Below are 54,475 nucleotides of genomic sequence, written 5' to 3'. Positions count from 1 at the left end.
TCACGCGATGCAGGATCGATACCTTGCCCGCCAGCGGCAAGCGATACTTCGCGATCTGACCGATCCCGATGTTCCGGTATTCCGGCCTTGGTTTTTTTAATGCTTCAGCCACATTAGACCCCTTCCCAAACTGATTGACGATTCGCGCGCCGTCGACGATCGACACGGGCGCGACCCGCCCTGCCGATTCGCTTTGACGAGCAACCGGCAACGTATTCGGGGATAGTTCTAGCCCGCGCACTGCGCGATAGCGGTATTTTGTCGCGCGATTGATATACTGTCCAATATCTATCTCGTCTTTCTGAAATAGCTTTTTCATATATCGCATGGAATTGCGACATCTCCGCTACTTTCTGGCCGTCGCCGAGGAACGCAATGTGACGCGCGCGGCCGAGCGGCTCGGCATCGGACAGCCGCCGCTCAGTCAGCAGATTCACGCGCTCGAAGACGAACTCGGCGTGCGGCTCTTTCGCCGCACGGGGCACGGCGTCGTGCTGACGGAAGCCGGCGAAGCGTTCGCCGCCGACGCGAAGCGTCTCGTCGACGACGCGCGTCTCGCCGTCGAGAAAGCGCAGAGCGCGGGGCGCGGCGAGATCGGGCAGCTCAATATCGGCTTCACGGGATCGGCGGCGTTCAATCCGGTCGTGTCGAAGCTCATACGGTCGTATCGGCAGGCTTATCCGAACGTCATGCTGACGCTGACCGAAGGCAATACCGCGCAACTGCTCGCGCATCTCGACGCCGGCCGCGTCGATGTCGCGTTCGTCCGTCTCGGCAGCCAGTCGCCCGCGGGCGTGCAGATCAATCACATCGCGATCGAGCCGATGAAAATCGTGCTGCCCGCCACGCACAAGCTCGCGAAAAAGCGCAAGGTGCCGTTGGCGACGCTGGCGGAGGATCCTTTCGTGATGCTTCCGCGCGAGGCAAGTCCGACATTGCACGACGTCATCATCGGTGCGTGCCGTGAAGCGGGATTCGAGCCGGTCGCCGGCCAGCAGGCGCCGCAGCTATCATCGGTCGTCAATCTGGTCGCGGCGGAATTCGGCGTGTCGCTGGTGCCGGCGTCGGTGTGCCAGATTCAGGTCGATGGCGTCGCCTACACCGATGCGCTCGGCAGCGCGATCACGATTCGTCTGGCGCTTGCATCGCGCATCGATGCGACAACCGCCAAGACCGCCAACTTTCTCGACATCGCGCGGCAGATCGTTACGTCATCGACCTGACATTGTCATCAGAACAAGCGTGCATTGCATTCGACGATTTTTCGTCCAACACTTCATGTCGCAAGAAGAGCGTTGAAGAAGGCCGATTCCCGTCAGGTCGAGGAGCAAGGTCATGCGCGAAGATCTGAAGCATCCGCTGCAATGCACGCCCGCGTGCCGCCGGAGCTTTCTCAAATCAGTTGCGTCTGCAACTATCGCCGGGCTCGCGGTTCCGCCGCTCCTCATGACATCCGCTCACGCCGACGCGTTGACGCACGCGCAGCGCGACGCGATGTCGCCCGAGCAGATTCTCGATGCGATGAAGCGCGGCAACGAGCGTTTCCGCAGAGGCGAACGCAAGGCGCGCAACTACCTTGCCGAACAAAAGACGAGCGCAAAGGGACAATATCCCGCGGCCGTGCTGCTCAGTTGCATCGATTCGCGCGCGCCCGCCGAGGTAATCATGGATCTGGGCATCGGCGATATCTTCAACTGCCGCGTCGCGGGGAACATCGAAAACGACGACATTCTCGGCAGCATGGAATTCGCGTGCAAGCTGATGGGCGCGAAAGTCGTGCTGGTGATGGGACATACGTCTTGCGGCGCGATCAAAGGCGCGATCGCCAATGCCGAACTAGGTCATCTCACGGCGTTGCTCGCGCGCATCAAACCCGCCGTGGAAGCCACGAAGTACGACGGCGAGCGCACGGCGACCAATTACACGTTCGTCGACATGGTGGCGCGCAAGAACGTCGAGTCGACCATCGCGCAGATTCGCCAGGAAAGCGCCGTGCTGAGCGACATGGAGAATCAGCACGCCATCAAGATAGCCGGCGCGATGTACAACCTCGGCACCGGCGCGGTGGACTTCTTCGGCTCTTAACTTTCGACGCGCTCGCGAAGTTCTTCCGTTTGCCTGACGACACCGCGCTTCGCGGACCAATACTCGGTTCGCACGCCGATGTCCTCCGACATGAACGGTCCGCCGCGCGTCGAGCGGTAGTGCGCGAGCGCCTTGTACACGAGACGTTGCCCGATCAGCAGAATCGGCACGTTGAGCAGCACCATCACGATGTTCATCAGATCGGAAAGCGCCCACAGGTTGGGCAATTCGAGTCCCGCAAGCACGGTGAGCGCGCCGAACGGCACGAACACGAGCGAGCCGACGACGCGAATGCCGATGATGAAACCTCTGCTTCGTGAAATGAAGTTGGCCGAGATTTCGGCGAACGAAATCATGCCGAGCAACGTCGTGAACGCAAAGAGGCCGTAGCACACGCACATCACGATCTTGACGACATGCGCGACCGAAACCGGCACGAGCGTTTCGACCGATGCGAGATAGACCGTGATCTTCGATGCCCTGACCGACTCCCACGCCTGACCGTCCACCGTGCCGGTCCATACGTGCGCCATCACGACGATGAAGCCGGTCATCGTGCAGATGACCATCGTGTCGAAGAACACGCCGAGGCTCTGCACGAAGCCCTGTTCGCAAGGGTGATCGTTGTCGGCGATCGCCGCGGCCATCGTGATGGTGCCCTGCCCCGCTTCGTTCGACATCAGCCCGCGCTTGACGCCTTGAGCGAGCGCCGTGCCGATCGCGCCGCCGAAGAGCGCATGCGGCGCGAATGCACCGACGATCACCTCATGAAAGAAGTAGGGAATCAGCGGCAGATTGATGACGATGATGACGAGCGACATCAGACAGAAGAGCGTCGCCTTGATCGGCACGAGCACGTCGGTATAAGCGGTCACGCGGCGAATGCCGCCCATGATGATGAACGAGCACGCTGCGATGAGCACCGCCGCGATGACGTAATACACCGTCGACTGACGCCCGAGATGCGTGCCGGTCACCGTATCGGCGATGGTGCCGATCGCGGTGAACACGTTGAACGTTTGCGGCGGCACATTGAAAAGCGCATAGACGGTGAATACGAGCGACAGCAACGTGCCGACGAAGCGCTTGTCGCCGAGAATGCGCCGCCCATAGAACGGCAAGCCGCCGACGAACTCGTCGTGCTTTTTCTCCTTGAAGAGCTGCGCGAGCGTCGATTCCATGAACGCGGTCGCCATGCCGAAGAACGCGGCCACCCACATCCAGAACAACGCGCCCGGTCCGCCGACGGAAATCGCGCCCGTAATGCCGACGATATTGCCGGGCCCGGCACGCATCGCGAGCCCGAGCATGAACGACGCAAGCGCGCTGACGCCGGTTTTCGACGACTGCCTGCGCAGCATCATGCGAACGATCTTGCCGACGTTCATCGTCTGGATGAAGCGCGTGCGGATCGTGAAGTGAATGCCCACGCCGACAAGCAAAAGGATCGCGAACGAAAACTGCCCGAGCACGGGGATTTGTGAATAAGCCTTGAAATTCGTGGGGAAATCCCACAAGAAATCCGAGACGGGCGCAATGCAGGCAAACATTGCATTCACGGATTGGAAGAGACTTTCCACGCTTGGGCGTTCCTTTCTTGCTTCGGCCTGTCTGAGACAGGGGTTCGGGATGTTGATAAACGAGTCGTCGCGCGTGCCGCAACGGACGCGCAAACGTGTGCGAGGCCGCGATTATACGGGTCGGCGTCGTACATTCATCCGACGATCGTTTCGTGCAGAAAGGCGCTGGCGCAACGAGACAGTTAGTTGCAGCGAGAAATCAAGCTCATCTCATTCTTCTCTTGCACAATCACGTTCCCAACGCTGCTGGAGAATGAAGATGAAGATGACCGAACGCCTCGCGAAACTTCTCGTCGTGGCTTCGATGGCCCTGCTCGCGTCGCTCGTCAGCTTTGGCAATCTGACGGACTACGGCAGCAACCTGCAGTTCGTCGAGCACGTCATGCGAATGGACACGACGTTTCCCGGCAACGCGAACATGTATCGCGCGATCACGTCGCCGGTGCTTCAGCATCTCGGCTATGACGCGATCATTTTTCTCGAAACGCTCACCGCGCTTCTTTGCTGGACAGGCGTCATCGCGATGGCCCGCGCACTGCGCCAGGAGAGCGCGGCCTTCGCGCGAGCCAAACGCTGGGCGATCGCGGGCCTCACGCTCGGCTATCTCACCTGGCAAGTCTGCTTCATGTCGATCGGCGGCGAATGGTTCGGCATGTGGCAATCGCAGCAATGGAACGGCACCGAAAGCGCGTTTCGCTTCTTCATCACGTTTCTTCTGATATTGATCTTCGTGACGCGTAGCGAATCAGGTTGAACGCCGATCAGTTCAACGCGACCGCAGCCGCCGCGCCAACGGGCGTGCCTTCGATCGCCACCGACTTCTGCCCGTCCGGCCCCACGGGCACATCGCCGACGAGCGTCGTGCGATACAACTGGCGATCGAAGTCGAGATCGAAGATATCCGTCGGCGCGAGATGCGCGGTCGTGCGGTTGTCCCAGAACGCGATGCTGCCCGGCTCCCACTTGAATCTCACCGTGAATTCCGGCCGCGTCACATGCTCCCATAGCAGTTCGAGCAACACCTGACTTTCGCGCGGCGCGAGCCCCGCGATGTGCTTGAGAAAGCCCGGACTGACATACAGCGCGCGTTCGCCGGTCTCCGGATGCACGCGCACCAATGGATGCTCGGCGACGAGCGTGTGATCCGTCACGGCCTTCGTGAACGCATCGGTGCCGCTTGCGCCTTGCGGCGGCGCGAAACGATGCACGCCGCGCAGACCATCGACGAACGCGCGCAGCGGCGCCGACAGCTTCTCGTATGCGATCACGAGATTGGTCCATTGCGTATCGCCGCCATAGGGCGGAATCGTGACGCCGCGCAGGATCGATGCGAACGGCGGATTCACCGCGGCAGTCACATCCGTATGCCAGCCCGTCCACGGACGCAGCACCGATTGCCCTTCGAAGCGCGTGGCCTTGCGAAACTTCGAAATCGAGTAAATCTCCGGATGCCCGTCGACGTGGCCGAACACCGGATGCCCCACCGTGAGCTCGCCGAAGTGCGCCGAGAACGCGATGTGTTGTTCGTGGCTCAGAAACTGCTCGCGGAAGAAGACCACGCGCCATTTGAGCAACGCGGCGCGAATTGCTTCGACCTGTGCGGAAGACAAGGGACGCGTGAGGTCGACGCCGCCGATCTCCGCGCCGATATGCGCCGACAGCGGGCTGACAGTCACTTCCGTTTCATTCCCGATGGCCACTGCATTCATTTCGGATTCCTTTGGATGATGGATAAATGAAAGACGTGTCAACTGCCTTGCGCGCTCGAATCGTCAGCGAAGAAATAGTCGCGCCATGATTTCGGCTCGTGACGAATCACGCCGACCTTATGCAGGAACGTGCCCAGTTGGAGCGTGTTTTGCGGCGTCGTCGCGAAGCTCGCTTCCTTGTCGCTGAGAATGCGCTCGACGAACGCAGGCGAGAGCTTCGACCCGTCCTGACGAATATAGATGGCCGCCGCTTCAGCCTTGTCCTTCTCGACGAGCTTCGCCGCATCGTCGAGCGCCGCGCGCACGGCGGCGTAGGTCTTCGGATTGTCCTTGCGCCATTTGTCGGAAGTCACGACAACACTGCCCGTCGACGGTCCGCCGAGGATTTCGGTGGAACTCGTGACCTTGTGGATCTTCGGATCTTCGAGTTCCTGATACTGATAGGGCGCGTTGGAGAAATGCAGATTGACGACCGAGTTGCCCGATAACATCGCGGTCGTCGCATCGGCGTGCGGCATGTTGACTTCGAAACGGTCGAGCCGCGCATACTCGGCATCGCCGAACGCCTTGGCCGACGCCATTTGCAGCAGACGTCCCTGCTGCGACACTGCGACGGACACCACCGCGATGCGATCCTTCTCGCCAATATCCCTGATGCTGCGAATGCGCGGATCGTTCGTCACGAGATACACCGGCACCGCGCTTTGCGCCGCAATGGCCCGAAAATCCTGATGCCCGCGCGTGCGATCCCAGATCGTCATCAACGGCCCGATGCCGATAGTCGCGATATCCGCCGCGCCCGAGAGCAGCGCTTCGTTCACGGCCGCGCCGCCGGAAAGCGTGTTCCACTGCACGTCGATATCGAGGCCCGCGCGCGCGCCGGCCTTCTCGATGAGCTTCTGGTCCTTCGCGACCTTGAGCAGCAACGAGCCGATGCCATATTGATCGACGATCTTCACCTTGCCTTCGGCGTGCGCGCGATGCATCGGTAAAGCACATGCCGCCATCAACGCGAGCATGGCGAAGAGGCGATGCAATGAAGTCGTCGGGATCATGCGGGGATATCGTGGATGAGCGGCGAGCGATCAATGTACTAGCCGCTTCCTCACACGCGAACGAAGAAATCCCGATACGGATAGCTTCGTTCGCGATAAGCGCCAGGGCGGCGCTCACGACGATTCGATGCACTGCGCCGTTCGAAAGACGCAGTGCGGTGCAACATGCTTACCAGTGATAGTTCATGCCGGCGAACACCTGACGTCCGTAACCGAACGCACACCAGCTGCCGTAGTAGCACGACGCGACGTATTCCTTGTTGAACAGGTTCTGCGCGTTCACATACAGCTCGACGCCCTTGAACTGCGGCATGGCGCGGCCGAGATCGTAGTTCAGCGTGGCATCGACGAGGAAGAAGCTCGACACCTTGAAGCTGTTGTCGCTGCTATACGTCGTGCCGGTGTAGCGTCCGCCCGCGCCCATCGAGAGACCGGCGAGCGGTCCGCGATTGACCGTGTAATACGCCCACAACGAAGCCTGATTCTGCGGAATCGCGGGCAGGAACTTGCCTTCGAGACCGCTGTTGTCCTTCGTGTACTTCGTGCTGAGATACGTGTAGCTCGCCGTGACGTTCAACGAATCCGTGAGGCTCGCCTTCGCTTCGAGTTCGACGCCGAGCGAGCGCGCTTCGCCGACCGCCGACTGGAAGTTCGGGTTGTCCGCATTGACCGTCAGCAGATTCTTGCGCGTCAGGTCGAACAGCGCGGCCGAGAAGAACGCGTTGTAGCCCTTCGGCTGGAACTTCACGCCGACTTCATACTGACGTCCCTTCTCCGGCGAGAACTGCTGACCGTTGATGTCCGTGCCCGCTTGCGGCGTGAACGATTCGGTGTAGCTGACATACGGCGCGATGCCGTTATCGAACACATACGTGAGGCCCGCGCGACCCGTGAACGCGCGATCGAACTGATGCGACACGACGCCGTACGTCGTGTTGTTCGAATCGCTGCTCGCCCAGTCCTCGCGTCCGCCCAGCGTGAGAATCACGTTGCCCCAGCGCGCCTGATCCTGCGCATACACGCCGTATTGCGTGCCGCTCAGGATCTGGTGATAGCGGTCCGGCGGCGTGATCGCCTGGTTGTAGTTCGGCGCGAACATGTCGAGCGACGGCGCGGTGCCGAAGCCCGCATCGAAGTTGCTCGCATAGTGCTGGTAATCGAAGCCGAACAGCAGCGTATGGTCGATCGGGCCGGTCGAGACGTTGCCTTCGAGCTGATTGTCGAGCTGAATCGTGTTCAGGTTGTCCTTCGACGCAGCCGTGCCGCGATCGAGCGTGCGCAAGTCGTCTTCGAGCGCGCTCGCATAGACGCTCTTGTAGTCCTGCGCGAGATGCAGCAGACGTCCGTTCGAGCGGAACGACCACGCGTTGTTGAGCTTGCGGTCGAACTTGTAGCCGATCGATTCCTGCACGCGATTGAAGCTCTCGAAGTTGTGATCGCCGTCGTAAAAGTCGCTCGGCAGCTTGCCGTTCGGGTTGTAGAGCACCGTGCCTTGCGGCGGCACGCTGCCGTAGGACGTGCTGTCCGGATCGTGCTGATAGAGGCCGTACAGCGTGAGCGAAGTCTTGTTGTCCGGACGCCACGTGAAAGACGGCGCGATCGCGATGCGCTTGTTGTACGTCGATTGCACTTGCCCGTCTTCCGAACGCGCGATGCCGGTGATGCGGTACAGATAGCGATCGTCGCCCGCGATCGGCCCGGAGAAATCGAACTTGGCCGACTTGTGCGCGTAGTTGCCGAACTCGATGCCCACTTCATGCAGCGGCACGACCGTCGGCATCTTGCTTTCCTGATCCAGCAGGCCGCCCGCCGCCGCCTGACCGTACAGCACCGAGACCGGGCCCTTCAGCACTTCGACGCGCTCCATCAAATACGGATCGATCTGCGGCACCGCGTACCAGCCGTTGTCGAGCAGCTTGAGACCGTTCCAGTACTTGTCGGCGTCGAAGCCGCGCACTTTGAGCATGTCGTAACGCGTCGCGATGCCGCCGCGCGTTTCGGGCGTCACCCCCGACACATAGCGCACGGCCGCATTGAGCGTCTGCGCGTTCTGCTGATCCATCTGCTCGCGCGTGACGACCGAGACGGACTGCGGCGTCTCGAGGAGCGACGTGCCCGTCTTGAGCGCCGTCGATTCTTTCGCGACGTAGCCTTTCGTCGGACCATACGGTTCATCGACGTTCTGCGCCGTGACCTTCACCGCGGGCAGCGTGCTTTCGGCCGGCGCGTTCGACGCCGCAGCCGCCGATGCACCCGACGGCGCATCCGCGGACTGTGCCTGGGCGAGCGGCGCTGCCGCGAACAGCAGCAAGGCGGCCAGTTTCAAAGGCCGCATCGCGACCGGGCTCGTCGTTCCTGTCTTCATGCTCATTTCTTTTGGAGGTCCATTGCGTGTGAATGCGAATCGTTATTATTTGCGTCCGCATTGTGACAAGATGTTTTGTCTTTGTAAAGAATCGATTGGAAATCTTTAGTCCAAAAACGACGCTCTCGATCTGCCCGAGCCGCGCCAGGCACGCATGGCCTGGACTGGATTCGTTAATGCGGATGCGGTCGACATCGCCGCCTTCATCGGCGCATGGACGCGCGCAGCTTAACGAGCCGCTTTCTTCTTCGCTTTCGTCTGATTCAACGAGATCGCCGCGCGCACGAGATTCTTAAGCGCGTGTGCATCGATCTTGTCGCCTTCGAAAAAATCGATTGCACGCCGCGCGTTGCCTTCGAGGCTCGCATTGAAGAGCTTGTCGGGGTCCGGCAGGCTCGCCCCGTGCGCGAAGGTGAGCTTCACTTTGTCCTTGTGCGCGTTGCCCACCGCGATCATGCCGTCGCGATACCAGACCGGGCTGCCCATGTACTTCCACTCCTCGACGATCCCTTCGTCCGCCGCGAGGATGATCTTGCGCACATTGGCGAAGGTCTCGCCGCGCCAATCCGCGATGCCCGCGATCAGTTCGTCGATACGTTCCGATGCATTCATGCATTTCTCCTGTTTTTATTCGTGAGCGACATCAGCGGATGAGGCCCGGACTGCCTATGGTGATTTGCAGCCTTTGCGCCTGATCGAGATGAAAGATGAATGAAGGACGCGAGCGGATCAGCAAGGTTCGCGCGTCCGCGCTGCGCGCCGTGCGGATATAGCCTTCGACGGTACGCACCAGCTTCTGCAACGAGACGATCTCGTGTTCGAGATACGCTTCGTCGAAATCGTAGGTGCTGGTTTCATCGAGCTCGGCGATCTCGCTGTTGCTTTGCTTCGTCAATGCGTCGCTCGTCGCGCTGCGTTGCGGCTCCGTGCCGAAGCGCTGCGTCAGCGTCATGATCTCCTGATTGACCTGCGCGTGTTCCGACACGATCCGTTTCGCGTAGACCTGCAGGCTGTTGGAGCGCGTCTTGCGCAACGCGAGATTGGCCGCCGCGATCTCGGCCTGATTCGCGACGAAGACGACGCCGAGCATCTGTTCATCCGTAAGCGAAGGCTCTTGCGCGTACACACGAGCCGTCCAAAAGAGCAACACGAGCAACGCCGCGGCGATGCGCTTGCCGTTCATGCGCGCCTCCCGATCATGTCGACGGCGATGACTTTACCTTGAAACATGTGCTTCACCTGTCCGAAACGGTGGCCTTTCGTGTTCGATATGCGAGCCTTCAGGTCGCCCACTCCTCGCAAAGCAGCGTCCAGTATGGAGTGCAGGCCGATGCGTGGACTAAGATGTAGCCTTTGATCCAAACCAAGCTCCTGCCGCTTTTTACGAAGACGGCGGCACATCAACTTTCCCTTCAACTCTATGAACGCCGAAACGGTTTGGCCCGAGCAATCCTTCGACTGTGAAGGCTGGCGCGGCGAGATGGCTTCGCGCATCGCCAGCTTCGACTGGTCGGACACGGCCATGGGCCCGATCGGTCGATGGTCGAAGAGTCTGCGGGCAGCCGTGCAACTTCTGCTTGCTTCGCCTGTGCCGCTCGTCATGCTCTGGGGCCGGCGCGGCACGATGATCTACAACGACGCCTATGCGGGCTTCGCCGGTGGACGTCATCCGTTTCTGCTCGGCAAGCCTGTCGAAGACGGCTGGCCCGAGATCGCCGCGTTCAATCGCAATGTCGTGGACACCTGTTTGTCCGGCGCAACGCTGTCCTACGCCGACAAGCGTCTCACGCTGCATCGCAATGGCCGGCCCGAAGACGTGTGGATGGATCTGCACTACAGTCCTGTCGCAGAAGACGACGGTCATCCGGCAGGCGTGATTGCCGTCGTCGTCGAAACGACTCGCAAGGTGCTTGCCGAAGACAAGCTGCTCAAGCTCATGCAGACGCTGGAAGAACGCGTCGCGGAAGCGGTCACGGCGCGCGTCGAGGCCGAGGAGCGGTTTCGTCAGGTGCAGAAGCTGGAAGCCATCGGCAATCTGACGGGCGGCGTCGCGCACGACTTCAACAACGTCTTGCAGATCATCTCCGCGAACCTGCAGTTGATCGAACTCGCGACGCGCGACAAACCCGATCTCACACGCAGGCTGCGCGTGATGAGCGAAGCCGTCGCGCGCGGCGGCAAGCTCGCCTCGCAGATGCTCGCCTTCGCGCGACGTCAGCCGCTCAATCCCGCCGTCGTCGATCCGGCGAAGCTCGTCGCGGACATGTGCGAGTTCCTGCAACGCGCGCTGCCCGAATCGATCAAGCTGAAGACCACGGTATCGTGCGATGCCTGGAACCTCTTCGTCGATCGCCATCAACTGGAAAACGCGCTGCTCAATCTCGTCATCAATTCGCGGGACGCGATTCATGAAGGCGGCAACATTCAGCTCGAAGTCTCGAACGCGACCCTCGGCGATCAGATGACGACCGGTCTCGCGTTGCCCGCGGGCGATTACGTGAAGCTGGTTGTTACCGACGACGGCGATGGCATGCCCGACAGCGTAAAAGCACGCATGTTCGAGCCTTTCTATTCGACGAAAGCCGAAGGCCAAGGCACCGGTCTCGGCCTGAGCATGGTGTTCGGCTTCGTGTCGCAAAGCGCGGGCTGCGTGGATGTCGAAACGCAGGTGGGCGAAGGCACATCCGTCGCGTTGTACTTCCCACGCTGCACGCAAGTCGAATCGACGAATGCGCACGGCGCGCGCCCGCGTGCATCGAGCGGCGGCGAAGTGGTGCTCGTCGTCGAGGACGATGCCGACGTGCGCCTCGCGACCATCGACATGGTTGCGCAGCTCGGCTACAAGGTGCTGTCGGCGCCGAGCGCGGAATCGGCCCTTGCCGTCCTGCAGAAGCATGGCCACGTCGATCTTCTTTTCAGCGATGTCGTGATGCCCGGCACGCTGCGCGCGAACGAGCTCGCGAAGATCGCGAGCGCGCCGCCGTATAACGCGACCGTGGTGTTCGCATCGGGCTATACGCGCGACATCATCTTTCACGAAGGGCGGCTCGACAAAGGCGTCGTGCTGCTGAAAAAGCCCTTCACGTTCGATGACCTCGCACGCACGATCCGCCATGCGCTCGATGCGCGGCGCTGAACGTCAACGCGACACGCGCGCCTTCGCCCAGTCGGCCTTCTTCGCAAGCGCGATGAACGCCGCGAGATATTCGACGCTGACATCGGCTTCGCGCGTGCCGAGATAAATCTTCTTCGCAATGCCCTTCCTCCCTAGCTTGAGCACGGCGAGCGGCATGCGGTCCGCGTATTCTTCCGCGAGCCAGCGTGGCAGCGCCGCGACGCCACGCGCACTCGCGACCATCTGCATCATGATGTCGGTCGTCTCGATCGTCTTGTGCCTTCTCGGCACGACATTCGCGGGCGTGAGGAACTGGGTGTAGATATCGAGGCGATCGGTTTCGACCGGATACGTGATCAGCACTTCCTGCGCGACCTGCTCCGGCGTGACATGAGCGGCATCGGCGAGCGTGTGCGCTTCGGGCACGACGAGCACCTGCTCGTAATCGAAGACGGGCGTGAAGCGCAAGCCCGGTTTCTTCAGCGGATCGGGTGTCACGAGCACGTCGATGTCGTAACCGAACAGCGCGCCGATGCCGCCGAACTGAAAGCGCTGCTTCACGTCTACATCGACATCGGGCCAGCGCGCGAGATACGGCGACACGACCTTGAGCAGCCACTGATAGCACGGATGACACTCCATGCCGATGCGCAAGGTGCCGCGCTCGCCTTCGGCATATTGCCTCATGCGCGCTTCGGCGAGTTCGAACTGCGGCAGCATGCGATTGGCGAGGCCAAGCAGATACTGGCCCGCCTGCGTGAGCCGCATGCTGCGCCCTTCGCGCGTCCACACCGCCGTGCCCAACTGGTGCTCCAGCTTTTTCACCGTATGGCTCAGCGCGGATTGCGTGAGGTTGAGCACGGCGGCGGCGGCGGTCAGCGAGCCTTGGCGCTCGACTTCTCGCACGACCATCAGATGCGCGCGTTCGAGCATAGGCGTCTCCATGAACAAATTTAATCGATGCATGAAATTAAACCATTTTTATTCATGCGTAGGAAATTCTATCATCGTCGCCATTCACTCTCTTTCCGACGAGAACACGCAACGATGGCCACGACACACAACCTCGGTTTCCCGCGCATCGGCGCAAACCGCGAGCTGAAGTTCGCGCTCGAAAAGTACTGGAAAAAAGAGTCATCGCGCGACGAGTTGAAGGCGGTCGGCGCTCACTTGCGCGAGCGCCACTGGAAGCATCAGTCGCGTCTCGATCTCGTGCCGGCCGGCGATTTCGCGTTCTACGATCAGGTGCTCGACATGAGCTTCACGCTCGGCAATCTGCCCGAACGCGTGCGCGGCTTTCACGGCGATGCGCTCGACAACGCCTTCCGCGTCGCTCGCGGACGCTCTTCCGAAAGCGCTGAGGAACATGCAGCGTGCTGCGAGGGCGTGGCTGCGGGTGAGATGACGAAATGGTTCGATACCAACTATCACTACATCGTCCCCGAGTTCGATGCGGCGACGCAGTTCACGCTCGATACCTCGCGTCTCGTCGAGCAGCTCGGCGAAGCGCGCGCGCTCGGCGTGAACGCGAAGCCCGTCATCATCGGGCCGGTGACGTATCTCTGGCTCGGCAAGGCGAAGGACGACTCCGACAAGCTCGCGCTTCTCCCGCGCCTGCTGCCCGTCTATGCAGCGCTGCTCGATCACTTCGCGGCGCTCGGTATCGAATGGGTGCAGATCGATGAACCCGCGCTCGTCACCGAACTCGATACGCAATGGCGCGACGCTTTCGTCACCGCTTACGATGCGCTCTCACAACGACGCGTGCGCCTTCTGCTTGCGACCTACTTCGGCCAGTTGCAGGAGAATCTCGATCTCGCGTGCAAGCTGCCGATCGACGGCCTGCATATCGATGCGATCAACGCGCGCGATGACGTCGGCGCCGCTGCAAAGCTGTTGCCGGATTCGTCGGTGCTATCGGTCGGCGCGATCAATGGCCGCAACATCTGGAAAACCGATCTGAACGCCACGCTCGACTGGCTCGAACCGCTGCATGCATCGCTCGGCGACAGGCTGTGGATCGCGCCATCGTGCTCGCTGTTGCATACGCCCGTCGATCTTGCGAGCGAAATGAAGCTCGATGCCGAAATCAGATCGTGGCTCGCATTCGCGCTACAAAAGCTCGATGAACTCGATGTGCTCGCACGCGCCTTGAACGACGGTCGCGCCAGCGTCGCCGATGCGCTCGCGTGCAACGCGGCCGCGATCGCGAGCCGCCGCGCATCATCGCGCGTGCATAACCCGGCGGTGAAAGAAGCGCTCACAAAGATCGACGCGACGCTCGGCCAGCGCGCGAGCGCATACGAAACGCGCGCGCAGAAGCAGGCCGCGATGCTCGCGCTGCCCGCCTATCCGACGACGACCATCGGCTCGTTTCCGCAAACGAACGAAATCCGTCATGCGCGTCGTCAGTTCAGGAGCGGACAGCTCGATGCAACCACCTATCGCGCCGCGATGGAACGCGAAATCACGCGCGCCGTGAAGGAACAGGAGGCGCTCGGGCTCGACGTGCTCGTGCACGGCGAAGCCGAGCGCAACGACATGGTCGAGTACTTCGGCGAGCGGCTCGACGGCTATGCGTTCAGCGAGTTCGGCTGGGTGCAGTCGTATGGATCGCGCTGCGTGAAGCCGCCGATTCTGTTCGGCGATATCAGCCGTCCGAAGCCGATGACCGTCGAATGGACCCGCTATGCGCAAGCGCAAACCCGGAAGCCGATGAAAGGCATGCTGACCGGTCCCGTCACGATCCTGAACTGGTCGTTCGTGCGCGACGATCAACCGCGTTCCGAATCGTGCCGGCAACTCGCGCTCGCGATCCGCGCTGAAGTGCTCGATCTGGAGGAGGCCGGCGTTCGCGTGATCCAGATCGATGAGGCCGCGTTGCGCGAAGGCCTGCCGCTGCGCCGCGCGCAATGGGATGGCTATCTGCGCTGGGCGGTGGAAGCGTTTCGCATCGCCGCGAACGGCGTGCGCGACGAAACGCAGATACACACGCACATGTGCTATTCGGAGTTCAACGACATCATCGCATCGATCGCCGTTATGGATGCCGATGTCATCACCATCGAAACGTCGCGCTCCGACATGGAACTGCTCGAAGCCTTCGACCATTTCAAGTACCCGAATCAGATCGGGCCGGGCGTGTACGACATCCACTCGCCGAATATCCCGAGCGAAGCGCAAATCGTCGCGTTGATGACGAAGGCAGCGGAGCGGATTCCGCGCGAGCGTCTGTGGGTGAATCCCGACTGCGGACTCAAGACGCGTCAATGGGACGAAGTGATTCCCGCGCTGCGCAACATGGTCGCGGCCGCGCATACGCTGCGTGCATCGGCGTCAATCGCTTCATACGGTCAGCATGTTGCGGCCTGCGAGCTTCGTACGATATAGCGCGACGTCCGCATGGCGGCATTGCGGCATGGCCCTTGCTCGCCGAATACACATATCCTCGTCCAAAGGAGACGCGCATCATGAAGCTCTATTACGCGCCCGGCGCATGCAGTCTCGCCGATCACATCGCGATGCACGAAGCCGGCCTGACCTTCGACCGCGTGAAGGTCGATCTGAAGACCAAGGTGACGGAAGACGGCACGCCCTTCGGCGAAATCAACCCGAAGAGTTATGTGCCCGTCGTCGAGTTCGACGATGGCAAGCGTCTCACCGAAAACGTCGCGATTCTTTCGTGGGTCGCGCAAAAAGCGCCATCGCTCGCGCCTTCCGGCGACGACGGCCATCTGCGTCTGCTGGAAATGCTTGCGTTCATTTCGACCGAGATCCACAAGCAGTTCGGACGCGTGTTCCGGCCGACATCCGATGCGGAAGCGTCGGCGGCGCGCGAGAAAATCGGCCAGCGCTTTGCGTATGTCGCGAAGACGATGCGCGGCGATTATCTCTTCGGCAATGATGTAAGCGTCGCGGATGCCTATCTCTTCACGATGCTGACGTGGGCGCAGAAAATGGGCGTCGATATGCCCGCCGAGCTCCAGGCGTTCTACAAGCGCATGCGCGAGCGCCCCGCAGTGAAACTTGCGTTCGAGCACGAAGGGCTTGAATGAGGGAAACGCGTTGCTGGCCGCAAAGCCCGGAACGCGCCTTGCGCCATGCTTCGTACCAACATCGACTTACGGAGGCAGGTCATGCAAGCGAACAGAACCATCGCGATTTCGGCTTTACTGATGGCGCTCTCGGGCGGCGCATTCGCCGCAGCCGATCAGACGCAGCCGGGCGCAAGCCACGGACCGTCGAGCGCGAAGAACGCGCAGGATGCGGCTGGCATCACGCCGAACTCCGGCCACAGCAGCGGGCCGTCGACGGGGCCGTCCGGCGTGGGCGGCTCATCGAATGGAACGAGCGGCGCGGGTGCGGGCACACGCCAAGGATCGGGCGGCATGCAGCCGCGTCTGAACGGCAGCGGCGGCACGAACGGCCAAACGAGCCCGTCGACGACCGGCGGCGGCGCGCAAGGCTGGTAATGCGTCAGGGCGTGTCGGGTGTGTCGAACCAGTCGTCGGCGGCGCGAAGTTCGAGCGAGCATTCGTTCGCGTTCGCCTGACCCGAGCGCGACTGGTCGAACGCACTCCGCACGTGCGCGATCACGCGATCCTGCACGATGAGGCGCTGCGCGGTATCCATCGCGCCATATCGCTCGAACTGACGCGCCGCGATGCGCAACACGACGCTGCAACGCGCATCGAGCGTCGTGTCGCGGCCCGTCTCGATGGCCCACGATACGTTGATGACGATGCCGTCGCCTTCGTCCACCACGCCTACGAACGGCGTCTTCCGCGCATCGAACGCACGCGACAACGCCACCTGCAATTCCTCCACGCGCTGATCCTGATCGGTGTATTTCATTCCTCGCTCTCCTGGATGCCTGTTCGATAATCGCCCAGCAAGCCGCGCTCCTGTCTGCAACGCGAACGGGTCCGTTGCTTGCTGCGCCCGATACGAAGGCGCGCGCCGCGTGCCGCATCACGATTCCGGGAGGCCCATCATGACGTCAGACAAGCCCGTGCCGCATGCCACCGCCGACGATATGGACGAACCCGTAGGCGAAGACACGAAGCAGCGTCAACTCGACGAACGCGAAAAGCGCACGCACGAAGCATCGGAAAACGAATTGCCGTCGACGCAGGAAAAGAATCCCGTTCCGCCCAATTCCAACGCAACGTAGCCGATGCATCGCGCAGGTCATTCAACGAGGGATCACATCATGTCTACCGAGACTTACGTTCGCAACGGACATCGCGTCGAGATCACGATCGATCACGATCCAACGGGTCAATGCACCTGGTCCTACACGATCGATGCGGACGGCTTCACTGAAATGCGCGATCGGCCGTTGGAAAGCGCGGACGCCGCGAGGGAAGCGGCCACGACGCACGCGAACGCCAAGGCCGACGCACTGCCCCCCGGCGACGAGGCCGGGGCCTAAGCGCTCCGGCGGTCTTTGATTCGGCGGATCGCCGATGGGATGCGGCGCGCCATCGGGCGGCACGGGATCGTCATCCGGTACGGAAGGATCGGGATCGACGTCGGGCGGCGGGATTTGCATGCGTTGGTCGGCGTCTGCGGAAAAGCGCGGTGAGTTCATCCTCATCTCCGGTTTGTCGGTCAGATGAACTTCCGCATTCCCCATGCCGCGGCCCTTGTCATGGCAACAACGTCGATGAATCCAGATCGGCGAGCTTGCCGAGTTCTTCGCGCCGCGTATCGCATGCATCGCGCACGCGCTGCCCAAAGCCGATCCAGATCGCGAACGCGACGACAGACAAACTTCCAAGCGTGATGAACGCCGCCGGATAGCCATAGTGATGCGCGATCCAGCCGCCGAGCATCGGGCTCAGGCACGCGCCCGCCGCCTGGACGCCAAGCACCGCGCCCTGCCCCAGATTCACTCGTCCGCTTCCGTGCAGCAGATGCACGACGAGCGCGGGCACCGCGACGGTCTGCAAGCCCGCGCCGATGCCATCGAGCACCTGCACCGGCACGATGCCCCATGAAGGCGCGATCCACGCGGCCGTCATCGCGCGCAGCGGCAGCGTCGCGAGCGTGACGAGGATGATCCACCAGAAGCCCCATCGGCGAATCAGGCGGCTCGCATAGGCCGCCGCGACGAGCATCACGATCTGCGAGATCACGATATTGGCGGCCGTCACATGGCTGGGATCGGCAGTATGCGCCGACGCGACCGCGAGACTGTAGAGCGGCAGCATCGCGGAATTGCCGAGGTTGAACGCCGCGAGCGCGGCCGCCAGCACGAGCAGCGAGCGGTTGCGCAGCAGAACCTGTATGGCATCGGCGCGCGTGTCGGAGGGATCGTCGTTGTCGTCCTTTGCAATGCCGCGCGCGAAATGCCGATGCACCGAGCGCGGCGGAATCCACAGCGCCGCGAAGATGCAGCCCGCACCGAACGCCGCGCTCAACGCGAAGATGTACGGCATGCCGAGCCACGCGCCGAGCCAGCCCGAAAGCGCCGCGGCCGCAATATTGCCCGCGTGATTCGCCACCTGATTGCGTCCGAACTGGCGATCGAAAATTCTGCCGTCCGACGATGCCGAGCGTGAGGCCCGCGAGCGCGGGGCCCATCGTCGCGCCTGCGATCGCCGTGGCCACTTGCGACAGCGTGACGGGCCAGAAGCCTTGCCACATCCAGATGATGATCGCCGCGACGATGGATAGCGCGCTCGCGACCGCGACGATGGCGCGCCGGTGCGGCGTGGCATCGACGAGCGCGCCGGCGGGCGTCGTCACGAGCATGCCGACGATGCCGCCGATGGTCAGCACCGTGCCGATGCGGTCCGGCGTCCAGCCGTGCGCTTGCAGATAGATACCGAGAAACGGGCCGACGCCCGCCTGGACGTCCGCCGCGAAGAAGCTCACGGCGATGAGCGGACGGGTTGGCTTCACATTGTGTATTGGCATGTTTTGGATTCAGAGCACGACCTGCACGCTAAGTTCGACGACACCTTCGCTTCGAAGTCCGTAGTATTCCGCGCTCGATGCCGAATGGGTCTTAGTGCGCAGCATGAAATCCGATAACGCTTGCTTCGGCGCTGGCGTCATTCGACGATCGCTGCCGTCATCGCGCGCGGGGCGCAAGGCCCGATGCTCGCGTGCATCGTTCGATGTGAGTGTCATCCGAGGTATGCGTCTCCTTTATGCCGTGCCGAACGCACAGCAAATCGCATTCCGCGTGCTCGCGAGCAGCGGCGAACTGGGACTGTCGCTTGCTGCCTCTTCAACGTTCTGACCTTTTTCGGGAAATGTTCATGAACACCTTTGAAGAAGCGCGGGAACGCATGGTCGAACGTCAGTTGAAGGGGCGCGGCATCAGGAACGCGCGCGTGCTCGAATGCATGAGCGCCATCGCCCGCGATGCCTTCGTTCCCCCAGCCCTTGCCGAATTCGCCTATGAGGACAGCCCGTTGCCGATCGCCGCGGGTCAGACGATCTCGCAACCGTACATCGTCGCGCTGATGCTCGAAGCCGCCGACCTGCAACCTGGCGATCATGTCCTCGACATCGGCACCGGCTCCGGTTATGCGGCGGCGATCGCGGCATGTATCGCGGCGCGCGTCGATACGATCGAGCGACATCGAGAACTCGCCGACGATGCCGCCGCCTTGCTCAAGGCGCTCGGGCTCACGAACGTCAGCGTGCATCATGCGGACGGCACGCTCGGCATGCCGCAGCACGCGCCCTTCGACGCGATCATCGCGGCGGCGGGCGGTCCATCCGTGCCCGACGCATGGCGCGCGCAACTCAAGATAGGCGGACGGCTCGTGATGCCCGTCGGCGACGCGCGCGAATCCCAGCGTCTGATGAAATACACGCGCACGGACGACGATGTGTGGCGCGACGAAGACCTCGGCGGCGTGATGTTCGTGCCGTTGATCGGCGCGCAAGGCTGGAGCGACGAACCCGACATTCGCACGGACAAACCCACGCTCGAGGAGCCCGTTGCGCGCACGTTGCCCGATCTGATCCGCGCATCGGCGGTGCGTCTGCCCGCGCTCGATGCGCCCGACTTCGCACATGCGTTCGATCGTTTCGCGGACAAGCGCGTCGTGTTGCTCGGCGAAGCGAGCCACGGCACCGCCGAGTTCTATGTAGCGCGCGCCGCCATCACGCGGCGTCTCATCGAACGGCACGGCTTCAGTTTCGTCGCGGTGGAAGCGGACTGGCCCGATGCCGCGATCATCGACGAGCACGTTCGCGGCCGTCCGCGCGCGCGACCCGAAGCACGACCGTTCACGCGTTTCCCTACGTGGATGTGGCGCAATACCGAGTTCGCCGCGTTCGTCGCGTGGCTGCGGCAGCACAACGCCGCGTTGCCCGACGAGCGCCGCGCCGCGTTCTATGGACTCGACCTGTATAGCCTTTCCGAATCCATCGCCGCCGTGCTCGCGTATCTCGACGCACAGGACCCGGGCGCGGCGCGCATTGCCCGCGTGCGCTATGGATGCCTCACGCCCTGGCAGAAAAACCCCGCTGTCTATGGACGCACCGCGTGGCAGGCGGGCTTCGGCACATGCGAGGAAGCCGTCGTCGCGCAATTGCGCGATCTGCTGGACAGACGGCTCGCTACGTCCGCGAGCGATCACGGACTGCTCGACGCGACGCATAACGCGCGGCTCGTCGCATCGGCGGAGCAGTACTATCGCGCGATGTACGGGGCATCGGCGGAAAGCTGGAATCTGCGCGACACGCACATGTTCGACACGCTCGACAGCCTGCTCGATGCATGGGGACCGGACGCGCGCGCGGTCGTATGGGCGCACAACTCGCATCTCGGTGATGCATCCGCGACCGAGATGGGCCGCATGCGCGACGAGTTGAACGTCGGTCAGCTATGCCGCGAGCGCTTCGGCGACGACGCCGCGCTCATCGGCTTCGGCACGCACGCGGGCACGGTCGCGGCGGCATCGGACTGGGAGGAGCCGATGCAGATCATGCAGGTGCGGCCATCGCGCGCCGATAGTTACGAGCATCAGTTTCATCTTGCGGGCGTGAGCCCGTGCCTCGTCGATCTTCGTGCGGGCGTGAACGATGCACTGCGCGACGCATTGGGCGAGGAGCGGCTCGAACGCTTCATCGGCGTGGTCTATCGGCCCGATACCGAGTTGTACAGCCATTACGCGCAAGCCGAGCTGTCGGCGCAGTTCGATGCGTTCGTGTGGTTCGATACGACGCGCGCGGTCAGCGCGATCGAGCCTTCACAAGTCACGCACGAGACGCCAGAAACCTTTCCGTTCGGCGTCTGACGCGCGTTTGCGCGTAATGGAGCGCGTAATGGAGCGCGTAATGGAACGTAAGCGTTGCTTACACATGCTCACGTCATTTTCGTTGCCCATTGCGTACAGTCCGGGCATCCAGAACATCCCTTTGCCACTTCGAGAGGAACGAACATGAAGAAGAGTCGAATCGTCGCCGCACTGGTTTGCGCGAGCATCGGACTGACGACGGGCGCCGTTTTCGCACAGCCCGCACCCGGCGGTCCGGACGGCTATCACGACGCGCATCGCGCACCGGGCGGTCCGGGCGGTCCCGCTGCCAAGGGCGGTCCCGGCGCGCCGGGTCATGGTCCGGAGATGAATGGCCGCGACGCGCCCCGCCCGCCGCAGCATGCCAACGATGAGCCGCGTCGCGACTGGCGCAAGGGCGAGCGTCTTGATAACGATTACCGAAGCCGTCAGTACGTCGTCGACGACTGGCGCGGACAAGGCCTGCGTCAGCCGCCGCGCGGTTATCAGTGGGTCGGCGTCGGTGCGGACTATCTGCTGGTTGCGGTCGCGTCGGGCGTCATCGCGCAGGTCGTGTTGTCGCATTGATCTGCGTTGGTTGCGCATAAAGAAAAGCCCGCCTGTCGAGGCGGGCAAGATGCGCTTAAACGAGAGGGGGTCGAAGCGCACATCCAACGCGGTACGTTACGAATGATTCGTGCGACTACAGCTTCCTGCGAATCGTGCCGGGCGAATCGGCGCTTTCCGTGGTCCTTGCCGGCGGGTCCGGCACAGCGACCGTCTGATCGAAAACGAAGCCCATTGCGATGTGCTCGGTGTTCGTGGATCCGCATGCGGGGCACGTATCGTCTTCGAGAGCATCGTCTGAATATATGAGCTTGTTGCATGCTGCACAGCGTATAAGCATCTGTACTCCCGAAGTTCCAAGAAGATCGTCTCTCATTTATATGTCAAAACGAACGCACAGCCAATTGTTCTTTATGGGTGCCTTATGGGTCGCCTGTTGGGTCCCCTCTTAGGTCGCCTCGAGCACGCTTTAACCACCACGTTAATACGCTGTACACCGTTCAGCGGATGATGCTCCACTCGGACTCGATCGCGCCCGCAGCCATCGCGCACTCGCTGAACGGCGGCACCGGCTGCGCATCGGGCGCGCCGTGCCAGCGCACTTCGAAGCGCTCTTCCATCCGTTCCGGTCCCTTCGCCGCGCCCGCAATCGAGGCGAGCCTGCAACCCGCGGCCTGCATCGATTCAGCCAGCGTGTCCCGCGAAAAGACGCCTCTTTCATAAGTTATCCGGAGCTCCGCATGATTCTCGCGCGGTATGCGTCTTTCGACCTCCTTCAGAAACCAGAGCACGACGATCCCGAGCCCGAGTCCCGCCGCGCCGAGTCCGAGCTGACCGCCGCCGAAGCACAGTCCGACCACGGTCACGAACCATAACGTCGCCGCTGTCGTCACGCCTTTGACGAGGCCATCCTTGCGAAGAATCGCACCCGCGCCGATGAAGCCCACGCCCGACAGTATCCCGAGCGGCAGGCGCATCAGATCGATCTGCACGAACGAACCGGGCGTCTTGCCCGCCTGAGCAAGCAACGCGTTGACTTGCAGCATCGCGAGACACGCCGCGAGGCATACGAGCAGCGTGGTTTTCAATCCGGCGACCTTGCCCGATTCGCCGCGATTCAATCCGATGAGAATGCCGGCAAGCACGGCCAGCGATATTCGAATGCAGACATCCGGCCATTCGAGGGTGAGAGGCATGAGCGCCATCGTATGTGTCCTGAAGCAATCGTCCGCGTAAAGCGCTCTAGCAATCATCACGCCCGCATGGGTTCATCGCGCCTTGCAGCGATTGAAAGACAGCGGCATGGCCATTGCGCGCAAGCCAAACAAGGCGTGCATGCAATGCGGCGCATTCTTTCGATCGTGTTTTCCGGAGACTTCAATCATGGCTATTACCGTCGGCGATTTTCTGGTCGATCGCCTGCATGCATGGGGCGTGCGCCGCATTTACGGTTATCCCGGCGACGGCATCAACGGCGTATTCGGCGCGCTCAGTCGCGCTAAAGGCAAGATCGAATTCATTCAGGCGCGTCATGAAGAGATGGCTGCGTTCATGGCATCGGCACATGCGAAGTTCACCGGCGAGTTGGGCGTATGCATCGCGACATCGGGTCCGGGCGCGGCGCATCTCGTCACCGGTCTCTACGACGCGCGCCTCGATCACATGCCCGTTCTCGCCATTGCGGGCCAGCAGGCACGCGCCGCATTGGGCGGACACTATCAGCAGGAAGTCGATCTGCCCGCGATGTTCAAGGACGTCGCCGGCGCCTTCGTTCAACAAGCGAGCGTGCCCTCGCAGATTCGTCATCTCGTCGATCGCGCGGTGCGTATTGCGCTATCGGAGCGCAAGGTGACGGCGCTCGTGCTGCCCAACGATCTGCAGGATCTGGAATACGAGCCGCCGGGCCGCAAGCACGGCACACTGCATTCGGGCGTGGGCTATCGCGCACCGAAGACGGTGCCTTATGCCGACGATCTGCAACGCGCCGCCGATGTGCTCAACGCCGGCAAGAAGGTCGCGATTCTCGTCGGCGCGGGCGCGCTGGAAGCCACGGACGAAGTCATCGCTGTCGCGGACAAACTCGGCGCGGGCGTCGCGAAGGCGCTGCTCGGCAAGGCCGCATTGCCGGACGATCTGCCCTTCGTCACCGGATCGATCGGCCTGCTCGGCACCGAGCCGAGCTACAAGCTGATGACCGAATGCGACACGCTCTTGATGATCGGCTCGGGCTTTCCCTACGCCGAGTTCCTGCCGAAGGAAGGCGAGGCGCGCGGCGTGCAGATCGACCTCAAGGCGGACATGCTTTCGATCCGCTATCCGATGGAAGTGAATCTCGTCGGCGACAGTGCCGAGACCTTGCGCGCGTTGCTGCCGCTTCTGGAACAGAAGACGGATGGCGCGTGGCGTAAGGACATCGAAGGCTGGATGGACGACTGGTGGAAGAAACTCGAAAAGCGCGCGATAGAGCCTGCGAAAGCCGGCGTGAATCCGCAGCGCACGATCTGGGAGCTGTCGCCGCGCGTGCCCGCGAACGCCATCGTCACGAGCGATTCCGGTTCGGTCGCGAACTGGTACGCGCGCGATCTCAAGGTCAAGCGCGGCATGAAGTGCTCGCTCTCGGGCGGCCTCGCCTCGATGGGCGCGGCCGTGCCCTACGCGATCGCGGCGAAATTCGCGTATCCGGAGCGTCCGGTGATCGCGCTCGTCGGCGATGGCGCGATGCAGATGAACAACATGGCCGAGCTCATCACGGTCGCGAAGTACTGGAAGCAATGGTCGGATCCGCGCTGGATCTGCATGGTGCTCAACAACGAAGACTTGAATCAGGTGACGTGGGAACAGCGCGTGATGGAAGGCGATCCGAAGTTCGAGGCATCGCAGGACATTCCTTCGGTGCCTTATCACAAGTTCGCGGAATTGATCGGGCTGAAGGGCTTTTATGTCGACGATGCCGAGCGCATGGCCGCCGTGTGGGACGAAGCGCTCGCGGCGGATCGTCCCGTCGTGATCGAAGTGAAGGCCGATCCGAACGTGCCGCCGCTGCCGCCGCACATCACGATCGCGCAGGCGAAGGCTTTCGCGACCACGCTCATGAAGGGCGATCCGAACCAGAGCCATGTGATCGTCGATACGGCGAAGCAAGTGCTGGGCGCAGTGCTGCCGGGCCACAAGGACAAGTGATCGTCCATGCATCTGAGGATTCACGACGGCTCGGCATATCCGACCGTCGGCGGCGTGAATCCTTCTCTCACCATTCAGGCGATCGCGCGTTGCACGGCGGACGAAATCGAAGCGCTTGCCGCACGCGGGGAGTTATCGCGATGAGAAAGCCTCGGGTCGTGGTCATCACCGGAGCGAGCGCGGGCGTGGGCCGCGCGACGGCGCTCGAATTCGCCCGACGCGGCGTGGACGTCGCGATGATCGCGCGCGATCCGCAAGCGCTCGAAGACGCCGCCGCCGACGTGCGCGCGCTCGGCGTGCGTGCGCTGAGCATCGCGCTCGACGTGAGCGAAAGCGGCGCGCTCGACAGTGCCGCCGCGCGCGTCGAAGCCGAGCTCGGCCCCATCGACGTATGGGTCAACAACGCGATGCTGACCTCGTTCGCGCGCTTCGCCGATATGCCCGAACGCGATTTCAGGCGCATCACGGACGTCACGTATCTCGGCTTCGTGTGGGGCACGATGGCCGCGTTGAAACGCATGACGCCGCGCAATCGCGGCGTCATCGTGCAGGTCGGTTCGGCGCTCGCGTATCGATCGATTCCGCTGCAATCGGCCTATTGCGGCGCGAAGCACGCGATACGCGGGTTCACCGATTCGCTGCGTTGCGAGTTGCATCATGCCAAGAGCCGCATCCATCTGACGATGGTGCAGATGCCCGCGCTCAACACGCCGCAATTCGACTGGGCCAGGAGCGCGATGCCGCACGCGCCGCGTCCCGTCGCGCCGATCTACGAACCCGAAGTCGCAGCGCGCGCGATATGGTGGGCGGCCACGCATCGGCGGCGCGAGCTGTGGGTCGGCATGTCGTCGGTCAAGGCGATACTTGCGAATGCAATCATCCCCGGTTTGCTCGATGTCTATCTCGGACGCACGGGCTTTCGCGCGCAGCAGGACCCCGCTCTCTCCAGCGGCGAACGTCCGGGCAATCTCTCGCAACCGGTCACTGAACTGCATCGGGTGCATGGGCGCTTCACGGACGAGGCGAAGCGCGCGAGCGCGTCGTTTTGGGTGGACACGCATCGCGGCCTGCTGCTTTGCGCGGGGCTCGGGCTGGGCGCCATCATCGCGCGCTTGATGCGTCGGCGCGCGTAATGACGATGACCGGCATTCGCTTCATGCGTTGTGATCGTGCGCGGTGATGCCATGACGCGCGCCATGCTTGCGCAGCGCGTCTTCGAAGAACGCGAGCGGCATCGGCTCCGGCAAGCCGTATTGCGGCTTCAGTTCGGCAAGCGCACGATCGAAGCGCACGAAGGTCGCGAAGTCGCGCGGATAACGCCGTGCATCGACACCGAGAAAGCGCCCTTCGCGTTTCGCCTTGGCGGTCAACGCGCCCCATTCGTCGATGCTCGTCACGCCGACGCCTTCGGTGCCATGCGAGAACAGCATCATGTCGATCTCGTCGAAGGACTCGCGTTCGAGAAAGCGGCGCAGCGTCTCTGCCGAAGGGTCGGTGCAGAAGACGAGCCAGAATGGGATCGCGCGCAATCGCAGCGTCGTGTACGGGTCCATCAGAAGAAATGAATCGACGACGAGCCGCTTCGACTCGATCCCCATCTCGCGATACCACGCGCGATACAACTCGGCCGTCGCGAAGCTGAACGCTTCCGGCTCTTCGAAGCGCCATTCGACGACGCGCCAGTTCTTCTGCTTCGCCAGCGCGACGATGAATTCGGTGAGCGCCACGTCATAGCCCCATTCGGCTTCGGGCGCGCGCAGGGTCGGCGCGGGCGCGTCCCATCGCGTGCGCTTCACGCCATAACGCGCGAGATAGCGCGCGACACGCGGCCCACCTTCGAAGTACTCGCGCTCGGTCGCGCCGCCCAGCGCGCCGAACTGATAGAACGATCGGTCGCCGGTGCGCGTAACGGGCCAGTCGCGCGTGCATCGGACGATATGAAGCGTCGCGTCCGGCGCAAGACTGCGCAGCAGAAACTCGCGATACGCCAGCGGCAGCGCGCGCAGCTTCAACCGGAAGTAGCTCATCGCGGAGAGCATCAGCCGGTCCTGATTCGGATCCTGCATATGATGAATCGCGATACGCGGATCGGCGCGAAGCAACGCATCGACGGCGGCGAGGCCGTCATCGAAGCCGCTTTGCGCATCGTCGGGATCGCTGAAGGGCGCGCGCACCGGGCACAGAAACGTCTGCGGCAGCCAGGGCACGCCGAGCGCCGCCGCAACGTGCGTGAGCGCGCCATTCGACGAACCGATGAACGCCGCATCGTAGGTGCGCTGCGGGTAAAGCCCCGCGATCCATTCGCCGATGCCTTCCACATCGAGACGCCGCGCCTGCCGCGCCGTGATGCCCTCCGACATGCCGCCCACGGTGTACACCCATTCGCGGGCGCGCTTCGGCAGCAGGTTGATCGGCGGCATCAGGCTATCGAGCAGCGGCGACTGGCTCGGGCTGCTGAAGCGTTCGCCATGCAGACACGCGGCGAGCGCCTGCACCATGCCCGCGGCCGAATCGAAGCGGGCAATGCCGCGCGGTGGCTTCGTCATCTCGATGCGCCGCCCTGGAGAAGAAACGCGCGGATCGCGAGCGCGAAGCTATGCGGATAGACATAGTTGAGCGTGTGCGTGCCGCCGTCTATCGTCAGCAACGCGCCGTTCGGCACGCGCGCCGCCACTTCGCTCGCCCACGCGAGCGGCGCGACGGGATCGCGCGATCCGGCGACGACGAGCGTCGGCGCAACGATGCGCGACAGCTTGCGCTCGATGCGATCGCGCATGAGTTCGCGCATCGTCGCGAGCGCGCGCACCACGCCCGCTTTCGCATAGTCGATGCGCCCGATCGGCGCCGACGATCTCGCCTGTTCGAGCCGTCCATTGCGCCAGTCGCGACAAACTTGCGTGAAGAGCGAGCGCGCATCGCGATCGACGGTCGGTCCTTGCAGCACGAGCCGGTCGACCGACTCGGGATAGCGCGCGGCGAAATCCGCGAGAATCTGGCAGCCGAAGGAATTGCCGATGAACATCGCCCGCTCGATGCCGCGCGCGCCGAGCCAGAGGCGCAACGCATCGGCGAGTTCGGGCACCGACAGCGCGCCGCCGCGCAGTTTGCTTTCGCCGAAGCCGGGCAGATCGGGCGCGTACACGTCGAAGTCGCTGCGCAACGCGAGCGCGAGCGGCTCCATGTAGCGGCTCGATATCACGAGACCATGCACGAGCACCACGGGCAGGCGCTTCGCGTGGCCACCTTCGCATGCCGCGTGACGCGAGAACATGCGATACGGTCCGGCCTGCGTGTAGCGCGCCGTGATGCCCTTGCGGGCGCTTTCATCGGAAAGTGCGGGCGTGCGCTTGAGGCGCGTCCATTCGATCGCCGCCCAGGCCACGAACGCGCACGCGCCGACGCCCGCGACGATGCGCCATGAAGGCCGCGCGGCCGTCACGCGGCGGGATCGAGCGCGACCTTGATCCATCCCGGTTGCCTTTGATCGAATGCCTTGTATGCGTCGATGACGTTCATCATCGGCTCGCGTGTCGACAGCACGCGCAGCGGATCGAACGATCCGTTCCTCACGCGCTCGACGAGTCCGGGCGTCACCGCGCGATGATTGCAGTTGCCCATCTTGATGGTGAGATTCTTGTTCATCGCCACGCCGAGCGGAAAGAAGCGGTCGTTCGGCGGATACACGCCGATCACGCCGAGCGTGCCCGCCTTCGCCAATGCAGCCACGCCCCAGTCGAGCGCCTGCGTGGGCGCATCGCCGGGAATCCAGTTGCCGTCGTGTTCGTTGCGCTGCGCCGTCACGGTCCTGCTTTCCGCTTCGCCCTGCTTGACGGCATCCTGCGATGCAGCCGGCCCGCCCTGCGCGTGCACTGCATCGACGCCCACGGCATCGATCACACGATCCACGCCGATGCCGCCCGTCAACGCGAGAATCGTTGCGACGGGATCCTCCTCGTCGAAGTTCACCGCTTCCGCGCCTTGCGCGCGCGCCATCGCGAGACGATCCGTCAGGCGATCCACGACGATCACGCGTCCCGCGCCGAGCATGAACGCACTCGCGACGGCGAACTGGCCGACCGGTCCCGCGCCGAAGACCGCGACGGTATCGCCGTCACGCACCTCGGCAAGTTGCGCCCCGAAAAAGCCCGTCGGAAAGATATCGGACAGCAGGATCGCGCGTTCGTCGTCGATATTCTCCGGCAATTTGATGAGGCTCGCATGGGCTAGCGGCGTGCGCGCGTATTCGGCCTGCAATCCGTCGATCGGCCCCGTCGACTTCGGTCCGCCAAAGAACGCCGTGCCTGCCGCCGCGCCATTGGGATTCGCCGAGTCGCACTGCGCCGTGTAGCCCGTGCGGCAATAGGAACAGCAGCCACACGAAATCGTCGATGGAATCAGCACGCGGTCTCCCGGCTTCAGGTTGCGCACGCCGCGACCGACCTGCTCGATCACGCCGACGCCCTCGTGGCCGAGTATCGTGCCCGGCACCATCCCTGGCAGCGTGCCGCGCACCATGTGCAGATCGGTGCCGCAGATCGCGCTCGCGGTCAGGCGCACGATCGCGTCCTGATCGTGACGAATCGAAGAGTCGGGCACGTTATCGAGCGAGATATCGCCTATTCCATGAAACACAACCGCTTTCATTGCACACTCCTTGAATGGCCGGGTCCGTGTGCGATTTCAGCAATGGATGCGCCCGCGCACCGCATTAGGGACTTTCGTTTCAGCGAGAAGCAACAGCGGGTCCAGACCGGGTACGGCGCTTGCCCGCATGTTCGACACACATCGAGGAATGCGCCATGAATACGCTGCGCATCGACGATCTGCATCCGACGCAGGCGACGCACGGAGAACGGCAGGTCCGCCGCAAAGCCGAGGAATATCGCGCGCTGAGCGCACATGAACTGGCAATGTCGATAGCCGCGAAGCCGATTGCCGTCGTGCTCGGGCCGGGCGGCGAGCCGTATGTCATCGACCATCATCATGTGGCTTGCGCGCTGGCCCGCATCGGCGTGCAGGACGTGCCGTTCGTGCTGGTGCGGGACTTGTCGTCGTTATCGCGCGCGGCGTTCTGGCTGACGATGGAGAACGAGGCGTGGGTGCATCCCTACGACGCCGATGGCCGCCGCATCGCTTTCAAGGACATGCCGGTGCATATGCGGGACGCCATCGACGACGATTTTCGCAGCCTTGCGGCCTTCGTGCGCAGCGCGGGCGGCTACGAAAAAACCGACGTGCCGCTTGCCGATTTTCGCTGGGCGGACTTCTTTCGCGCGCACTTCCCGCGACCGCGCGCCGATGCGCAATTCGACGCGCTGCTCGAACGCGCCGCCGGTCTGGCCCGCAGCGACGCGGCTCTCGGCCTTCCCGGTTTCATCGGATGATCTTCAACGCGGATTCGCCGCAATGAAATTCTTGAGCGCGGTATAGACGGGTTTCTTCGTCACGCCGTCGTTGAGCATGATGCCGTAAGGGCCCTGACCGGTGGGCGGATCGTCGTAGAGCTCGTAGACCTGTATCGACTGAATGTTGTATTGCGGCGCGATTGAGAGAAGCCTGCCCATCATGTCGTTGGCCATGTAAGTGGCCGCCTGATCGACGGTGCCGGGAAAGTCCGGACGCATGCCCACTTCGTTGATCCAGATCGGCTTGCCGAACGACAGCAGCGTGCCGACTACGTTGTAGCAGCGGATTCCGCATGCGTGCGTGATATCGCCCTGCTCCGAGTACCAGTGCCACGCGGTGATGTCCCACGTCACGATGGGATGTCCGCTCGTGCCGTCGGGTTGCGTGCCGTTGGCGAGCATCGTATCGAGGCCGAGGTGCATCCACGTATTGCCGCCGATGATGATCTTGCCGACAGCATCCACCGACTTGATGCCCGCGATCAATCCGCGAATCACGCCGCGCGCGATCCGATAACAATCGTTGTGGTAATCGGCCGGATTCACGCCGTCGACCGCACCGACGAGACATGTCGGCGCAAGTTCGTTGGTGACTTCGTAATAGGCATATTGCTGCACGCTGACGATTTGCTGAGCGAGCGTGAAGCTCGCCTGATAAGCCGAATTCTCATCGGCGAAGTTGAGGTCTTGCAGGATCACCGGATAAACCATCACGCCGGATTGCGCCATGATCTTCGCGAACTTCGCGAGATTTTTCGCGCCGGCTACGTTGGAAATGTCGTTGCGGTACATCGTCATGTTGAGGTCTTTCAGTTGCGCGGCTTGTTGCTCCGGCGTCGACGTCTGATATGGACCGACCCAGTTGGCATGACCGTTCATGCCATAAAACACGCTGCCCGCAGGCGCAATCACAGGCTTTGCGGTGCTGCTCGCGCCGCCGGGGCTGCTCGCCGCCGACGGCGCCGATGCAACCGCTGGCGCCGATGCAACCGCAGGCGCCGACGCTCCGCCGTCCGAAGGGCTCGACGCCGCTATGGGACTCGATGCACCCGAAGGACTCGATTGCGCGCCACCGGTCGTGCTCGCGCCGCCAGTTTCACCGCCGCCACCGCCGCCGCATGCGGCCAACAGAAGCGCGATCGCGAAACCCGGCCATATCGAAAGCCGCCCCGCTGAAATAATGCGCCGCGATTTGAAGATGTGAGCAACGGATCGAATGAAAGTAATGGCTTTCATGGCGCGTTCGGAATATTCAAAATGAATATCGAGCGGCCGGTTCATTGCCGGAATTGAAACGCCCGCGTCGCGCGGCGAAATGCGAGCGCGAACAGGCACAGCCGCGTTCGACGAATGACGAACGCGGCCCCGCTTCGATACGAGAGATAAGACGACGCCCCACTGACCGATGCGCGCAAACGCGATGGCGCGAGCGTGGCAATCGCCGGACGCAACAAAGGGCCTTCGCGCTGCGTTTCAATCGAGCGCGCGAAGGAGAATCGGAAACCATCGAAAGACACGAACATGCATGGACATGCATGTCGCAAATACGTTAGTACATCATAACGTCGGTGCGCGCTTATTCAAGCATTGCGAGTGAATCGGCGAAGAATACTTATCGAATCGATAAGATCCATTGGACTGATGAAAACGCTTCGCGAAATAAAGCGCATTACATGCGTTGCGCCGTAAGGCTATCGTTGGGATCGTGGATTGCTCGGGGAACGAAGCCCCGCGCGCCCGTCTGGCGTGCCGGAACCTCACTGCGAGCCAATCTTTCAAGGAGATACATGCGGATGCCTGCTACGCACAAAGCGATCCATTGTGCCAGCCGGAGCACCCGCGCCATGATCGCTTTTCTCGCCGCATTCGTTTGTCACGCGAGCGCGCGCGCCGACGCGCCGCTCAATTACTTCCTCCGCGCCGACGGTCCCGCCGCCACGCCGACGATGCGTCTCGGCTGGGCGCTCGCGGCACTGGCCGTCGCCGTCGCGCTGATCGTGAGCGTATTGCTCGTCGGCGCGATCATCCGCAAGCGTCCGCCGCCCACGAAGCGCGATGCATCGCACGTGCAGGGCGAAGGCGGCGGCATGCGCTGGGTCTGGATCGGCACGGGCATCTCGTCGGTCGCGCTTTTCGTCGCGCTCGCCTATGTGCTGGTGACGCTCGAATCGGTCGCGTCGCCGAGAAAGGAGCCCGCGCTGACCATCGCGATCACGGCCTACGACTGGTGGTGGAAGATCGACTATGCGGGCGTGACCACGGCCAACGAGATTCACATACCGGTCGGCGAGCCTGTGAAAATCGAATTGCGCAGCGCCGATGTCATTCATGCGTTCTGGGTGCCGCGTCTCGCGGGCAAGACTCAGACGATACCGGGTGTCGTCAACGAGCAATGGATTCAGGCGGATCGCGCGGGCGTGTATCGCGGGCAATGCTCGCAGTTTTGCGGCGCGCAACACGCGCATATGGCCTTCGAAGTGATCGCGGAACCGCGTGCCCAATTCGATGCGTGGTACGCGGCGCAAGCGCGCCCGCATGCCGCCGACGCCACCGCGAGCGCCGGGCAGCGACTCTTTCTCGATCGCTGCGCGGGCTGTCACGCCGTGCGCGGCAGCGATGCGAACGGCACGCAAGCGCCCGATCTCACGCATCTGAATTCGCGCAGGCTCATCGCCGCCGGCACGTTGCCGAACACCGAATCGAATCAACTCGACTGGATACGCCATGCACAGCGCATCAAACCGGATTCGCTGATGCCATCGATCGCGCTCACAGCGGCCGAAGCCGCCGCGCTCTCCGCTTATCTTCGGACACTGCAATGACCGAACACGCCACGTCCCCGCCGCCGCTGCAACGCACGCTGGCGATCGGCCGCATCGAACCCGGCAGCGCCGAAGAACGCAAGCTGCGCGAGACATGGGAAACGCCACCGGGATGGCGCGGCTGGCTTTCGACCGTCGATCATAAAAGCATCGGCTTGCGCTATCTCCTCACCGCGTTTGCGTTTCTGATCGCGGGCGGCATCGAGGCGCTCATCATGCGCGTGCAGCTTGCGCGCCCGGACTCGACGCTGCTCACGCCCGAGCAATACAACCAGCTCTTCACGATGCACGGCGTGACGATGATCTTCCTTTACGCGTTGCCCGTGCTCTCCGGCTTCTCCAACTATCTGTGGCCGCTGATACTCGGCGCGCGCGACATGGCGTTTCCGCGCCTGAATGCGCTGTCGTACTGGATCTTTCTTTTCGCCGGACTCTTTCTGTATGCGAGCTTTCCGTTCGGCGAAGCGCCCAACGCCGGCTGGTTCAACTATGCGCCGCTTGCCGGTCTCACTTACAACACCGGTCCCAACATCGATGTCTATGCGCTCGGCATGGTGCTGCTCGGCATCTCGACGACAGTCGGCTCGATGAACTTCGTGGTCACGTTCCTGCGCATGCGCGCGCCGGGCATGTCGCTCGATCGCGTGCCGGTGCTCGTGTGGGGCACGCTCACCGCATCGGGCGGCAACCTGCTTGCAGTGCCATCGGTGAGTCTCGCGTTCTTTCTGTTGTGGCTCGACCGGCGCATCGGCACGCATTTCTTCGACGTCGTCAACGGCGGCCGCGCGCTGCTCTGGCAGCATCTCTTCTGGATCTTCGCGCATCCGTGGGTGTATGCCGTGGTGCTGCCCGCGATGGGCATCGTCTCCGATGCGCTCCCGGTCTTCTGCCGCAGGCCGCTGGTCGGCTATCTGCCGGTCGCGCTGTCGACTGTCGCGACGATGGTCATCGGCTTCGTCGTATGGATCCATCACATGTTCGCGACGGGCATTCCCGCGCTCGCGCTGTCGTTCTTCGGCGCGGCGAGCATGGTGATCGCGATACCGAGCGCGGTCGCGACGTTCGCATGGATCGCGACGATATGGACGGGACGTCCCGTGTTTCGCGTGCCTTTTCTGTATTTCGCGGGCTTCGTGTTTCTCTTCGTGATCGGCGGATTGTCGGGCGTGCTCACCGCAGCGGTGCCTTTCGACTGGCAACTCACGGATACCTATTTCGTCGTCGCGCATCTGCATTACGTGCTGCTCGGCATCAACGTGTTTCCCGTTATCGGCGGCATCTACTTCTGGTTCCCGAAATTCACCGGGCGCATGATGAGCGAGAGGATCGGGCGCATCGGCTTCTGGATTCTGTTCACGGGCTTCAACATCGCGTTCTTTCCGATGCATATCGCGGGCTTGCTCGGCATGCCGCGACGCATCTATACCTACGCGCCCGACATGGGCTGGAACACGGTCAACATGATTACGTCGATCGGCGCGTTCCTGTTCGCGTTCGGCGTGCTGATCTTCATGTGGGACTTCGTGTACAGCCTGCGGCGCGGTCCCGTTGCGGGCGATAACCCCTGGGATGCGCCCACGCTCGAATGGGCGACTTCATCGCCGCCGCCGCCGTATAACTTCGCGATCGCGCCGCGCATCGCGAGCCGTCATCCGCTATGGGAGGAACGCATTTCCGGCAAGATGCGTTCGCGGCTCGACGAAGGCTACATCCTCGACAAGGGACGCGAGGCGCTCGGCACCACCGCGCTCGACGGCGATCCCGACGTGATTCTCAAGATGCCGGAAGACTCGTATGCGCCTTTCTGGCTCGGCGTCGCGTCGCTGGTGTTCTTCTCGGGCCTCGCATTGACCGCATGGTGGCTCGCGGCGCTCGGGTTGATCGGATGCGGCGCGGCCATCGTCGTATGGTTGTGGCCGCGCCGCGAACTCGGCCAGCGCGACGATACGCCCGAGCCGCACGAAACCGGAGCGACACCATGAGCGATTTCGCGGAAGCGTTGCCCGAACGCGCGCGTCTGCCCATCGGCAGTCCGGGCGAACGGTCGGGCGGATGGTGGGGATGTCTCACGCTCGTCGCGACCGAAGCGGCGCTCTTCGGCTATCTGATCTTCTCGTATCTGTATCTCGCTTCGCAGACGACACAACACTGGCCGCCCGAAGGCATGCCGAAGCTCGGCCTCGGCATTGCGAACACCTGCATTTTGTTGTCGAGCAGCGTGTTCGTATGGGCAAGCGAGCGCTTCGTGCGGCGCGGAAAACGCGGCATGGGCGTGCTGATGCTCGCTATCGCGCTTGCGCTCGGGGCGATCTTCGTCGGCATACAACTCAAGGAATGGGCCAATCATCCCTACGGCCTGACGACGCATCTCTACGGCTCGCTCTACTTCACGATCACCGGCTTTCACATGATGCATGTGCTCGTCGGCCTCGTCGTGCTCGCGTTCCTGCTGCTATGGACCGCGCTCGGCTACTTCGACCGGGCGCGTTCGGCGGCGCTGACCATCGGCGGCTTGTATTGGCATTTCGTCGATGTCGTATGGCTCTTCATCTTCGCGACGCTGTATCTGTCGCCCTACGTGCTGGCGAAATGAAATGAACGACGCATCGCCCATCGACGAAAAGCGGCATCCCGTGCGTCCGGGCGGCATGGCGCTCGCGATCGGTCTCCTGCTCGCACCCGCCGCGTGGATGACGCAGACGACGCTCGCGCAGACCATCGCCGCGTGGGGCTGCTTCCCGCATGAGCGTCCGGTGAACGCGCCCGCGATGCCTTGGCTCGAGCACGGCATCGTGCTGCTGGCGCTCGTCGCGTTGCTGCTGGGCGTCGCGGGCGGCGTCGTCGCGTGGCGCAACTGGCGGCGTACGGGCGAGCTTGCATCGACGCTGAAAGAGCATGGAACGATCGACAGACATGCGGCCCGCGATGCGTTCATCGCGCGGGCGGGGGCGCTTGCGAGCGCGCTCTTCGTGTTCGCGCTGATCGCGACGGATCTCGCGTGGCTGCTCGTGTCGCCATGTGGAGGACGCTGATCGTGACGACGTTCCGACGCCGCGCGCTCTTCTGCGCTTTCACGCTGATCGCATCGATGCCGCTCGCTCGCGGACAGACGCCCGATCTCGTCACGCGCGGCGCGTATCTCGCGAAGGCCGCCGATTGCGCCGGCTGTCATACCGCGCCGCCCGCGCCCGGCAAACCGCAGCCGCATCCGTTCGCGGGCGGCCTGCCGATGGGCTCGCCCTTCGGCACGATCTGGTCGAGCAACATCACGCCGGACCCGCAACATGGCATCGGGCGTTATAGCTACGAGGACTTCGCGCGCGCGTTGCGTGAAGGCGTCGCGCCGGGCGGCAAGCATCTTTATCCGGCGATGCCTTATCCATCGTTCTCGAAGATCAGCGACGGCGACATGCGCGCGCTCTATGCCTATTTCATGCACGGCGTGGAACCCGTCGCGCAAGCCGCGCCCGAAACGCATCTGCCGTTTCCGTTCAGCCAGCGCTGGGCGCTCGTCTTCTGGAATCTCGCCTTCAGGCCGACGGAACCGTTCACGCCCGATCCGAAGCGCGAAGCGCAATGGAATCGCGGCGCCTATCTCGTGCAATCGCTCGGGCACTGCGGCGCGTGCCATACGCCGCGCGGACCTGCCTATAACGAACGCGGCTATACCGAATCGTCGCGGACGTATCTCACGGGCGGCACCAACGATCACTGGTACGCGCCGAACCTGACCGGCGTATCGGGCGCGGGACTGGGCCGCATTGCACCCGACGACATCGCCGCGTTTCTCAAGACGGGGCACGGCGCGGGTCTCGCCACCTTCGGCAGCATGGTGCAGGTGGTCGAAGACAGCACGCAATATCTCGACGATCAGGATCTGCTCGCGATCGCGTCGTATCTGAAGAGCCTGCCGGCGAACGGAAACGGCGGCACCTACGATGCGCGCTCGCGCGCGGCGCAACAGAGCGTGGCCGCATTGCGCACCGGCGACGACGAGCGTCCCGGCGCGGGTCTCTATCAAAGCGCATGCGCGCGCTGTCACAAGAGCGACGGCGCGGGTGAAGCGTTCAAGTATCCGCGGCTTGCGGGCAATCCGGCCGTGCTGTCGGAGAAGCCCGATTCGCTCGTGCGGATGGTGCTGCAGGGCGGCAACGCGCCATCCACGGAACATGGGCCGCAGCCGAAGAAGATGCCCGCGTTCGCCGACAAGCTCACCGATACGGAAATCGCCCGCGTGCTGACCTTCGTTCGCTCGGCATGGGGCAACGATGCTTCGCCTGTCACGACGCGCGACGTGCGCAGCATGCGCGATGCGGTCTCGAAGCGCGCGCAACCTTGAATTGACGAAGCGAAAGTGACCGATTCACTGCGCCGCATCGGCGATTCGCGGCCCGTTGTACCATGGTTGACTGGACAAAATTTCCTACTACGCGAACGTCCGCCATGGCCAACACCAAATCTTTAGAGGAACTCGCACGTCTTGACCTGCATATCGAGAATTGCGGGCGGCGCATCGTCGAGCAGACGGAACGCCTCGAATCGCTCCGACAGTGCGGATGGAACACCGACGACTCGGAAAGCCTGTTGCGCAATCTCATCACCAGCCTGCGCGCGCTCGATCAGCTTCGCAAGACCGTGGTCAAGGAAGTCGACGAAGCGGACCACTGATCGCCATTTCCGCTCTTCGCGCGTCGTAAGGCGCGGATTCCGCACGCCGTGTTTCGATTCCTGGAACGCTCGATGCTGACACGACCGCATGACCGCGCATGCGGTCGTCTTTCTAACCAGCACCGGAGTCGTGAATGAAAACACTCGTCAATGAAAGAGCGCGCAGCGCCGCTCGTACAGGCGCCCTCAGGGAAAGCCGGGCCACGGTCGTTCTTGAAGCGGCAGCGTAAGGAGCACGACATGAGCAATACCACCGATAGCGGATACCCACGCCCGCCGATGCCGGCGCAACAGCAGGACAATCGCCCGGGACTCACCGGCCCGATGGACCCGCCGCCCGATCACGGCGAATCGAGCTACAAGGGCAGCAACCGGCTCGCCGGCAAAGTCGCGCTCATCACGGGCGCGGACAGCGGCATCGGCCGCGCGGTGGCGATCGCCTATGCGCGCGAAGGCGCGGACGTCGCCATCTCCTATCTCAACGAGCATGACGACGCCGAGGAAACGAAGCGCTGGGTCGAGAAAGCCGGACGCCGCGCGCTGCTTCTGCCCGGCGATATCACGGATCGCGAGCATTGCAAGCAGATCGTCGCGAAGACGGCCGAAACGTTCGGGCGCATCGACGTGCTCGTGAACAACGCGGCGTATCAGGCGACTTACGACAAGCTCGAAGACATCAGCGACGACGAATGGGACAAGACCTATTCGACGAATATCGGCGCGATGTTCCGCATCACGAAGGCCGCGCTCGCGCATATGAAAGAAGGCAGTTCGATCGTCAACACGACGTCCGTCAATGCCGATGCGCCGAATCCCGGACTGATCGCGTATGCGAGCACGAAGGGCGCGATCCAGAACTTCACGGGCGGGCTTGCGCAACTGCTGGCCGAGCGCGGCATACGCGCGAACTGCGTGGCGCCGGGGCCGATCTGGACGCCGCTGATTCCATCGACGATGCCGCCTTCGAGCGTCGAGAACTTCGGCAAGCAGGTGCCGATGAAGCGCCCCGGACAGCCTGCGGAACTCGCGGCGCCTTATGTGATGCTGGCATCGGACGAGGCGAGCTACATATCGGGCGCGACCATCGCGGTAACGGGCGGCAAGCCGATTATTTAGCGCGGCCGGGGCACAGCGAATGCTGTATTGAAAGCATGAAAGGCTTCGCGCGAAGCCAATGACAAGAGCGGGCGATGAGCCCGAACAATCATGCAATCCGACATGTTGAAGCTGGCCCGTGAATCCGGAATGACCGTTCTGCTCGACGGCAGGATCGGACAGCAGGCGTACATGAGCGTCAGCGGATCGGCGGATGCGCTGCAAAAATTCGCTCACGACGTGCACGCTTCGCTATCCAGGGAGCCGCGACGCAAGGCACGCGCGGCACGCTCGCCCAGCCTCAATTCGCTCGTCATGGCGCGTATGCGCGAGTGCATCGCCGCACGCGCGTTTCGCGGCGTCGGCACGCTGCATCGCCGCCGGCAGACCCCGCGCGGCGCACGTCCTACGTTAAGATCCCGCTCTTCCACTGCGCGATGCGAGCCACAATGAGCGAGCGATGCTGCATCATGGCCGTCAGCGTGTCTTCGAGCGTGCTGAGCAGCCTGACCGCATCCGTCGTGTCGTGTCCGCCGGAGCGCAGTTGCTCGATTATCTTGCGCTGACGCTCGATGCGTTCCTTGCCTTCGTTGATATCGCGATCAGCCTGGACAAGCGCCAGGCTCTCCGCTTCGAGATCCATTCGATCCTCCGTTTCCCGTCAGTTCGTCAGTTCGCGGATGAAGATGCTGTCTGCACCGCTTCGCGCAACAATTCGACGAGACGTTCCGCTTCGTCGATGCGCGCCTGCTCGATTTTTATCTGATCTTCATTGCCCGACCGCTCCGCCCAGCGCTGCCGCTCTTTCGCGAAGATGACGCGCTCGTGCACTGCGCGCATGGCCGACCAGATCGCCGTCTCCGAACGCGCTTCGATGCCCTCCTCCAGCGACAGCCCGGTGAACGCGTGTCCGGTATGGCAGCGATAGCGCATCGGATGATCGTCCTTGATGCGCCACAGCGCGCCGCCGCAATCGGGACATGTCAGCGCCGACCGCTCGCCGACTTCGTCGAGCGAATCGATATCCGACAGGCGGCTGGCTGCGAGGCGAGCCTCTTTCTCGAACACGTTCTTGTTCATCTGCGCTCCCTCGGAAGCTTCGTCGGACGACATCCCGTGCACCGCCGCCTGAATGCACCGCGAGAGTTCGCGCTCGACACACAGCATGTCGGCGCCGCACGATTCGAGTGCGGCACGCGGCATGCTCGGCGCTTCGCAATCGTCCGGATTCTGCACGATGGCGAAACCGCGTTGGGCGCGGATGTTGGCGAGACCGGCGGCGCCATCGTCGAGATCGCCGCTCATCACGACGCCGACGACACGCGCCCCGTATTCCATCGCGGCACTGCGAAACAGCGGATCGGCGGCGGGCCGCGAGAAGTTTTCCTTCGCACCCTCGCTGAGCCACACGCGCCCTTTCGACAACACGAGATGCCGGTCCGGCGGCGCTACACGGATGGTTCCATGTTCGACCTTTTCGCCATGCGTTGCATAACGCGCGATCAACCGTCCCCAACTCGTGAGCAGGTCCGGCAGCATGCTGGCGTGACGGCCGATATGCAGCACGACGAACACCGCAGCCGGAAGATCGGCGGGAAGCGCGCTAACGAGCGCCCTGAGTCCCTGAAAACCGCCTCTCGATGCACCGATCACCACGATGTCCCGTTCAGCCATAGCGCCTCCTGTCTGATCTAGGAAGCAATCGGCGGACCGGCGCCGGTGCTTCAGCCGCCGCGCTCCTTCTCGCGCCCCGGCTCGAGCAATACATCGAGTGTATGAAGCAGCTCCGAAAAATCAACCGGCTTGGTCAGATGCGCGTCGAAGCCCGCCTGACGCGCCGCGCGTTTATCCTCGTCGCGGCCGAACCCCGTCAGTGCGATCGCCTTCACATCCGCGAGCGTCGTGTCTGCGCGCACGCGCCTGATGAACGTGTAGCCGTCGATGCCGGGCAACTGGATATCCGATATCACCGCATCCACGGAACCCTTGCCGAGCAGTTCGAGACCCTGCTCGGCGCTCGATGCGATCTGCACCGACGCCTGCTCGAGCTCGAGCAGCGCGGCGAACGATGCGGTCGCTTCGACGTCGTTGTCGACGAGCAAAAGGCGCGCGCCGCTGACAGGCCGCGCGCGGTCCTCGCTGCGCGGCGGCACGGCCTGTTGCGTCGCGGCGGCGGGCAGCCAGACCGAGACCGTCGTGCCGCGGCCGAGGCCATCGGAACGCGCCTCGATGCGCCCGCCGTGCATGTCGACGAGCTGCTTCGCGAGTGCAAGGCCGATGCCGAGCCCGGACGATGTCGGATTGCGCCCGCCTTGCCGGTACATGTCGAAGATATGCGGCAGCGCGGACGCCTCGATGCCCTGCCCGGTATCCACGACATCGATACGCACCATGCCGCCGTCGCGCGCGATCCGCAGATCGACGGAACCGCCGCGATCCGTGAACTTCAGCGCATTGGAAACGAGGTTCCAGAGAATCTGCTCGCAACGCACAGAATCGGCGAATGCGTAGATCGGCTCCGCGCGATTGCTCGCGAGCAGCGCGATTCCACGTTGCACGGCTTCCGTTTCGGCGACATCCGCGATGCGCGCGAGTACGCCCGCGACATCCACCGGCGCGATGCTCAGCGCGAGCTTGCCGGTGCGAACGCGCGAAAGATCCAGCAGATCGTCGATGATCTGCGCCTGCCCGCGCACCGCGCGGCGGATCGAATCGGCGGTTTCCTGCACCACTTCGATACCGCGCGTTTCCGGCAGGCGCGGCAGGATTTCCGCCTTCATGCCGATGAGATTCAGCGGATGCTTGAGTTCGTGCGACAGCATCGCGATGAAGTCGTCCTTCAACTGGTTCGACAGCGACGCCTTCTCGCGCTCGGCGTGCTCGTGCGCGAGCGCTTCGCGGTTGGCGTCCTCGCGCATTTTGCGCTCGGTCAGATCGCGCGCGATCTTCGCGTAACCCGTGAACGACGGATCGGAGATCGGCGTCACCACGCCGCTGCAATACACGCGGCGTTCGTCGCGCGTGATGTGCCAGCGTTCGTCGTCGGCGCGTCCGTCGCGTTCCGCGAGTTCGCGCTCGTTCGCCGGCACGTTCGCCGCGCGGTCTTCGGGCGAGTAGATGAGCGAGATGTTCCTCCCGACGACTTCCTTCTCCGAGAAGCCGAAGATGCGCTCCGCGCCCGCGTTCCAGGTGACGATCGTGCCGTTCGGATCCTGCACGATGATCGCGTAGTCGGCGGTCGATTGCGCGACGAGCCGCAGACGCTCTTCGCCGATGCGCGCCGTCTCTTCGGCCACATGCCGCGCCGTGACGTCGATGAGCGTGAGCACCGCGCCGTCGATGCGGTCATCGGCCGTGCGGTACGGCAAGAGGCGCATCAGATACCATTTGCCGTCGTGGCTCTCGACTTCGCGCTCGATGAGCTTGAGCGTATCGAAAGCCTGCTTCACGTCGTCCGCGAGCGAGGAATAGCGCAGCGAATGCGTGATGTCGAAGAGCGAGCGGCCGATATCGACGTCGATCAGCTTGAACACGCGCGTCGCGCTCGTCGTAAAGCGCTTGACGCGAATCTGCTTGTCGACGAACACCGTGGCGATTTCCGTCGCCGCGATGATGTTCTGCAGGTCGTCGTTCGCCTTCGCCGTGTCCTCGACGCGCGCCTGCAATTCGGCGTTGACCGTGGTCAGTTCCTCGTTCACCGATTGCAGTTCTTCCTTGCTGCTTTCGAGCTCTTCGGTCGCCGAGCGCAGCTCTTCGTTGATCGCCTGCAATTCCTCGTTCGACGCCTTCAGTTCCTCGACGGTCGTCTCATGCTGCTCGATCGTCGTCGCGAGTTGCTCGCGCGTGTGCTGCAGTTCGCGTTCCAGTTGCAACAAGAGCGGATCCTGGCCGCGTTGCTCGGGCAGTCCTTCGTCGGCCATGTGCTCTTGCACCTCGTCGAACAATACGAGGAAAAAGTCGGCGTTCACGCCGGTGTCATGAAATGGACGCACCGTCATGTTGACCCAGACGGCGCGGCCGTCCTGAGTCAGCTTGACGCGCCGCGCCTCGACGCTGCCGCCCGTCTGATGCGCGCGAAAGAGCGTCGTGCGCAGGTCGAGCCGCAACTCGGGCAGCACGAGCGCCATGATGTTCGAGGACAATTCGCCGCCGCCGTGCCGCAGGAATCGCCCGGCCGTCGTGGACAGATGCACGATGTTCGAATCGCGATCGACAACGACGCTAGGCGGCGCATATTCTTCCAGCACGCGCTGATGCAGCGCCGCGAAGGAGAAGCTGCGGCGCTCCGGCGTTTCGGGCCCGGCGGCCATGCTCACCGGCGCGGCGGTCGTCATCAGCTCTTCGCGCGGCCCGATGTTCGTGGGGCCGAGCGAAGGAAACGAGACCGGCGGCTTCACGCGGTTCAGCACGGTGCGCGCGCGATAGATGCGGCTCTTCTTGTCCACGATGGTGAAAAGATCGTCGGCGGTATCCGCGGATTCGGCCGTGCCGAGAAAGAGATAACCGCCCGCCCGCAGCGCGAAGTGAAAGAGCTCGAGCACTTGCCGCTGCACCGCGCGATCGAGATAGATCAGCACGTTGCGGCAGGAGATCAGATCGAGATGCGAAAACGGCGGATCGCGCAGCAGGCTGTGCGCGGCGAACAGAATGCGCTCGCGCACCGATTTGACGATCTGGTAGCGTCCGCCTTCGTGCTTGAAATAGCGGCGCAGAAGCTCAGACGGGATATCGGTCGCGATCGAGCCGAGATAGGAGCCGCTGCGCGCCTGCGCGATGGCGGGCTCGTCGATATCGGTGGCGAAGATCTGATAGGTCGCCTCGAAACCGACGGTTTCGCGCGCCTGCGCGAGCATGATCGCGAGCGAATAGGCTTCCTCGCCGGTCGAGCAGCCGGGCACCCACACGCGTATCTGCGACTCGCCCTTGGTCGCGTCGAGCAACTGCGGCACGACATCGCGCCGCAGCGCGTCGAACGCCTCGCGATCGCGAAAGAACTGCGTCACGCCGATCAGCATGTCGGCGAGCAGCGACGTGGTCTCGTCCGGATTCGAGCGCAGATGATCGCGGTATGCGCCGATATCGCGCAGCCCGTTCACCTGCATGCGCCGCTCGATGCGCCGCAGGATGGTCGCGCGCTTGTAATGACGGAAATCGTGTCCGGTGCGAACGCGCAGCTGCATGAGGATATCGCCCAGCGCGCGCTCGGCGCTGCCCGCCGTGGGCGGCGTTTCCTTCTCGGCCGCTTCGTTGGCCTCGGCGATCGGCAGGTGGATTTTCTTGGCGTTGTTCCAGAGATCCAGCAGCTTCTCGGGCATCTCCGCCGCCGGCAGGATGAAATCGACCTGGCGCGTGGTGATCGCGTGTTGCGGCATTTCGGCGAAATGCGCGTCTTCCGGTTTCTGCGCGACGGTGATGCCGCCCATCTCCTTGATGCGCGAGAGTCCCGCCGCGCCATCGGAGCCCGAGCCGGACATCACGATGCCGATCGAACGCGTGCCGTGCGCCGAGGCGAGCGTGGCGAAAAAGTGGTCGATGGTCGTGGGCGCGCCGTTGGCCGCGCGATCCACCGCACGAAGATGACCCTCCGACATTTCCAGATGCTTGTCGGGCGCGTTGATATAGATATGATTCTTCTCGATGGCCGTGGTCGCGGAGACCTGCTTGACCGGCATGTCCGTCACGCGTTGCAGGACTTCATCGGCGCGGCTCAGGCGATCCGCCGGCAAATGCACGATGACCACGAACGCCATGTCCATTTCGGCCGGCGCATTATCGAAGAAATTGAGCAATGCTTCGATGCCGCCCGCGGACGCGCCCATGCCGACTACGGCGAAAGGCAAGGGTTCGAAGTTCTCGGATGCCGCCGCCTTCGATCGACTGCTGGTCATGTCTCCGAATCCTCCGGGTTCATCCCTTGTTTCCGATCACCGCGCATATTGTTTGAGTTCACTCGTGAGCCATGTCGTTGTAATGAAAACGCGGCGCGGGACGCGCGTCGCGCCTCTTGAGGCATCGATTGTAGTGTACGCAACGCGACCATTCGGCGCGCGGGTTTCAATTCGACGCGTTTGGCACGCGTCGTCAGACATGGAAGCATAAAACCGGCCGCTGCGTCAGGACACGCAGGGAGAGAAACGTCGCCCGGAGACGAACCGTGCGTCGCGCTACTTCGCGTCGTTGGCGGCGAGCGGTTCGGGTCCGTCCGGAGCCTCGATGACCGCGTGCACCGCGCGCTCTTGCGGCGGAGCGGCGTGCGCGATGCGCAAGCGCATGATGGTCTGCCGCGACGTGTTGAGCGAGCGGGCGATCTCGGTCACGGTGAGGCCGGCGTCGAGACCGAGCATCGCCTGACGTTGCTGCGCTTCAGAAAGCGAACTCGGGCGGCCCTGCGCGACGCCACGCTCCTTGGCGGCGCTTGCAGCCTCGCGCGCGCGGCTGCGGCGCGTGACGCGCTCGAGCTCTTCCGCGAGCCGCAGCGTCTCGACGAACGCGAGACCTTCCTTCGAGCACAGATCGCTCTTGCCGTACGCGAGACAGATCGTGGCGATGCCGCGCCGCTCCAGCAGGCCGATCGTCGCGACGACGTCCTGCACGCTGTTGCCGAGACACCAGAGTCTCGTCGTGATCATCGTGTCGCCCGCCTGCAGCCGTCGCAACGCGCGCTGGAACGCGGGGCGCGCAGCCGCGGCGATCGTGCAACTGCAGCGCTCGACGAAGACCGCGCTCATATCGACGAGAAAACCCGCGGAGTCTATCTCCAGCAAGTCGCGCTCGTGGGTCGGTACACCTCTGCTTTCCTCGAAAACGTATACGACGGTTGCCATCGGTTCGGCCTTTTTCCGGTGCAAAGATCGTGCGCGAGCCATAACGGACAGACGCACGGATGCCTGCAGTATGACAGTCCGAAACGCGCGTTCAAGGTACGAAACCCGTTATTTTCGGACTTTCGGACGCAGTCGAAGGAACGAGCGGGATCCCGCTCGACTTGTTTCGAAACGATGCGAACGATCGTTTCAGGCGACGGCTACCGAATGCCACAGACGGCGGTCCACCTCGTCCTTGCCCGCGACGAGCGCGAACGCACGGGCTTCCTCGACGGACGCGAAATGTCCAAGCACGCCCGTCGCGCGCTGGAGCCCTCCGGTGTCGGAGATGATCGTCATCGCGGCGTAGAGACCGCCGTCGAATGCGGCCATCGGCATGATGACGAAGCCGCGATAGGTGACTTGAGGCTGGTTCATGGCGTGCCCTCTCTCTTTTATCTAATGACCGTCCCTTGCTCTTTCGGGCAGTGTGAATGCCCGTAGGCTGTGCGCAGATTGTCCATCAGAAGAATGAGCCGACGATCAGGGGAAACCATAATCAAATATCGTACGAAAGTAATCCCTTTAGGCGGCACGACCGTACGTTCACAACTCCGGGCGCGCCAGGTCGGCCTTCACGAGCTCGTCGCCTCGGTCGAGCGCGGCGGCGACCGCGGCCGCCTTCGACGGAAACGGACCGATGCTGTCGGCGCCGTCGAATGGAAACAGCAGCTTGCCGTCGGTTTTGCGCACGACCTTGAGCGTGCCGAAAAAACCGCTTGCGCTGCTGCCCCGGTACGAGGCGTAAATTTGAAAGTCGTCCTCGCTGGTTCCGGGCGTAGGCGTCATCGTGCGCGTCGGATACAGGACCAGCTTAGGGCGTCGGCCGCTCGATTGATTCACTGGAATCACCGCTTCTCATGTCGATGATTCATTGTGGGACACCGCACATGCGCTCATCGTGTACTTAACGCATCCCTTCGCGCCGCTGTTGCAAAGGGGGTCGACGGCATGTCCATTGCTGCATGCCAAGACCCGAAAACCGGGCGACTTGCGCATAAACCGCGCGAAGTCCCAATGCCCGAGACCGATAACAAGAACGATGAAGGAAGCGCAAATGCGGGCCACCATCCTCTCTCACGAAGTACCGTCGGAAGTATCGTCCGTGGAGGTGCATCGGTTCAGCTTCAGGATCGACGACGAGCCGTCGCGACCCATGACCGAATTCATATCGCTGCGCACGGCGCGCGTGCTCGTGCAGCACTTCGAGGATGGCAACGCGTTCATCCGGATGCTGCGGGCGATCGTCGCCGCGCGTCGCGACGAATACGACGACCTGCTCGGACGCGTGTATACGGATCATCCCGGCTGAAAGGATCAGCGGTGCGCTTCGGTCGCCATTCTCAACGCGAGGCCGGCGAGCACGGTGCCCATCAGCCAGCGTTGGATCAGCAGCCATGCGGGCTTGCGCGCGAGAAAGAGCGCGATGGTTCCGGCGGTCATCGCGACGATCGAATTGACGGTGATGCTGAGGATGATCTGCACGACGCCGAGCACGAGCGACTGGCCGAGCACGCCGCCGTGCGAAAGATCGATGAACTGCGGCAACAGCGACAGATACAGCACCGCGATCTTCGGATTCAGCAGGTTGGTGACGAAGCCCATCGTGAAGAGCTTGCGCGGGCTGCCGATCGGCAGATCGCGCACCTGAAACGGCGAGCGTCCGCCGGGCTTCACGGCCTGCCACGCGAGATAGAGCAGATAGAGCGCGCCGCCGAAGCGCAACGCGTCATAGGCGAACGGGATTGCGATGAGGAGCGCGGTGATGCCGAACGCCGCGAATAGCATGTAGACCACGAAGCCGAGCGCGACGCCGCCGAGCGAGATGAGTCCTGCGCTGCGGCCCTGACAGATCGAGCGCGAGATCAGATAGACCATGTTCGGCCCTGGCGTGAGCGCCATGCCGAGCGCGACCAGGGCGAAAGCGAACAGTTGCGGCGTATGAGGCATCGACGGACTCCGGCGGAAATAATGTCGATGCATTCTCCCGCGCGGTTTTCCACGACGCCAGATACGGAACCGGCGTCGCCCGTCGATACACTTCGTGTTTAACGCATGCCGCCGCTTGCAATGAGACTTTCGCCGGTCATCCAGCGCGCGTCGTCGGATGCGAGGAACACCGCGATCGATGCGATATCGTCCGGCTGACCGAGACGTCCGAGCGGCGTTTGCGCGAGCGCGGCCTTGTCGAAGTCGGAATCGATGATGCCCGCGCTATGCGTGCCTTCGGTCACGACGACACCCGGATTGATCGAGTTCACGCGAATCTTGCGCGCGCCCAGCTCGCGTGCGAGCACGCCCGTGATCGCATCGACGGCGCCTTTGGTGCCGCTGTAGACCGCGCTCGTCGGCGGCGTGATACGCGTCACGACCGAACTCACGTTGATGATGCTCGCGCCTTCGCCGAGGTGTTTCGCGGCGGCTTGCGTCGTCAGCAGCGTGCCGAGGACGTTGATATTGAACTGTCTATGGAAGTGCTCTTCGGTGATCTCTTCGAGCGCGGCGAATTCATAGACGCCCGAGTTGTTCACGAGGATATCGAGGCGTCCGTAGGTCTCGATCGCCGCATTCACGATGCCCTGCGCATCGGCCGCTTTCGACACATCGCCGCCCACGGCGATCGCCTTGCCGTTCGATGCCGTGATCTCCGCGACGACTGCATCCGCGCCCGCCTTGCTGCTCGCATAATTGACGACGACCGACGCGCCTTCTGCCGCGAGCGCCTTTGCAATCCCGGCTCCGATACCTTTCGATGCGCCCGTGACGACCGCGACCTTGCCTGCGAGTTTGCTCATGATGGAATCCTTGAAGAGGTTATTTAATGCCCGGATGCGCCGTTGCGTTTTGCAAGAGCGGCGCGACAGGATGAAATGTAGCCATCTCCGCCAAGGCGATAAAGCAGCGTAGAGTGAAAAGACTTGAGGCCTCACGCGAATAATCGATCGGAGACGGCGCATGAATACGACTATGCCTCGCACGGACGTTCAGTTCGCCGGTCAGATTCCCGAGCTTTACGAGCGGCTTCTCGTGCCGATGCTCTTTGCGCCCTACGCCGAAGATCTTGCAGCGCGCGCGGCGGCGCTCGCTCCATCGCGCGTGCTGGAAACGGCAGCGGGCACCGGCGCCGTCACGCGCGCGATGGCGCTTGCATTGCCCGCTCATGTCGATATCGTCGCGACCGATTTGAATCAGGCGATGCTCGATCGCGCCGCGACGACGCCCATCGGACGCACCATGACATGGCGGCAGGCGAACGCGTTGCAGTTGCCTTTCGACGATGCAAGCTTCGATATCGTCGTCTGTCAGTTCGGCGCGATGTTCTTTCCCGACAAGCCCGCGGCTTTCGCAGAAGCGCGTCGCGTGCTGCGGCCGGGCGGCGCGCTGCTCTTTAACATATGGGATCGCATCGAAGAGAACGCGTTTGCCAATACGATCACCGATGCACTCGGCCATCTCTTTCCCGATGATCCGCCGCTTTTCATGAAGCGCACGCCGCACGGCTACTTCGATCGCGGATTGATTTCGCGCGATCTCGCATCGGCGGGCTTCGACGCGATGCCGCGTTTCGAAACCGTCACGCGACGCAGCCGCGCATCGTCGGCGCAAGAGGTCGCGCTCGCCTATTGCCAGGGCACACCGTTGCGCAACGAGATCGAATCGCGTGCGGGCGCGAGTCTGGACGAAGCGACATCGATATGCGCGCAAGCCATCGCCGCGCGCTTCGGCTCCGACTATCCCGACGGGAAGATTCAGGCGCACGTCATCGAAATCCGGCGCTAACCGAGCACGCGTCCGAGCCATGCAATCAACGCATCCGGCGAGCAACGCGCGCTTCTATAACCGATATGTCCGTCCGGCCGCACGACCCACGCCATGCCGTTCTTCGCGCCGAAGGCATCGGCGAATTCGCGCGCTTCGTCGCTCAACGTCCGATACGCTTCACACGCAGGCACGAACGACGCCGCCTTCGCAACGTCCGGCGACACGATCAGCACCGCGCTCGCCGCCGTGCCGAGTGCGGCGCGCCATGCTTCGACCGTTGCAGCGAACGCGGCGACGCGTGCGCCATCGGCATCGTCATCGATATAGCCGATGAGCGTGTGACGTCCGCGTCCGAGATGATCGTGCAAGCGCTGCGCATGACCGATGAACGCCTCCACGAGACCGCCGGCTTGCGGTGCACGATCGCCGGGCGCGGGCAATGCGGGCGTCAACTCGATGGTTTCGTCTGCAACTATCGAGCTGCTGCCGCGATAACTCACCAGCAATTGCGTCTCGCGCATCGCGGGCTTGATCTCGCCGTGCGCGAGAACCGTGTTCAGCGCGCGGCTCGTCGATTCGACGACATCGAGCCCGACTGGCCGCCGCTCCGCTTCGTAACTGTCGAGCAGCGTCTGACTCGCGAGACCGCGCGACGCGAGCGTGAGTTTCCACGCGAGATTGTGGACGTCCTGCAAGCCCGTGTTCATGCCCTGCCCGCCGACGGGCGGATGAATATGCGCCGCATCGCCTGCGAGAAACACGCGGCCGCGCGAATACTGCTGCGCGATCCGGTAACTCACGCGATACACCGACGACCAGCGCATCGACGAAAGCCGCGTGCCCTTCGGCAGGACCGGCAGCATGATGCGCTCGATCTCGTCGAAAGCGGGCGTGGCGTTCGGCGCGTGTCTGGCGGCATCGTCGGGAAGCAGGACCATCGACAGACGATAGCGACGCACCGAACCGCGCACCGGCAACGCGGCGAGCGTCGTCGATGCGGCCCTGTCCTCACCCGACACATTGAAGCGATACATCCTTCCGCGCGGCAGATTCCAGTCGACATCGACATCGGCGAGCATGAAGGTCTGCGGATACTGATCTCCTTCGAACGCGACGTTCAGATGACGACGCACCGTGCTGCGCGCGCCGTCGCAGCCGACGAGCCAGCGGCATCGAACCGTGCGGCTCTCGCCACATGCGTCCTGTACGCATGCGTCGATGGCATCGGCCGATTCGCTGAAATCGATGAGCGTCGCCCCGTATTCGACGTGCCCGCCGTTGCGCGCGAGCGCCGCTTCGAGAATGCGTTCCGTCTCGAACTGCGCGAGCGAGAGCGCGCCGTACGGCAGCCCGGCGCGCGGCACTTCGGCGCTGAACGCGGGCGCGCCGTCCTGATACGTGTCGGCGCCGGTCAGCCACACGCCCGCATCGATCGCGTCGCGCGCGATGCCGATATCCTCGAAAATCTCAAGCGTGCGCGCCGTGACGCCCAGCGCCTTCACGAAAAACGCGCGCTCGTCGTGTGCATCGATGATGCGCACGTTCACGCCATCGCGGCGCAGTTCGGCAGCCAGCATGAGGCCGACGGGCCCCGCACCGGCGATCAGCACATCGGTCGAATCGAACATGATGCGTGTTTCTCCTGAGGAAACCGGCGAATGTCATCGACTGCCGTCAGGGAGAATAACCGCTGGATGCGCGCTCGTGGCGATGTGCATCAACCGGCGAGCGGCCCGAGACGCATGCCGATCGCGCAGCCCGCCGCGATCACGAGAAGCACGGTCGCGGCGATCGTCGCGTAGAGGAAATCGCGTTGCCGCGCGAACATGGCGAGCATCAGCACGACGCGCAGCACCGGCAGCAAGATGAAGAGCGCGACGCCCGCCGTCAGAAGTTTCGTGCCGGCGAAGAGACCCGCGCCGATCAGCGCGCACGCGGCCCATGTGCCGCACTGTAGAAAACCGGCGAGCAGGCGATCGAGCGTTTTCGGCGTGAGGTCCTTCATCGCAGCAGATCGATACCGATGCCTTGCATGAACATCTGACAGGCGACGAGCAGCAGCATCGACAGAAACAGCAGGCGCAGGCGCTCGCCGCGCACTTTCATCAGCACGCGCGCGCCCGCGATCGCGCCGATCACCGAGCCGAGCGCGACCGGTCCCGCGATCGCGCTCACGATCTCCCCGCGCAGAAAATACGCGCTCGCGCTCGCGGCGGCCGTGACGCCGATCATGAAGTTCGACGTCGCCGTCGATACCTTGATCGGCAGACGCAATGCGTTGTCCATCGCCGGAATCTTCAGGATGCCGCTGCCGATGCCGAGCAGCGCGGAAACGAGTCCTGCCGCGTACATCAACGTGAGGCCGACGGGCACGCGGCGCACTTCGTAAGGGATGTCGCGACGCAAGGTTCTGTCGGGATAGCTGGAATGAAGGCCGAGCGCGGCGGCGAGTCCGTTCGATGGAATCGGCCTCGACGTGCCCGCCGGATCTTCGCGGCGGATGAACATCTGCCACGCCGACACCAGCAGCACGCCCGCGAAGAGGAAATCGAGCGCGGCCACCGGTACGACGCCCGCGACGAACACGCCCGTCAGCGCGCCGAGCGTCGTGCCGGTTTCGAGTACGACGGCGAGCCGCACGTTCGTCAGACCGCCGCGCAGAAACGCGGCTGCGCCGCCGCAGGAACACGCGATCACCGACACGATGCTCGTGCCGATGGCGGCGTGCATGTCGATATGGAAGAACATCGTCAGGATGGGCACGATGAACAGGCCGCTCGCCATGCCCAGCATGCCGCCCGCCGCGCTCGCGCCAAGGCCCGTGCAAAAGAGCCAGAATGTGGCTTCGAAGCTCATCGTCAAAGCATCGGTGAGGTATCGCCAAGAAGTCAATATAACATGTTATGACGAGTGGCAAAGGCCGACGATGCATGGTCTCGCGCTATGATTGCCCATTGCACGACGACAACGACAGCCAACATGGCCCGACGAAGCAAACAGGAAGACATTCAGGCGGAGACTCTCGACACGACAGATGAGGACGCGTCATCTGGCGGCGGTTCCAGCTATCTCGTGCCGGGCCTCGAACGCGGCTTGCGCATCCTCGCCGAATTCTCGGCGCGCGAGCCGGTGCTGGCCGCGCCGGAGCTCTCGCGGCGCATCGGCATTCCGCGCACGACGACGTTCCGTCTGCTGCAAACGCTCGAAGCGCTGGGCTTTCTCGAACGCGTGAACGGCGATCGTAGTTTCCGGCTCGGCGTCGCCGTGCTGCGGCTTGGGTTTGAGTACGTCAACTCGCTGGAGCTGACCGATTTCGGCACGCCGATTCTCGAACGTCTGCGCGATGCGACCGGACTTTCGACGCATCTGCTGATCCGCGATCAGCGCGATGTCGTGTTCGTCGCGAAAGCGCAGAGTCATGAGCCGCTGTTCAGCTCGGTGAAGGTGCATGTCGGTACGCGTCTTCCTGCTCATGCGACCGTGCATGGTCATGTGCTGATGGGCGATTTGTCGATGGCCGCGCTGAAGGCGCTTTATCCCGAGGCTCAACTGGAGAAGTATACGGAGCGGACGCCCGCGACTATCGAGGAGCTTTACGAACGCGTGGAAGAATGTGCTTCGCTCGGGTATGGGCTCAGTGAAGCATCGTTCGAGCGGGGGATTTCGGTCGTTACTGCGCCCGTGCGGGATCATTCCGGCGCGATCGTCGCGGCGGTGGCGGCGACCGTGCCGCGGTCGGATATCGGCGCCGATGATGAGAAAGCGCGGCTTGTCGCGAAGGTATGTGGCGCTGCGGTCGAGCTTTCCATGCGGCTGAATTATCGGCCTTCTGAGGGGGATCGTACTGTGGGGCGCGCTGCGAGTGCTTGAGGTTTTCTCTCGCCGGATCCCGTTTTCTTTTTGGTCTATTAGCACTGCCCCTGTGCGGGGCGGCGGTCACTTTCTTTGCTGCAAAGAAAGTAAGTTTTCTTGTCTACGAGTTTAATATTAGAAGAATTTCTCGACCGTCGAATACCGCGAGCGTGCACATTGGTAGACACTAGGAGTGTCGAGCAAAAACGCCGCATCGACGCTTTCGCGCATTCCGCCAAGTTCGGTCCTGAGACAAGCCGCACTTGTTACGTCGCGCATTTCATAAAGACTGTCTTCATGGTTGCGCATCGTGTCGACGGTTCTTTTAAGCGTGCGAAATAGCAGTCGCATGGCAGCGATACGTGGATCGAGTGTAGAAGGCTCGGAATACGCTGAGGAAGGTTGTCGCCGTGAGGATGCGTGTGAGACTGCCGATTGTTTTTGATGTAGCACCGGTCAAGCTCCTCTTTTGGACAAACCCGGAGCCGCCCCCTTTCTCTCAGTTGGGGGCGGGCGGGAACAATGACAGGGTTGGAAGACCGGGACGCTACACCATTGCCAGCAACCCTCGCGGGTTCCCTGCCACGTCCCGCTCTTAGGCCCGACAAAGCATCGAGCGCCGTTGGTCAGATGGCGCACGTGGTCTAGCTGCGCTTCATGTCGAAAGAGCGCGACGAACGTCAGCCGGCATTGCGCGGGCTCACGGGTGCAGAGTGTCTTCAAAACCGCTGAGTCCTGGCCAGCGCTACCACACGCCAGCGAGGTAACTATGCGTCGCACCCGGGCGAAATCATTTTAAGAGAAATCCGATTTTGTATTGCTGCTTCTTGGCAGTGTCTTTGGCCTAAGGGTTTTTTTTGCTTCCTCTCGAAATAATTCCCGCCTACGTTTCGCCAGTCGTGCGCTGAATCCGTATGCGCCCGATTAGATAGGAATGTTTATCAGGCCATGGCCTGGCAGCATCTCGATGCAGGGAATCTGAATGGAAGCACAAACAAAGCGATCCAGCGCCCTCGCGCGCTGGATCACGGGCAGGCAGAACTACTATCTCAAGGTGCGAGGCGCACCGCCGAGCGATGGCCTCTCGATCATCTCCGTCAAGGCGAT

52 protein-coding genes and 3 pseudogenes are annotated in these 54,475 nt (G+C 63.0%); 26 read left to right on the top strand and 29 right to left on the bottom strand.

The features are described 5' to 3' along the window. Nucleotides 1-319, bottom strand: a pseudogene (locus QCE49_RS14550) (hypothetical protein); the annotation flags it as partial. Nucleotides 320-326: 7 nt separating this feature from the next. On the opposite strand from QCE49_RS14550, the gene QCE49_RS14545 reads away from it, so the two are divergent. Together QCE49_RS14545 and QCE49_RS14540 are read left to right on the top strand one after the other, a co-directional pair. Next, complete coding sequence (locus QCE49_RS14545; RefSeq protein ID WP_250441561.1) at nt 327-1,223, top strand: LysR family transcriptional regulator; 897 nt, start codon at nt 327-329, stop codon at nt 1,221-1,223. A 112-nt stretch (nt 1,224-1,335) separates the two neighbouring features. Further along, nucleotides 1,336-2,085 carry a carbonic anhydrase family protein gene (locus QCE49_RS14540; protein ID WP_034470037.1) on the top strand — a complete coding sequence of 250 codons (750 nt, stop codon included), beginning with the start codon at nt 1,336-1,338 and terminating at the stop codon, nt 2,083-2,085. Here the strand turns inward: QCE49_RS14540 and QCE49_RS14535 are convergent. Beyond that, nucleotides 2,082-3,665 carry an amino acid carrier protein gene (locus QCE49_RS14535; RefSeq protein WP_309806112.1) on the bottom strand — a complete coding sequence of 528 codons (1,584 nt, stop codon included), beginning with the start codon at nt 3,663-3,665 and terminating at the stop codon, nt 2,082-2,084. The genes QCE49_RS14540 and QCE49_RS14535 overlap by 4 nt on opposite strands. A 265-nt stretch (nt 3,666-3,930) precedes the next feature. On the opposite strand from QCE49_RS14535, the gene QCE49_RS14530 reads away from it, so the two are divergent. Next, complete coding sequence (locus tag QCE49_RS14530; protein ID WP_033536907.1) at nt 3,931-4,419, top strand: DUF2165 family protein; 489 nt, start codon at nt 3,931-3,933, stop codon at nt 4,417-4,419. A gap of 7 nt (nt 4,420-4,426) precedes the next feature. On the opposite strand, the gene QCE49_RS14525 is transcribed toward QCE49_RS14530, so the two are convergent. The 6 genes from QCE49_RS14525 to QCE49_RS14500 form a co-directional block, all read right to left on the bottom strand. Further along, nucleotides 4,427-5,374: a TauD/TfdA family dioxygenase gene (locus QCE49_RS14525; protein WP_175981903.1), complete on the bottom strand. Its 948-nt coding sequence runs from the start codon at nt 5,372-5,374 to the stop codon at nt 4,427-4,429. 38 nt (nt 5,375-5,412) lie between these two features. After that, on the bottom strand, nt 5,413-6,429 hold the full coding sequence (locus QCE49_RS14520; RefSeq protein WP_250459930.1) for an ABC transporter substrate-binding protein: 1,017 nt from the start codon (nt 6,427-6,429) through the stop codon (nt 5,413-5,415). Between the two features lie 169 nt (nt 6,430-6,598). Next, complete coding sequence (locus QCE49_RS14515) at nt 6,599-8,794, bottom strand: TonB-dependent siderophore receptor (RefSeq protein WP_250459932.1); 2,196 nt, start codon at nt 8,792-8,794, stop codon at nt 6,599-6,601. A 228-nt stretch (nt 8,795-9,022) separates the two neighbouring features. Next, nucleotides 9,023-9,406 (bottom strand): DUF1801 domain-containing protein, encoded by a 384-nt coding sequence (locus QCE49_RS14510; RefSeq protein ID WP_239295450.1) that lies wholly within the window; start codon nt 9,404-9,406, stop codon nt 9,023-9,025. 31 nt (nt 9,407-9,437) lie between these two features. After that, nucleotides 9,438-9,977: a DUF4142 domain-containing protein gene (locus QCE49_RS14505; RefSeq protein WP_250459934.1), complete on the bottom strand. Its 540-nt coding sequence runs from the start codon at nt 9,975-9,977 to the stop codon at nt 9,438-9,440. Then, complete coding sequence (locus tag QCE49_RS14500; protein ID WP_162483417.1) at nt 9,974-10,318, bottom strand: hypothetical protein; 345 nt, start codon at nt 10,316-10,318, stop codon at nt 9,974-9,976. Before QCE49_RS14500 ends, QCE49_RS14505 begins: the two co-directional genes overlap by 4 nt. On the opposite strand from QCE49_RS14500, the gene QCE49_RS14495 reads away from it, so the two are divergent. After that, nucleotides 10,215-11,930 (top strand): ATP-binding protein, encoded by a 1,716-nt coding sequence (locus QCE49_RS14495; RefSeq protein ID WP_409014124.1) that lies wholly within the window; start codon nt 10,215-10,217, stop codon nt 11,928-11,930. The two genes, QCE49_RS14500 and QCE49_RS14495, sit on opposite strands and share 104 nt — an antisense overlap. Before the next feature lie 3 nt (nt 11,931-11,933). Here QCE49_RS14495 and QCE49_RS14490 read toward each other — a convergent pair whose 3' ends face one another. Continuing rightward, on the bottom strand, nt 11,934-12,842 hold the full coding sequence (locus QCE49_RS14490) for a LysR family transcriptional regulator (protein WP_250459936.1): 909 nt from the start codon (nt 12,840-12,842) through the stop codon (nt 11,934-11,936). A gap of 114 nt (nt 12,843-12,956) precedes the next feature. Here QCE49_RS14490 and metE point away from each other — a divergent pair, with 114 nt between their 5' ends. From metE to QCE49_RS14475, 3 genes are all read left to right on the top strand, one after another. Then, on the top strand, nt 12,957-15,299 hold the full coding sequence (metE, locus tag QCE49_RS14485; RefSeq protein ID WP_250459938.1) for a 5-methyltetrahydropteroyltriglutamate--homocysteine S-methyltransferase: 2,343 nt from the start codon (nt 12,957-12,959) through the stop codon (nt 15,297-15,299). Nucleotides 15,300-15,379: 80 nt separating this feature from the next. Beyond that, nucleotides 15,380-15,964 carry a glutathione binding-like protein gene (locus tag QCE49_RS14480; protein ID WP_008345933.1) on the top strand — a complete coding sequence of 195 codons (585 nt, stop codon included), beginning with the start codon at nt 15,380-15,382 and terminating at the stop codon, nt 15,962-15,964. 81 nt (nt 15,965-16,045) lie between these two features. After that, a complete protein-coding gene (locus QCE49_RS14475) occupies nt 16,046-16,381 on the top strand; it encodes a hypothetical protein (protein WP_051078958.1) in 336 nt (111 codons plus the stop codon). 4 nt (nt 16,382-16,385) lie between these two features. Here the strand turns inward: QCE49_RS14475 and QCE49_RS14470 are convergent, their stop codons facing one another. Further along, nucleotides 16,386-16,763, bottom strand: coding sequence for a DUF3022 domain-containing protein (locus QCE49_RS14470; RefSeq protein ID WP_250459941.1), 378 nt, complete (start codon nt 16,761-16,763; stop codon nt 16,386-16,388). Between the two features lie 139 nt (nt 16,764-16,902). Between QCE49_RS14470 and QCE49_RS14465 the strand changes: the two genes are divergently transcribed. Both QCE49_RS14465 and QCE49_RS14460 read left to right on the top strand, forming a co-directional pair. Continuing rightward, on the top strand, nt 16,903-17,082 hold the full coding sequence (locus QCE49_RS14465) for a hypothetical protein (RefSeq protein WP_250459943.1): 180 nt from the start codon (nt 16,903-16,905) through the stop codon (nt 17,080-17,082). A gap of 39 nt (nt 17,083-17,121) precedes the next feature. Continuing rightward, nucleotides 17,122-17,343 carry a hypothetical protein gene (locus tag QCE49_RS14460; protein ID WP_008345935.1) on the top strand — a complete coding sequence of 74 codons (222 nt, stop codon included), beginning with the start codon at nt 17,122-17,124 and terminating at the stop codon, nt 17,341-17,343. Nucleotides 17,344-17,560: 217 nt separating this feature from the next. Here QCE49_RS14460 and QCE49_RS14455 read toward each other — a convergent pair whose 3' ends face one another. The 3 genes and pseudogenes from QCE49_RS14455 to QCE49_RS14445 form a co-directional block, all read right to left on the bottom strand. Continuing rightward, nucleotides 17,561-18,418, bottom strand: coding sequence for an MFS transporter (locus QCE49_RS14455; protein ID WP_309806108.1), 858 nt, complete (start codon nt 18,416-18,418; stop codon nt 17,561-17,563). 97 nt (nt 18,419-18,515) lie between these two features. Further along, nucleotides 18,516-18,833 (bottom strand): annotated as a pseudogene (locus tag QCE49_RS14450) (MFS transporter); the annotation flags it as partial. Nucleotides 18,834-18,842: 9 nt separating this feature from the next. Further along, nucleotides 18,843-19,049, bottom strand: a complete 207-nt coding sequence (locus QCE49_RS14445; protein ID WP_250459944.1) for a hypothetical protein — start codon at nt 19,047-19,049, stop codon at nt 18,843-18,845. Nucleotides 19,050-19,180: 131 nt separating this feature from the next. On the opposite strand from QCE49_RS14445, the gene QCE49_RS14440 reads away from it, so the two are divergent. Both QCE49_RS14440 and QCE49_RS14435 read left to right on the top strand, forming a co-directional pair. Continuing rightward, a complete protein-coding gene (locus QCE49_RS14440) occupies nt 19,181-21,175 on the top strand; it encodes a protein-L-isoaspartate(D-aspartate) O-methyltransferase (protein WP_250459946.1) in 1,995 nt (664 codons plus the stop codon). Nucleotides 21,176-21,319: 144 nt separating this feature from the next. Further along, nucleotides 21,320-21,742, top strand: a complete 423-nt coding sequence (locus tag QCE49_RS14435; RefSeq protein ID WP_239295448.1) for an RcnB family protein — start codon at nt 21,320-21,322, stop codon at nt 21,740-21,742. Between the two features lie 479 nt (nt 21,743-22,221). On the opposite strand, the gene QCE49_RS14430 is transcribed toward QCE49_RS14435, so the two are convergent. Further along, entirely contained in the window at nt 22,222-22,917 is a 696-nt protein-coding gene (locus QCE49_RS14430; protein WP_409017222.1) for an MgtC/SapB family protein, read from the bottom strand. A 187-nt stretch (nt 22,918-23,104) separates the two neighbouring features. On the opposite strand from QCE49_RS14430, the gene QCE49_RS14425 reads away from it, so the two are divergent. From QCE49_RS14425 to QCE49_RS14415, 3 genes and pseudogenes are all read left to right on the top strand, one after another. After that, complete coding sequence (locus QCE49_RS14425; protein ID WP_250441572.1) at nt 23,105-24,901, top strand: thiamine pyrophosphate-requiring protein; 1,797 nt, start codon at nt 23,105-23,107, stop codon at nt 24,899-24,901. Nucleotides 24,902-24,910: 9 nt separating this feature from the next. Then, nucleotides 24,911-25,045 (top strand): annotated as a pseudogene (locus tag QCE49_RS14420) (GMC oxidoreductase); the annotation flags it as partial. Then, nucleotides 25,042-26,034 (top strand): SDR family oxidoreductase, encoded by a 993-nt coding sequence (locus QCE49_RS14415; RefSeq protein ID WP_250459950.1) that lies wholly within the window; start codon nt 25,042-25,044, stop codon nt 26,032-26,034. The pseudogene QCE49_RS14420 and the gene QCE49_RS14415, both read left to right, overlap by 4 nt. Nucleotides 26,035-26,055: 21 nt before the next feature. On the opposite strand, the gene QCE49_RS14410 is transcribed toward QCE49_RS14415, so the two are convergent. Genes QCE49_RS14410 through QCE49_RS14400 form a run of 3 tightly spaced genes read right to left on the bottom strand, consistent with a single transcriptional unit; the run spans nt 26,056 to nt 29,545 of the window. Continuing rightward, nucleotides 26,056-27,447: a hypothetical protein gene (locus tag QCE49_RS14410; protein WP_250459953.1), complete on the bottom strand. Its 1,392-nt coding sequence runs from the start codon at nt 27,445-27,447 to the stop codon at nt 26,056-26,058. After that, nucleotides 27,444-28,370, bottom strand: coding sequence for an alpha/beta fold hydrolase (locus QCE49_RS14405; protein WP_250459955.1), 927 nt, complete (start codon nt 28,368-28,370; stop codon nt 27,444-27,446). The genes QCE49_RS14410 and QCE49_RS14405 overlap by 4 nt, the downstream gene beginning before the upstream one ends. Next, the gene (locus tag QCE49_RS14400) at nt 28,337-29,545 is read right to left on the bottom strand and encodes a zinc-dependent alcohol dehydrogenase (RefSeq protein WP_250459957.1); all 1,209 of its coding nucleotides are present in this window, start codon (nt 29,543-29,545) and stop codon (nt 28,337-28,339) included. Before QCE49_RS14400 ends, QCE49_RS14405 begins: the two co-directional genes overlap by 34 nt. Before the next feature lie 155 nt (nt 29,546-29,700). On the opposite strand from QCE49_RS14400, the gene QCE49_RS14395 reads away from it, so the two are divergent. Further along, nucleotides 29,701-30,285 (top strand): ParB/Srx family N-terminal domain-containing protein, encoded by a 585-nt coding sequence (locus QCE49_RS14395; RefSeq protein ID WP_250459959.1) that lies wholly within the window; start codon nt 29,701-29,703, stop codon nt 30,283-30,285. 3 nt (nt 30,286-30,288) lie between these two features. Here the strand turns inward: QCE49_RS14395 and QCE49_RS14390 are convergent, their stop codons facing one another. Next, nucleotides 30,289-31,542: a hypothetical protein gene (locus QCE49_RS14390; protein ID WP_250459961.1), complete on the bottom strand. Its 1,254-nt coding sequence runs from the start codon at nt 31,540-31,542 to the stop codon at nt 30,289-30,291. Nucleotides 31,543-32,150: 608 nt separating this feature from the next. Between QCE49_RS14390 and coxB the strand changes: the two genes are divergently transcribed. The 8 genes from coxB to QCE49_RS14350 all read left to right on the top strand — a co-directional run bounded on the left by coxB (nt 32,151) and on the right by QCE49_RS14350 (nt 39,344). Next, on the top strand, nt 32,151-33,128 hold the full coding sequence (gene coxB / locus QCE49_RS14385) for a cytochrome c oxidase subunit II (protein WP_250459963.1): 978 nt from the start codon (nt 32,151-32,153) through the stop codon (nt 33,126-33,128). After that, the gene (gene ctaD / locus QCE49_RS14380; protein WP_008345951.1) at nt 33,125-35,110 is read left to right on the top strand and encodes a cytochrome c oxidase subunit I; all 1,986 of its coding nucleotides are present in this window, start codon (nt 33,125-33,127) and stop codon (nt 35,108-35,110) included. Before coxB ends, ctaD begins: the two co-directional genes overlap by 4 nt. Further along, complete coding sequence (locus QCE49_RS14375) at nt 35,107-35,721, top strand: cytochrome c oxidase subunit 3 (protein ID WP_250459965.1); 615 nt, start codon at nt 35,107-35,109, stop codon at nt 35,719-35,721. The genes ctaD and QCE49_RS14375 overlap by 4 nt, the downstream gene beginning before the upstream one ends. Nucleotide 35,722: 1 nt before the next feature. Beyond that, on the top strand, nt 35,723-36,160 hold the full coding sequence (locus QCE49_RS14370; RefSeq protein ID WP_008345953.1) for a hypothetical protein: 438 nt from the start codon (nt 35,723-35,725) through the stop codon (nt 36,158-36,160). Continuing rightward, on the top strand, nt 36,145-37,467 hold the full coding sequence (locus QCE49_RS14365) for a c-type cytochrome (RefSeq protein WP_409014132.1): 1,323 nt from the start codon (nt 36,145-36,147) through the stop codon (nt 37,465-37,467). Before QCE49_RS14370 ends, QCE49_RS14365 begins: the two co-directional genes overlap by 16 nt. Nucleotides 37,468-37,571: 104 nt before the next feature. Next, on the top strand, nt 37,572-37,796 hold the full coding sequence (locus QCE49_RS14360; protein ID WP_250459968.1) for a hypothetical protein: 225 nt from the start codon (nt 37,572-37,574) through the stop codon (nt 37,794-37,796). Nucleotides 37,797-38,036: 240 nt separating this feature from the next. Then, nucleotides 38,037-38,912: a glucose 1-dehydrogenase gene (locus tag QCE49_RS14355; RefSeq protein ID WP_175981939.1), complete on the top strand. Its 876-nt coding sequence runs from the start codon at nt 38,037-38,039 to the stop codon at nt 38,910-38,912. A gap of 90 nt (nt 38,913-39,002) precedes the next feature. Continuing rightward, nucleotides 39,003-39,344, top strand: a complete 342-nt coding sequence (locus QCE49_RS14350) for a hypothetical protein (protein WP_250459970.1) — start codon at nt 39,003-39,005, stop codon at nt 39,342-39,344. Here QCE49_RS14350 and QCE49_RS14345 read toward each other — a convergent pair. The 6 genes from QCE49_RS14345 to QCE49_RS14320 all read right to left on the bottom strand — a co-directional run bounded on the left by QCE49_RS14345 (nt 39,298) and on the right by QCE49_RS14320 (nt 46,543). Beyond that, nucleotides 39,298-39,534, bottom strand: coding sequence for a hypothetical protein (locus QCE49_RS14345; RefSeq protein WP_008345957.1), 237 nt, complete (start codon nt 39,532-39,534; stop codon nt 39,298-39,300). The genes QCE49_RS14350 and QCE49_RS14345 overlap by 47 nt on opposite strands. Before the next feature lie 26 nt (nt 39,535-39,560). Further along, nucleotides 39,561-40,565: a chemotaxis protein CheB gene (locus QCE49_RS14340; protein WP_175981941.1), complete on the bottom strand. Its 1,005-nt coding sequence runs from the start codon at nt 40,563-40,565 to the stop codon at nt 39,561-39,563. A gap of 50 nt (nt 40,566-40,615) precedes the next feature. Beyond that, nucleotides 40,616-44,779 (bottom strand): CheR family methyltransferase, encoded by a 4,164-nt coding sequence (locus QCE49_RS14335; RefSeq protein ID WP_250459971.1) that lies wholly within the window; start codon nt 44,777-44,779, stop codon nt 40,616-40,618. Nucleotides 44,780-45,055: 276 nt separating this feature from the next. Then, nucleotides 45,056-45,715, bottom strand: coding sequence for a recombinase family protein (locus QCE49_RS14330; protein WP_250459973.1), 660 nt, complete (start codon nt 45,713-45,715; stop codon nt 45,056-45,058). 189 nt (nt 45,716-45,904) lie between these two features. Beyond that, on the bottom strand, nt 45,905-46,132 hold the full coding sequence (locus QCE49_RS14325; protein ID WP_250459975.1) for a hypothetical protein: 228 nt from the start codon (nt 46,130-46,132) through the stop codon (nt 45,905-45,907). 168 nt (nt 46,133-46,300) lie between these two features. Then, complete coding sequence (locus tag QCE49_RS14320; protein ID WP_033536913.1) at nt 46,301-46,543, bottom strand: DUF6723 family protein; 243 nt, start codon at nt 46,541-46,543, stop codon at nt 46,301-46,303. Nucleotides 46,544-46,811: 268 nt separating this feature from the next. On the opposite strand from QCE49_RS14320, the gene QCE49_RS14315 reads away from it, so the two are divergent. Then, a complete protein-coding gene (locus QCE49_RS14315; RefSeq protein WP_144403779.1) occupies nt 46,812-47,066 on the top strand; it encodes a hypothetical protein in 255 nt (84 codons plus the stop codon). A 5-nt stretch (nt 47,067-47,071) separates the two neighbouring features. On the opposite strand, the gene QCE49_RS14310 is transcribed toward QCE49_RS14315, so the two are convergent. Next, nucleotides 47,072-47,704, bottom strand: a complete 633-nt coding sequence (locus QCE49_RS14310) for a LysE family translocator (protein ID WP_250459978.1) — start codon at nt 47,702-47,704, stop codon at nt 47,072-47,074. A 98-nt stretch (nt 47,705-47,802) separates the two neighbouring features. After that, nucleotides 47,803-48,549: a glucose 1-dehydrogenase gene (locus tag QCE49_RS14305; protein ID WP_008345970.1), complete on the bottom strand. Its 747-nt coding sequence runs from the start codon at nt 48,547-48,549 to the stop codon at nt 47,803-47,805. Nucleotides 48,550-48,709: 160 nt separating this feature from the next. On the opposite strand from QCE49_RS14305, the gene QCE49_RS14300 reads away from it, so the two are divergent. Beyond that, nucleotides 48,710-49,534 (top strand): class I SAM-dependent methyltransferase, encoded by an 825-nt coding sequence (locus QCE49_RS14300; protein ID WP_250459980.1) that lies wholly within the window; start codon nt 48,710-48,712, stop codon nt 49,532-49,534. Here the strand turns inward: QCE49_RS14300 and QCE49_RS14295 are convergent. From QCE49_RS14295 to QCE49_RS14285, 3 genes are all read right to left on the bottom strand, one after another. Then, nucleotides 49,531-51,144 carry an FAD-dependent monooxygenase gene (locus QCE49_RS14295; RefSeq protein WP_250459983.1) on the bottom strand — a complete coding sequence of 538 codons (1,614 nt, stop codon included), beginning with the start codon at nt 51,142-51,144 and terminating at the stop codon, nt 49,531-49,533. The genes QCE49_RS14300 and QCE49_RS14295 overlap by 4 nt on opposite strands. Nucleotides 51,145-51,233: 89 nt before the next feature. Beyond that, nucleotides 51,234-51,521, bottom strand: a complete 288-nt coding sequence (locus tag QCE49_RS14290) for a DUF1634 domain-containing protein (protein ID WP_175981952.1) — start codon at nt 51,519-51,521, stop codon at nt 51,234-51,236. Further along, the gene (locus tag QCE49_RS14285; RefSeq protein ID WP_250441587.1) at nt 51,518-52,372 is read right to left on the bottom strand and encodes a sulfite exporter TauE/SafE family protein; all 855 of its coding nucleotides are present in this window, start codon (nt 52,370-52,372) and stop codon (nt 51,518-51,520) included. The genes QCE49_RS14290 and QCE49_RS14285 overlap by 4 nt, the downstream gene beginning before the upstream one ends. Before the next feature lie 123 nt (nt 52,373-52,495). On the opposite strand from QCE49_RS14285, the gene QCE49_RS14280 reads away from it, so the two are divergent. Continuing rightward, nucleotides 52,496-53,386 carry an IclR family transcriptional regulator gene (locus QCE49_RS14280; protein ID WP_008345979.1) on the top strand — a complete coding sequence of 297 codons (891 nt, stop codon included), beginning with the start codon at nt 52,496-52,498 and terminating at the stop codon, nt 53,384-53,386. The last annotated feature ends 1,089 nt before the right edge of the window (nt 53,387-54,475 follow it).

It is taken from the genome of Caballeronia sp. LZ008 (assembly GCF_031451435.1).
In the GTDB taxonomy this organism is placed as follows: Bacteria; Pseudomonadota; Gammaproteobacteria; order Burkholderiales; family Burkholderiaceae; genus Caballeronia; species Caballeronia zhejiangensis.
The sequence above is the reverse complement of the archived record's forward strand: the minus strand, read 5'-3'. Positions and strand labels throughout refer to the sequence as shown.

Bases quoted from the DNA above. Each gene is read 5' to 3' on its own strand.
- QCE49_RS14545 (WP_250441561.1), top strand. From the start codon at position 327: ATGGAATTGCGACATCTCCGCTACTTTCTGGCCGTCGCCGAGGAACGC.
- QCE49_RS14540 (WP_034470037.1), top strand. From the start codon at position 1,336: ATGCGCGAAGATCTGAAGCATCCGCTGCAATGCACGCCCGCGTGCCGC.
- QCE49_RS14530 (WP_033536907.1), top strand. From the start codon at position 3,931: ATGACCGAACGCCTCGCGAAACTTCTCGTCGTGGCTTCGATGGCCCTG.
- QCE49_RS14525 (WP_175981903.1), bottom strand. From the start codon at position 5,374: ATGAATGCAGTGGCCATCGGGAATGAAACGGAAGTGACTGTCAGCCCG.
- QCE49_RS14520 (WP_250459930.1), bottom strand. From the start codon at position 6,429: ATGATCCCGACGACTTCATTGCATCGCCTCTTCGCCATGCTCGCGTTG.
- QCE49_RS14515 (WP_250459932.1), bottom strand. From the start codon at position 8,794: ATGAAGACAGGAACGACGAGCCCGGTCGCGATGCGGCCTTTGAAACTG.
- QCE49_RS14510 (WP_239295450.1), bottom strand. From the start codon at position 9,406: ATGAATGCATCGGAACGTATCGACGAACTGATCGCGGGCATCGCGGAT.
- QCE49_RS14505 (WP_250459934.1), bottom strand. From the start codon at position 9,977: ATGAACGGCAAGCGCATCGCCGCGGCGTTGCTCGTGTTGCTCTTTTGG.
- QCE49_RS14495 (WP_409014124.1), top strand. From the start codon at position 10,215: ATGAACGCCGAAACGGTTTGGCCCGAGCAATCCTTCGACTGTGAAGGC.
- QCE49_RS14500 (WP_162483417.1), bottom strand. From the start codon at position 10,318: ATGGCCGTGTCCGACCAGTCGAAGCTGGCGATGCGCGAAGCCATCTCG.
- QCE49_RS14490 (WP_250459936.1), bottom strand. From the start codon at position 12,842: ATGCTCGAACGCGCGCATCTGATGGTCGTGCGAGAAGTCGAGCGCCAA.
- metE (WP_250459938.1), top strand. From the start codon at position 12,957: ATGGCCACGACACACAACCTCGGTTTCCCGCGCATCGGCGCAAACCGC.
- QCE49_RS14480 (WP_008345933.1), top strand. From the start codon at position 15,380: ATGAAGCTCTATTACGCGCCCGGCGCATGCAGTCTCGCCGATCACATC.
- QCE49_RS14475 (WP_051078958.1), top strand. From the start codon at position 16,046: ATGCAAGCGAACAGAACCATCGCGATTTCGGCTTTACTGATGGCGCTC.
- QCE49_RS14470 (WP_250459941.1), bottom strand. From the start codon at position 16,763: ATGAAATACACCGATCAGGATCAGCGCGTGGAGGAATTGCAGGTGGCG.
- QCE49_RS14465 (WP_250459943.1), top strand. From the start codon at position 16,903: ATGACGTCAGACAAGCCCGTGCCGCATGCCACCGCCGACGATATGGAC.
- QCE49_RS14460 (WP_008345935.1), top strand. From the start codon at position 17,122: ATGTCTACCGAGACTTACGTTCGCAACGGACATCGCGTCGAGATCACG.
- QCE49_RS14445 (WP_250459944.1), bottom strand. From the start codon at position 19,049: ATGACACTCACATCGAACGATGCACGCGAGCATCGGGCCTTGCGCCCC.
- QCE49_RS14440 (WP_250459946.1), top strand. From the start codon at position 19,181: ATGAACACCTTTGAAGAAGCGCGGGAACGCATGGTCGAACGTCAGTTG.
- QCE49_RS14435 (WP_239295448.1), top strand. From the start codon at position 21,320: ATGAAGAAGAGTCGAATCGTCGCCGCACTGGTTTGCGCGAGCATCGGA.
- QCE49_RS14430 (WP_409017222.1), bottom strand. From the start codon at position 22,917: ATGCCTCTCACCCTCGAATGGCCGGATGTCTGCATTCGAATATCGCTG.
- QCE49_RS14425 (WP_250441572.1), top strand. From the start codon at position 23,105: ATGGCTATTACCGTCGGCGATTTTCTGGTCGATCGCCTGCATGCATGG.
- QCE49_RS14415 (WP_250459950.1), top strand. From the start codon at position 25,042: ATGAGAAAGCCTCGGGTCGTGGTCATCACCGGAGCGAGCGCGGGCGTG.
- QCE49_RS14410 (WP_250459953.1), bottom strand. From the start codon at position 27,447: ATGACGAAGCCACCGCGCGGCATTGCCCGCTTCGATTCGGCCGCGGGC.
- QCE49_RS14405 (WP_250459955.1), bottom strand. From the start codon at position 28,370: ATGGATCAAGGTCGCGCTCGATCCCGCCGCGTGACGGCCGCGCGGCCT.
- QCE49_RS14400 (WP_250459957.1), bottom strand. From the start codon at position 29,545: ATGAAAGCGGTTGTGTTTCATGGAATAGGCGATATCTCGCTCGATAAC.
- QCE49_RS14395 (WP_250459959.1), top strand. From the start codon at position 29,701: ATGAATACGCTGCGCATCGACGATCTGCATCCGACGCAGGCGACGCAC.
- QCE49_RS14390 (WP_250459961.1), bottom strand. From the start codon at position 31,542: ATGAAAGCCATTACTTTCATTCGATCCGTTGCTCACATCTTCAAATCG.
- coxB (WP_250459963.1), top strand. From the start codon at position 32,151: ATGATCGCTTTTCTCGCCGCATTCGTTTGTCACGCGAGCGCGCGCGCC.
- ctaD (WP_008345951.1), top strand. From the start codon at position 33,125: ATGACCGAACACGCCACGTCCCCGCCGCCGCTGCAACGCACGCTGGCG.
- QCE49_RS14375 (WP_250459965.1), top strand. From the start codon at position 35,107: ATGAGCGATTTCGCGGAAGCGTTGCCCGAACGCGCGCGTCTGCCCATC.
- QCE49_RS14370 (WP_008345953.1), top strand. From the start codon at position 35,723: ATGAACGACGCATCGCCCATCGACGAAAAGCGGCATCCCGTGCGTCCG.
- QCE49_RS14365 (WP_409014132.1), top strand. From the start codon at position 36,145: ATGTGGAGGACGCTGATCGTGACGACGTTCCGACGCCGCGCGCTCTTC.
- QCE49_RS14360 (WP_250459968.1), top strand. From the start codon at position 37,572: ATGGCCAACACCAAATCTTTAGAGGAACTCGCACGTCTTGACCTGCAT.
- QCE49_RS14355 (WP_175981939.1), top strand. From the start codon at position 38,037: ATGAGCAATACCACCGATAGCGGATACCCACGCCCGCCGATGCCGGCG.
- QCE49_RS14350 (WP_250459970.1), top strand. From the start codon at position 39,003: ATGCAATCCGACATGTTGAAGCTGGCCCGTGAATCCGGAATGACCGTT.
- QCE49_RS14345 (WP_008345957.1), bottom strand. From the start codon at position 39,534: ATGGATCTCGAAGCGGAGAGCCTGGCGCTTGTCCAGGCTGATCGCGAT.
- QCE49_RS14340 (WP_175981941.1), bottom strand. From the start codon at position 40,565: ATGGCTGAACGGGACATCGTGGTGATCGGTGCATCGAGAGGCGGTTTT.
- QCE49_RS14335 (WP_250459971.1), bottom strand. From the start codon at position 44,779: ATGACCAGCAGTCGATCGAAGGCGGCGGCATCCGAGAACTTCGAACCC.
- QCE49_RS14330 (WP_250459973.1), bottom strand. From the start codon at position 45,715: ATGGCAACCGTCGTATACGTTTTCGAGGAAAGCAGAGGTGTACCGACC.
- QCE49_RS14325 (WP_250459975.1), bottom strand. From the start codon at position 46,132: ATGAACCAGCCTCAAGTCACCTATCGCGGCTTCGTCATCATGCCGATG.
- QCE49_RS14320 (WP_033536913.1), bottom strand. From the start codon at position 46,543: ATGACGCCTACGCCCGGAACCAGCGAGGACGACTTTCAAATTTACGCC.
- QCE49_RS14315 (WP_144403779.1), top strand. From the start codon at position 46,812: ATGCGGGCCACCATCCTCTCTCACGAAGTACCGTCGGAAGTATCGTCC.
- QCE49_RS14310 (WP_250459978.1), bottom strand. From the start codon at position 47,704: ATGCCTCATACGCCGCAACTGTTCGCTTTCGCCCTGGTCGCGCTCGGC.
- QCE49_RS14305 (WP_008345970.1), bottom strand. From the start codon at position 48,549: ATGAGCAAACTCGCAGGCAAGGTCGCGGTCGTCACGGGCGCATCGAAA.
- QCE49_RS14300 (WP_250459980.1), top strand. From the start codon at position 48,710: ATGAATACGACTATGCCTCGCACGGACGTTCAGTTCGCCGGTCAGATT.
- QCE49_RS14295 (WP_250459983.1), bottom strand. From the start codon at position 51,144: ATGTTCGATTCGACCGATGTGCTGATCGCCGGTGCGGGGCCCGTCGGC.
- QCE49_RS14290 (WP_175981952.1), bottom strand. From the start codon at position 51,521: ATGAAGGACCTCACGCCGAAAACGCTCGATCGCCTGCTCGCCGGTTTT.
- QCE49_RS14285 (WP_250441587.1), bottom strand. From the start codon at position 52,372: ATGAGCTTCGAAGCCACATTCTGGCTCTTTTGCACGGGCCTTGGCGCG.
- QCE49_RS14280 (WP_008345979.1), top strand. From the start codon at position 52,496: ATGGCCCGACGAAGCAAACAGGAAGACATTCAGGCGGAGACTCTCGAC.